The sequence below is a fragment of the Nonomuraea jiangxiensis genome (assembly GCF_900099965.1).
GTDB classification, from domain to species: domain Bacteria; phylum Actinomycetota; class Actinomycetes; order Streptosporangiales; family Streptosporangiaceae; genus Nonomuraea; species Nonomuraea jiangxiensis.
The window spans coordinates 1-56,362 of the sequence record NZ_FNDJ01000010.1 but is presented as its reverse complement, the minus strand read 5'-3'; the positions used below and the strand labels follow the sequence as shown (position 1 = coordinate 56,362).

51 protein-coding genes (1 of these 51 cut by a window edge) are annotated in these 56,362 nt (G+C 71.0%); 28 read left to right on the top strand and 23 right to left on the bottom strand.

Going from position 1 to position 56,362, the window contains the following annotated elements:
* Positions 1–478 carry the 3' portion of an NAD-dependent epimerase/dehydratase family protein gene (locus BLS95_RS22130; protein WP_090934219.1) on the top strand. It extends 476 nt beyond the left edge of the window, so 478 of the gene's 954 nt are visible here — the last part of the coding sequence; its start codon lies off the left edge, out of view; it ends in the stop codon at positions 476–478.
* Positions 479–489: 11 nt separating this feature from the next.
* Here BLS95_RS22130 and BLS95_RS22125 read toward each other — a convergent pair whose 3' ends face one another.
* The 3 genes from BLS95_RS22125 to BLS95_RS59085 all read right to left on the bottom strand — a co-directional run bounded on the left by BLS95_RS22125 (position 490) and on the right by BLS95_RS59085 (position 2,036).
* On the bottom strand, positions 490–1,626 hold the full coding sequence (locus BLS95_RS22125; RefSeq protein WP_090934216.1) for a methyltransferase domain-containing protein: 1,137 nt from the start codon (positions 1,624–1,626) through the stop codon (positions 490–492).
* Positions 1,623–1,769 (bottom strand): hypothetical protein, encoded by a 147-nt coding sequence (locus tag BLS95_RS55805; protein WP_176993324.1) that lies wholly within the window; start codon positions 1,767–1,769, stop codon positions 1,623–1,625. The genes BLS95_RS22125 and BLS95_RS55805 overlap by 4 nt, the downstream gene beginning before the upstream one ends.
* Positions 1,770–1,904: 135 nt before the next feature.
* On the bottom strand, positions 1,905–2,036 hold the full coding sequence (locus tag BLS95_RS59085) for a hypothetical protein (RefSeq protein ID WP_281250025.1): 132 nt from the start codon (positions 2,034–2,036) through the stop codon (positions 1,905–1,907).
* Positions 2,037–2,200: 164 nt separating this feature from the next.
* Here BLS95_RS59085 and BLS95_RS22120 point away from each other — a divergent pair, with 164 nt between their 5' ends.
* From BLS95_RS22120 to BLS95_RS22110, 3 genes are all read left to right on the top strand, one after another.
* Positions 2,201–3,394 carry a helix-turn-helix domain-containing protein gene (locus tag BLS95_RS22120; protein WP_090934213.1) on the top strand — a complete coding sequence of 398 codons (1,194 nt, stop codon included), beginning with the start codon at positions 2,201–2,203 and terminating at the stop codon, positions 3,392–3,394.
* Between the two features lie 131 nt (positions 3,395–3,525).
* On the top strand, positions 3,526–3,858 hold the full coding sequence (locus tag BLS95_RS22115) for a hypothetical protein (protein ID WP_090934210.1): 333 nt from the start codon (positions 3,526–3,528) through the stop codon (positions 3,856–3,858).
* 254 nt (positions 3,859–4,112) lie between these two features.
* Entirely contained in the window at positions 4,113–4,388 is a 276-nt protein-coding gene (locus BLS95_RS22110) for a hypothetical protein (protein WP_090934207.1), read from the top strand.
* A 544-nt stretch (positions 4,389–4,932) separates the two neighbouring features.
* Here the strand turns inward: BLS95_RS22110 and BLS95_RS22105 are convergent.
* The 5 genes from BLS95_RS22105 to BLS95_RS22085 form a co-directional block, all read right to left on the bottom strand.
* Positions 4,933–6,204 carry an ABC transporter substrate-binding protein gene (locus tag BLS95_RS22105; protein WP_090934204.1) on the bottom strand — a complete coding sequence of 424 codons (1,272 nt, stop codon included), beginning with the start codon at positions 6,202–6,204 and terminating at the stop codon, positions 4,933–4,935.
* A 5-nt stretch (positions 6,205–6,209) separates the two neighbouring features.
* Positions 6,210–7,241 carry a branched-chain amino acid ABC transporter permease gene (locus BLS95_RS22100; protein ID WP_090934201.1) on the bottom strand — a complete coding sequence of 344 codons (1,032 nt, stop codon included), beginning with the start codon at positions 7,239–7,241 and terminating at the stop codon, positions 6,210–6,212.
* A gap of 108 nt (positions 7,242–7,349) precedes the next feature.
* Positions 7,350–8,231 carry a branched-chain amino acid ABC transporter permease gene (locus BLS95_RS22095; protein WP_090934198.1) on the bottom strand — a complete coding sequence of 294 codons (882 nt, stop codon included), beginning with the start codon at positions 8,229–8,231 and terminating at the stop codon, positions 7,350–7,352.
* Positions 8,232–8,234: 3 nt separating this feature from the next.
* Positions 8,235–8,951 (bottom strand): ABC transporter ATP-binding protein, encoded by a 717-nt coding sequence (locus BLS95_RS22090; RefSeq protein ID WP_090934195.1) that lies wholly within the window; start codon positions 8,949–8,951, stop codon positions 8,235–8,237.
* A complete protein-coding gene (locus BLS95_RS22085) occupies positions 8,948–9,772 on the bottom strand; it encodes an ABC transporter ATP-binding protein (RefSeq protein WP_090934193.1) in 825 nt (274 codons plus the stop codon). The genes BLS95_RS22090 and BLS95_RS22085 overlap by 4 nt, the downstream gene beginning before the upstream one ends.
* A gap of 178 nt (positions 9,773–9,950) precedes the next feature.
* Here BLS95_RS22085 and BLS95_RS22080 point away from each other — a divergent pair, with 178 nt between their 5' ends.
* The 6 genes from BLS95_RS22080 to BLS95_RS22055 all read left to right on the top strand — a co-directional run bounded on the left by BLS95_RS22080 (position 9,951) and on the right by BLS95_RS22055 (position 17,908).
* Positions 9,951–11,345, top strand: a complete 1,395-nt coding sequence (locus BLS95_RS22080) for a PucR family transcriptional regulator (RefSeq protein ID WP_245765203.1) — start codon at positions 9,951–9,953, stop codon at positions 11,343–11,345.
* Positions 11,332–12,828 carry a long-chain-fatty-acid--CoA ligase gene (locus BLS95_RS22075; protein WP_090934190.1) on the top strand — a complete coding sequence of 499 codons (1,497 nt, stop codon included), beginning with the start codon at positions 11,332–11,334 and terminating at the stop codon, positions 12,826–12,828. Before BLS95_RS22080 ends, BLS95_RS22075 begins: the two co-directional genes overlap by 14 nt.
* Positions 12,829–13,043: 215 nt before the next feature.
* Positions 13,044–14,075: an NAD-dependent epimerase/dehydratase family protein gene (locus BLS95_RS22070; protein WP_090934187.1), complete on the top strand. Its 1,032-nt coding sequence runs from the start codon at positions 13,044–13,046 to the stop codon at positions 14,073–14,075.
* A 48-nt stretch (positions 14,076–14,123) separates the two neighbouring features.
* Positions 14,124–15,212: a DegT/DnrJ/EryC1/StrS family aminotransferase gene (locus tag BLS95_RS22065; protein WP_176993323.1), complete on the top strand. Its 1,089-nt coding sequence runs from the start codon at positions 14,124–14,126 to the stop codon at positions 15,210–15,212.
* The gene (locus tag BLS95_RS22060; protein ID WP_090934180.1) at positions 15,209–16,603 is read left to right on the top strand and encodes a hypothetical protein; all 1,395 of its coding nucleotides are present in this window, start codon (positions 15,209–15,211) and stop codon (positions 16,601–16,603) included. The genes BLS95_RS22065 and BLS95_RS22060 overlap by 4 nt, the downstream gene beginning before the upstream one ends.
* 36 nt (positions 16,604–16,639) lie before the next feature.
* Positions 16,640–17,908: a fructose-bisphosphatase class II gene (locus BLS95_RS22055; RefSeq protein WP_090934177.1), complete on the top strand. Its 1,269-nt coding sequence runs from the start codon at positions 16,640–16,642 to the stop codon at positions 17,906–17,908.
* A 10-nt stretch (positions 17,909–17,918) separates the two neighbouring features.
* On the opposite strand, the gene BLS95_RS22050 is transcribed toward BLS95_RS22055, so the two are convergent.
* Both BLS95_RS22050 and BLS95_RS22045 read right to left on the bottom strand, forming a co-directional pair.
* On the bottom strand, positions 17,919–18,686 hold the full coding sequence (locus tag BLS95_RS22050) for an SDR family NAD(P)-dependent oxidoreductase (RefSeq protein WP_090934174.1): 768 nt from the start codon (positions 18,684–18,686) through the stop codon (positions 17,919–17,921).
* Between the two features lie 145 nt (positions 18,687–18,831).
* Positions 18,832–21,174 (bottom strand): glycoside hydrolase family 2 protein, encoded by a 2,343-nt coding sequence (locus BLS95_RS22045; protein WP_090934171.1) that lies wholly within the window; start codon positions 21,172–21,174, stop codon positions 18,832–18,834.
* Between the two features lie 406 nt (positions 21,175–21,580).
* Here BLS95_RS22045 and BLS95_RS22040 point away from each other — a divergent pair, with 406 nt between their 5' ends.
* The 6 genes from BLS95_RS22040 (at position 21,581) to BLS95_RS22020 (ending at position 27,643) form a co-directional block, all read left to right on the top strand.
* On the top strand, positions 21,581–22,330 hold the full coding sequence (locus BLS95_RS22040) for a sulfite exporter TauE/SafE family protein (RefSeq protein ID WP_090934168.1): 750 nt from the start codon (positions 21,581–21,583) through the stop codon (positions 22,328–22,330).
* A 112-nt stretch (positions 22,331–22,442) separates the two neighbouring features.
* Entirely contained in the window at positions 22,443–23,777 is a 1,335-nt protein-coding gene (locus BLS95_RS22035) for an ATP-binding protein (protein WP_090934165.1), read from the top strand.
* Complete coding sequence (locus BLS95_RS22030; RefSeq protein WP_143043829.1) at positions 23,774–24,967, top strand: tetratricopeptide repeat protein; 1,194 nt, start codon at positions 23,774–23,776, stop codon at positions 24,965–24,967. Before BLS95_RS22035 ends, BLS95_RS22030 begins: the two co-directional genes overlap by 4 nt.
* 296 nt (positions 24,968–25,263) lie before the next feature.
* Positions 25,264–25,449, top strand: coding sequence for a hypothetical protein (locus BLS95_RS54330; RefSeq protein ID WP_143043828.1), 186 nt, complete (start codon positions 25,264–25,266; stop codon positions 25,447–25,449).
* 127 nt (positions 25,450–25,576) lie between these two features.
* Positions 25,577–26,716, top strand: coding sequence for an alkaline phosphatase PhoX (locus tag BLS95_RS22025; RefSeq protein WP_090934160.1), 1,140 nt, complete (start codon positions 25,577–25,579; stop codon positions 26,714–26,716).
* A 57-nt stretch (positions 26,717–26,773) separates the two neighbouring features.
* The gene (locus BLS95_RS22020; RefSeq protein ID WP_090934157.1) at positions 26,774–27,643 is read left to right on the top strand and encodes an SGNH/GDSL hydrolase family protein; all 870 of its coding nucleotides are present in this window, start codon (positions 26,774–26,776) and stop codon (positions 27,641–27,643) included.
* On the opposite strand, the gene BLS95_RS22015 is transcribed toward BLS95_RS22020, so the two are convergent.
* The gene (locus tag BLS95_RS22015; protein WP_090934154.1) at positions 27,644–28,849 is read right to left on the bottom strand and encodes a PucR family transcriptional regulator; all 1,206 of its coding nucleotides are present in this window, start codon (positions 28,847–28,849) and stop codon (positions 27,644–27,646) included.
* A 166-nt stretch (positions 28,850–29,015) separates the two neighbouring features.
* On the opposite strand from BLS95_RS22015, the gene BLS95_RS22010 reads away from it, so the two are divergent.
* The 3 genes from BLS95_RS22010 to BLS95_RS22000 all read left to right on the top strand — a co-directional run bounded on the left by BLS95_RS22010 (position 29,016) and on the right by BLS95_RS22000 (position 32,667).
* Positions 29,016–31,544: a glycoside hydrolase family 9 protein gene (locus BLS95_RS22010; RefSeq protein WP_090934151.1), complete on the top strand. Its 2,529-nt coding sequence runs from the start codon at positions 29,016–29,018 to the stop codon at positions 31,542–31,544.
* Between the two features lie 73 nt (positions 31,545–31,617).
* Positions 31,618–31,971: a PadR family transcriptional regulator gene (locus BLS95_RS22005; protein WP_090934958.1), complete on the top strand. Its 354-nt coding sequence runs from the start codon at positions 31,618–31,620 to the stop codon at positions 31,969–31,971.
* 237 nt (positions 31,972–32,208) lie between these two features.
* Positions 32,209–32,667 carry a hypothetical protein gene (locus BLS95_RS22000; protein WP_090934148.1) on the top strand — a complete coding sequence of 153 codons (459 nt, stop codon included), beginning with the start codon at positions 32,209–32,211 and terminating at the stop codon, positions 32,665–32,667.
* A 29-nt stretch (positions 32,668–32,696) separates the two neighbouring features.
* Here the strand turns inward: BLS95_RS22000 and BLS95_RS21995 are convergent, their stop codons facing one another.
* The 3 genes from BLS95_RS21995 to BLS95_RS21985 are packed head-to-tail and all read right to left on the bottom strand — an operon-like array spanning position 32,697 to position 34,709.
* Entirely contained in the window at positions 32,697–33,362 is a 666-nt protein-coding gene (locus tag BLS95_RS21995) for a hypothetical protein (RefSeq protein ID WP_090934146.1), read from the bottom strand.
* A gap of 49 nt (positions 33,363–33,411) precedes the next feature.
* Positions 33,412–34,398 (bottom strand): hypothetical protein, encoded by a 987-nt coding sequence (locus tag BLS95_RS21990; RefSeq protein ID WP_090934144.1) that lies wholly within the window; start codon positions 34,396–34,398, stop codon positions 33,412–33,414.
* Positions 34,389–34,709, bottom strand: coding sequence for a hypothetical protein (locus tag BLS95_RS21985; RefSeq protein ID WP_143043827.1), 321 nt, complete (start codon positions 34,707–34,709; stop codon positions 34,389–34,391). The genes BLS95_RS21990 and BLS95_RS21985 overlap by 10 nt, the downstream gene beginning before the upstream one ends.
* Before the next feature lie 132 nt (positions 34,710–34,841).
* On the opposite strand from BLS95_RS21985, the gene BLS95_RS21980 reads away from it, so the two are divergent.
* Complete coding sequence (locus BLS95_RS21980) at positions 34,842–35,231, top strand: YbaB/EbfC family nucleoid-associated protein (protein WP_176993322.1); 390 nt, start codon at positions 34,842–34,844, stop codon at positions 35,229–35,231.
* Positions 35,232–35,273: 42 nt separating this feature from the next.
* Positions 35,274–35,627 (top strand): YbaB/EbfC family nucleoid-associated protein, encoded by a 354-nt coding sequence (locus tag BLS95_RS21975; RefSeq protein ID WP_090934138.1) that lies wholly within the window; start codon positions 35,274–35,276, stop codon positions 35,625–35,627.
* Here the strand turns inward: BLS95_RS21975 and BLS95_RS21970 are convergent.
* Together BLS95_RS21970 and BLS95_RS21965 are read right to left on the bottom strand one after the other, a co-directional pair.
* A complete protein-coding gene (locus BLS95_RS21970) occupies positions 35,616–36,701 on the bottom strand; it encodes a sensor histidine kinase (RefSeq protein WP_218135918.1) in 1,086 nt (361 codons plus the stop codon). The genes BLS95_RS21975 and BLS95_RS21970 overlap by 12 nt on opposite strands.
* A 51-nt stretch (positions 36,702–36,752) precedes the next feature.
* Positions 36,753–38,705: a family 10 glycosylhydrolase gene (locus tag BLS95_RS21965; protein ID WP_090934952.1), complete on the bottom strand. Its 1,953-nt coding sequence runs from the start codon at positions 38,703–38,705 to the stop codon at positions 36,753–36,755.
* Positions 38,706–38,974: 269 nt separating this feature from the next.
* Between BLS95_RS21965 and BLS95_RS21960 the strand changes: the two genes are divergently transcribed.
* Entirely contained in the window at positions 38,975–40,498 is a 1,524-nt protein-coding gene (locus BLS95_RS21960) for a golvesin C-terminal-like domain-containing protein (protein WP_090934136.1), read from the top strand.
* 102 nt (positions 40,499–40,600) lie between these two features.
* On the opposite strand, the gene BLS95_RS21955 is transcribed toward BLS95_RS21960, so the two are convergent.
* The 3 genes from BLS95_RS21955 to BLS95_RS21945 are packed head-to-tail and all read right to left on the bottom strand — an operon-like array spanning position 40,601 to position 43,036.
* On the bottom strand, positions 40,601–41,362 hold the full coding sequence (locus BLS95_RS21955; RefSeq protein ID WP_090934949.1) for an SDR family NAD(P)-dependent oxidoreductase: 762 nt from the start codon (positions 41,360–41,362) through the stop codon (positions 40,601–40,603).
* Positions 41,363–41,394: 32 nt separating this feature from the next.
* On the bottom strand, positions 41,395–41,973 hold the full coding sequence (locus BLS95_RS21950; RefSeq protein WP_090934946.1) for a TetR/AcrR family transcriptional regulator: 579 nt from the start codon (positions 41,971–41,973) through the stop codon (positions 41,395–41,397).
* A gap of 34 nt (positions 41,974–42,007) precedes the next feature.
* On the bottom strand, positions 42,008–43,036 hold the full coding sequence (locus BLS95_RS21945) for a glycosyltransferase family 9 protein (protein WP_245765202.1): 1,029 nt from the start codon (positions 43,034–43,036) through the stop codon (positions 42,008–42,010).
* Between the two features lie 195 nt (positions 43,037–43,231).
* Here BLS95_RS21945 and rfaE2 point away from each other — a divergent pair, with 195 nt between their 5' ends.
* Positions 43,232–44,665, top strand: coding sequence for a D-glycero-beta-D-manno-heptose 1-phosphate adenylyltransferase (rfaE2, locus tag BLS95_RS21940; protein WP_090934134.1), 1,434 nt, complete (start codon positions 43,232–43,234; stop codon positions 44,663–44,665).
* A 4-nt stretch (positions 44,666–44,669) separates the two neighbouring features.
* On the opposite strand, the gene BLS95_RS21935 is transcribed toward rfaE2, so the two are convergent.
* Positions 44,670–46,241, bottom strand: coding sequence for an IucA/IucC family C-terminal-domain containing protein (locus BLS95_RS21935; RefSeq protein WP_090934132.1), 1,572 nt, complete (start codon positions 46,239–46,241; stop codon positions 44,670–44,672).
* A gap of 71 nt (positions 46,242–46,312) precedes the next feature.
* On the opposite strand from BLS95_RS21935, the gene BLS95_RS21930 reads away from it, so the two are divergent.
* The 4 genes from BLS95_RS21930 to BLS95_RS21915 all read left to right on the top strand — a co-directional run bounded on the left by BLS95_RS21930 (position 46,313) and on the right by BLS95_RS21915 (position 51,417).
* Entirely contained in the window at positions 46,313–47,899 is a 1,587-nt protein-coding gene (locus BLS95_RS21930; protein WP_090934130.1) for an IucA/IucC family protein, read from the top strand.
* Between the two features lie 233 nt (positions 47,900–48,132).
* The gene (locus BLS95_RS21925; protein WP_090934128.1) at positions 48,133–48,459 is read left to right on the top strand and encodes a hypothetical protein; all 327 of its coding nucleotides are present in this window, start codon (positions 48,133–48,135) and stop codon (positions 48,457–48,459) included.
* 59 nt (positions 48,460–48,518) lie between these two features.
* The gene (locus BLS95_RS21920; protein ID WP_176993321.1) at positions 48,519–49,529 is read left to right on the top strand and encodes a chemotaxis protein CheB; all 1,011 of its coding nucleotides are present in this window, start codon (positions 48,519–48,521) and stop codon (positions 49,527–49,529) included.
* Positions 49,530–49,560: 31 nt separating this feature from the next.
* Positions 49,561–51,417 carry a CheR family methyltransferase gene (locus BLS95_RS21915; protein WP_090934124.1) on the top strand — a complete coding sequence of 619 codons (1,857 nt, stop codon included), beginning with the start codon at positions 49,561–49,563 and terminating at the stop codon, positions 51,415–51,417.
* Between the two features lie 420 nt (positions 51,418–51,837).
* Here the strand turns inward: BLS95_RS21915 and BLS95_RS21910 are convergent, their stop codons facing one another.
* From BLS95_RS21910 to BLS95_RS56945, 3 genes are all read right to left on the bottom strand, one after another.
* Complete coding sequence (locus BLS95_RS21910; protein ID WP_090934123.1) at positions 51,838–52,938, bottom strand: sialidase family protein; 1,101 nt, start codon at positions 52,936–52,938, stop codon at positions 51,838–51,840.
* 198 nt (positions 52,939–53,136) lie between these two features.
* Positions 53,137–54,009: a class F sortase gene (locus BLS95_RS56950; protein ID WP_218135917.1), complete on the bottom strand. Its 873-nt coding sequence runs from the start codon at positions 54,007–54,009 to the stop codon at positions 53,137–53,139.
* A 2-nt stretch (positions 54,010–54,011) separates the two neighbouring features.
* The gene (locus BLS95_RS56945) at positions 54,012–54,572 is read right to left on the bottom strand and encodes a hypothetical protein (protein WP_218135916.1); all 561 of its coding nucleotides are present in this window, start codon (positions 54,570–54,572) and stop codon (positions 54,012–54,014) included.
* A 184-nt stretch (positions 54,573–54,756) separates the two neighbouring features.
* Here BLS95_RS56945 and BLS95_RS21890 point away from each other — a divergent pair, with 184 nt between their 5' ends.
* Positions 54,757–56,160: a dihydrolipoyl dehydrogenase family protein gene (locus BLS95_RS21890; RefSeq protein ID WP_090934116.1), complete on the top strand. Its 1,404-nt coding sequence runs from the start codon at positions 54,757–54,759 to the stop codon at positions 56,158–56,160.
* The last annotated feature ends 202 nt before the right edge of the window (positions 56,161–56,362 follow it).

Genomic DNA, 56,362 nt, shown 5'->3' with positions numbered 1-56,362 from the left:
CACCGGGCCGGGATGGGTGCCGGTCAACCCGGCGGGGAACATCAATCCCGCCGTCTTCCAGACGCTCGCCGACGGGGCCGAACTCGCGCTGCCCAACTTCGGCATGGAGACCGTGCAGCACGTGCACGCCGACGACGTCGCGCGGTTGTTCGTGGACGCCATGAACAACCGGGCCGCCGCGGTGGGCGAGAGCTTCCACTCGGTGGCCACCACCGCCCTGACCTTGAGGGGGTACGCCGAGGCGGTGGCGGGCTGGTTCGGACAGGAGGCACGGCTGACGTTCCTGCCCTGGGAGGAGTGGCGGGCCACGGTGTCCGAGGCGGACGCACAGATCACGTACGACCACATCGCCCACAGCCCGCACTGCAGCATGGAGAAGTCCGAGCGGCTGCTCGGGCACCGGCCCCGCTACACCTCACTGGAGGCCATCTCCGAAGCGGTCGACTGGCTGATCAGGGCAGGCACCATCACCCGGTGAGAGGCCGCCTCTCAGCTGAGCACGTTGTCCGGCCTGTCCAACCAGATCGACTGCCCGTCCGGCGCGACGGTGATCCCGTACCTGTCCCTGCCGGGCTCACCCCACGACACCCACCGGAAGTAGGCGTCGGTCACCTCGTCCCAGACAGGCCGGTCACCGATCTGGAACACCGGCCACTGGTCCAGGTCAGGGTCCCACACGGTCATGGCCCGCTCGTCGCCCCTGTCCGGGTTGAGGACCCACACCCGTACGAGGTCATCGTCCTGCGCGGTGCTTACGTGCAGTCCGGTGAGCGCCGCGATCGCGAGCGCCGCCCCGGGCGGGGCCTCGGCAATGGTACGCGGATCCACCCGCGTGCTCGCTCGGACGGGCTCGACGTCGGGCTCGGGCGGGTATTCGACTCGCTGCGACCGGATCGGCATGTACGAGGCGCTGCCACGGAACCGGCCGACCGCCGTCCCGTCGGCACCGACGACCAACCGGATCGCGCGACCACAACCGACGCCCGTCTCGAACGGCGCCACGATCAACCCGCCCGGACGGCACTGCTCCACCCAGGCGTACGGCACCCGGTAGACGGAGCAGGTGACGTGCACCCGATCGTAGAGAGCGCTGTCGGGGTGGCCGGCCGCGCCGTCACCGATGACCAGACGCGGCTCGTATCCGGCGACGGAGACGTTCTTCGCCGCCCGCTCCGACAGAGCAGCGTCTATCTCAATGGAGGTCACCCGGTCCGCGCCGACCAGGTAGGACAGCAGCGCAGCGGTCCACCCGGTCCCGGTGCCCACTTCGAGCACCCGCTGGCGTGGTTTCGGAGACAGCAGTTCGAGCAGCTCCGCAACCGTGACCGGCGCCGAGTTGGAGGATGTGTAGGCACCATCGCTGTCGAAACCGCCGGCACCGTCGTCGATCTGCGTGATGATCGGGTCCGCCGCGGTATAGACCGCTTCCCACCAGGTGCCGGGGTCGGAGTCGCGGTCGATGATGTACGCCTCGTCCCGGCTCCCCGGGGAGGCCAGAGCGACATCCGGGATGAACAGGGCGCGCGGTACGGCCCGCAACGCCGCCTCAACCGAGGGCAGAAGCGGGCCGATGCGATCCTCGATGTCGGCGATGAACCGATCGACGCGGCCTTCGTGGTCGGTCACTTACCTTTGCCGCCCTTGCCGCCAGATTCGCGTTTGCCGCCACCCTGAGCGAGCCCGTCTCCTTGGTGAGGGTCACGCTTGGGGGTGATCTTCTTGTACTCGTGGGGTTTGCCTTCGTGCTTTCCTTCGTCCTTGTCGCCCATCCACCCTCCCTAGTCGCTTACCGTGATTTTATGGCTACGCAAAGGGTTGAGTAAGGGCGCGGAAGCAAGCCATCACCGGCCAGGGAGAGGCAATGACCTCGCACTCGGGTTGGGACCGTAACCCGTCCCTCGGGCTTACCCTCGCGCCGACGGGTCCACGCCGCCCAGGAAGTGCTCAATGAGGAGTCGCCGCCCGTCCTCGGAGACGTAGCCGTCCGGGTCGTACAGTAGCGGCCCGCCGAGTTCGATATCCGCGACCAGGGTCATGTCCCTTACGGATACTCCCAGGCTTGCCTTCGTGCTTGCCTACGCCTTTGTCGCCCCAAGCACCCCCTGTCGCTTACTGTAGGTGTGCCATGTTCCCTGCGCACTTTCGCGTTCGGCGCGTACCGTGGGCAGTGCTGATGGAACCGCTCTCTCGAGGTTGAGCCATGTCGCGCCCCGATGAAGGCGCAAAGCGGATCGGCCGAAACGTACGCGCCGCCCGCCGCGCCAGAGGAACATCGCTCGAAACGCTCGCCGGCCTGGTCGGCCGCTCCAAGGGCTGGCTGAGCAAGATCGAAAACGGCAAGATTCGGCTCGAAAAGCGCTCCGATATCGTCGCCCTCGCCGATGCGCTCGAAGTCTCCGCGACCGAACTTGTGGAAGGACCGGCCGTACCCCGCGGCAGGACCGAGCCGTCCATCGGTCACCTCCGTGGCATCCTGCTCGGCTCTTCCCTCGACGACCCCTCGGATATGCCCGTCAGGCCGGTCGGTGTCCTGGAAGCCGAGTGGAACGGCAGCATCCTCGCCGCCTGGCGCACCTCGGATCGGGTCGAACTCGCACGGCTCATACCCGGCCTCATCGGCGAACTTCACGTCCACGCCGCCACGGCCGACGGCCAGGAGCGCGAGACCGCGCTGCGCCTGCTCATCTGGGCCTGCAGCGCGGCAGGCTCGGACCTGCTCAAGGCGTACGGCCATCTGGACCTGGCGTGGATCGCCGCCGACCGCGCGGAGCGGGCCGCCCACGCCCTCGGCGATGAGGTGTGGGCCGGTGCGGCAGCGTTCGCCATGGCGCACTGCCGCCGCAGCTTGGACCGAACCCACGCGTTCCGCACGATCGGGCAGACCGCCGACCGCGTCGAGCCGCACATCGGCGATGACCGCCAGGCGCAGGAGATTTACGGCATGCTGCGCCTGTCGGCCGCGTTGGCCTGCCAGATCCGCGGCGACCACAGCGGGGCCGACGCCTGCGCCGAGGAAGCCGAGCGGATCGCCGGGCGCACCGGTGAGCATGCGGACGCCTGGCAGTGGTTCGGCCCGGCCAACGTCGGCGTCTGGCGTACCACGCTGGCGGTCGAGGCGGGAGAACCCGGTCGGGCGTTGGACTATGCCGCGCGGGTGGTACCGGAAGTGTTGCCGAGCCAGATCCGCCGAGCATCCCTTCGCATCGAGAAGGCGCGGGCGTACGCGATGCTCGACCGGTCGCGCCTGGCCGCCATCGAACTGCGCCAGGCGGAGAGACTGGATGCGCCGCGAACCCACAGCGATCCCTTCGCGCGTGAGCTGGTGGCGGATCTGCTGCCGAAGCCGGGAGGGCGCGACCTCCGCGGCCTGGCGTGGCGGATGAACCTCATCTGACACGAGGGTTTCCTTGCGGAAACACCAGGCCCGGCCAGTCGTCCTACGGTTCCAGCCATGGACGGGCCACAGAACCGCAGCGCAGTCGTCGCGCTGCTGATCGAGCCGGCCTGGCCGGCGGGTGAGCGGCCATGACCGGCGACGAGCAGCAAGCTCTCGCCGAATCCACCGATCAGGAGCTACGCCGGATCGTGGATCAGGCGATGCTCGTGCAGGACTGGAGAGAGCGGCAGCTCTCAGTGCTCCGCAACACCTACCCTCTGTGGAACGTTGAGCAGGTCAGGAACCTCGCGGGAGAGGTGTGGTGGACGGCCCGCCTACGCCATGAAGCCACACCCGAGCTGGCGGTCGCCGGGGTCTCCCCGTACGTCGAGCAGGCCGACCCCATCGCCCTTGCCGCCACGTTGGCTTGGCAGACCTACCTGTTTCGCCAGTGGCAGGCACGCACAGCGCCGCCCCCGTAACGCCCGGCGCCCGCCGTGCGCGGAGGTGCCGCGGCAGGCCGGGGTAGCCCCCCGTGGCCCTACCAAAGGAAACGCTTGGCCGCAGCATGCTCCTCATCGCAGCCCCGGTCCCATCGAACAATGCGCGGCAGGTGGACATACCAGGTGTCCGCCGCCGCGCTACAACAGCGAGGCGAGTTTCATTCACATGACCACCGGACGCGAAGCGTGCCGCCGCTGCCATCGCGAAGTGATCGTCATCCACCTGCTCTACCGTGACGGGCTGCGGATCGATCCGGCTCGACCCCGAGCCGGTGGTCGGCGGCCACTACACGTTCTGGAATCCCACCTACGATCGCAACGTCCGGCGGTGGTTGGGGAAGCCGCGACCGGAAAAGGTGTCGCCGCCGGACAATCTGTCCGCGAAGCAGAAGCTGGCGTGGGACGGCCGCGCGGAGGCTGATCGCCGCCCGTGGTACGTGGAGCACCGTTGCGGCAAGACCGCCGCTCAGATCGTCGAGGAGTGGCAGCGCCGGGAAAAGCGCGCTTGAACGCGCCAGATCGGGAAAGCGTGCCCGAGCGCGCCAGATCGGAAGGCGTGCCTGAGCGCACCGTGATCGCCGCCCTCGGCGGGTACTCCGCGCCGCCAAGCCCAGGCTGGCGTCGCAGCGGAGCGGCCCCCTCCGAGGGCGGCCACCCGTCCTCCAAATACGCCGGGTTCTCCCCTGTCGATCATCTGCAGAGCCCCCCCCCGAAACAATGCCCGTGCGCCGGCGGGGTTGCGGGCATTCCGCCTTGTGGCGGAATGCCCGAGCGGAGCGAGGACCTCCAGGGGTCGGGGCTGTGACCCGACTGGGGGCAAGGCCTGAGCCCGCCGGCGCGAAGCGCCTCCTAGCGATGACCGTGCGCCCCGCAGGCGCCCCAGGAAGGACGCCCGAGCGTCAGCGAGGTCCGCTCGGGGTGGGCTCCCGGCAGCCCACCCGGTAACCAGGTGCCGGGTGGGCTTGTACGGGGGTTCGAAAGGGGGCGCTGGCCGGAGTTGCTCAGGCGCGAAGCGCCCCCCGGGCGGAAGGCCATGCCTTGGGGCCTACCACGTCAGCCCGTCAAAGGGCCGAATTCCTTGCGGGTGTCGATGACCTCGCCGAACAGTTCCCAGCGTTCCCCCTTGAACTGCATGAGCTGCATCGACTCGATCGGGAACCCGTCGCTCTGCGACGTGTCGAGTGTGACCCCGGGCAGCAGCATGTCCACCTTGACGCCCTTGAGGTTGCGCACCGCGTCGCGCAGCCCCTCGCGGGTCATGCAGGTGGCCGCCTCCATGGCCTTGTGGAAGCTGCTGGCCACGGCCCAGCCGAACGTGTGGTACGGGATGTTCGGGTCGGCGCCGGGTGCGTACTGCTGCATCTTCTGCCGGTACAGCATCATCTCCGGGTCGTTCGCCCACGTCGGGTCGTTCGGGTCCTTGTAGTACGAGCTGGACACCACACCCTGAACGTTCTCGAAGCCGACCGGCTTGAGCACCGTGATCGAGGCGGCCACGTTGTTGACGATGTGCAGCGGGTTCCAGCTGGTGTTCTTGGCGTCGGCGGCCAGCGCCTGCGAGCCGAACTTGGGCGTGGTGATGTTGAGCAGCACGTCGGCCTTCGACTCGGCCAGGTTCCGCATCTGCGGGTCGACGCTGGGGTCGGACACCTCGTAGCTCTGCTCGGCCACGACCTTGATCTGGGTGCCCTCGATGGCCTGGGTGAAGCCGCCGAGCAGGTCCTTGCCGAAGTCGTCGTTCTGGTAGAGAACGGCGACCTTGGCCTCGGGCTTCTCCGTCTTGAGGTACTGGGCGTAGACCCGGGCCTCGGAGATGTAGTTGGGCTGCCAGCCGATGGTCCACGGGTGCGCGGTGTCGGTGCCCCACTGGGAGGCGCCGGTGGCGACGAAGACCTGCGGCACCTTCTGCTGGTTCGTGTAGTCCCAGGTGGCCGTGGTGGAGGGGGTGCCGAGGGTCTGGAACAGGGCGAAGACCTGCTCCTGCTCGACCAGCCGGCGCGCTTCCTCGACCGCCTTGGGCGGCTGGTAGCCGTCGTCGCGCACGACGAACTCGACCTTGCGCCCCTTGATGCCGCCCTTCTCGGCGTTGACGTAGTCGAAGTACGCCTTGATGCCCTTGGGGATGTCGCCGTAGGCGGAGGCGGGGCCGGACAGCGGGTAGATGCCGCCCAGTTTGATGCTCGTGTCGGTGATGCCGGTGGTCTGCTGTCCCTGGCACTGGCCCGACGCGGCCGTACCCGTGGTGCCACCGCCGCTGTCCCGCCCCCCGCAGGCGGCGACGGCGAGCAGTAGCAGCGCCGTGCAGCCGATCGCAGATACTCGCATCCCTCTTACTCCTTCCGGGGAATCTTCTTGATCAAGCGCTCGGCCAGCCCGGCCAGGCCCGTCGGGGCCACGTACATCACCGCGATGATCAGCAGGCCGAAGATGACGCCGGGCGCGGCGTCGTTGATGTCCTGCGAGATGCTGGGCACGAACATCACGAAGAGCGCCCCGAGCAGCGGTCCGAACAGGGTGCCGAGCCCGCCGACGACCAGCCCGGCGAGCATGGTGATGGAGAGGTTGACGGTGAACGAGTCCGGCGAGACGAACCCGATCACCCACGTGTAGACACATCCGGCGGCCCCGGCGAACATCGCGCTCCACGCGAACGCCAGCGTCTTGTACGACGACAACCGCACGCCCATGACCTCGGCCGCGATCTCGTTGTCCCGCAGGGCGTGCAGCGCCCGGCCCACCCGCGACCGCAGCAGGCTGTGCGCCAGCAGGAACGCGGCCACGGCGACGACCAGCGTGAGGAAGTACAGCCACTGGTCCGGGGCCAGCCCGCTCCACGCGGGCGGCGCGGGCTTGGCCAGCGTCAGCCCCATCGACCCGCCGGTCAGCTCCTCGAACCGCTTGAGCAGCGGCGCCAGGAAGATCGCCATGGCGAGCGTGACCAGCGCCAGGTACAGCCCGCGCAGCCGCATGGCGGGCACGCCGAAGGCCAGGCCGAGCAGGAACGCCACCCCCGCCGCGAGCGGCAGGGTGACCGGGTACGGCATCCCGTCCCAGTGGTCCAGCAGGATGGCGGTGGTGTAGGCGCCCACGGCGAAGAACGCCCCGTGGCCGAGGGAGATCTGCCCGGCGTGCCCGACGAGGAGGTTCAGCCCGAGCAGCGCGACGGCGTAGACCAGCACCATCGTGAGCTGGAAGACGTGGAAGGGGACGAGCTGGAAGGGGGCGTAGCAGGCCGCGGCGAGCAGCAGCGCGATCGCGACCCACCGCCACCGCCCCGCCAGCGGGCCGGCGGGGGCGGGCCTCCTGGGGGCCGCCGGAGGCGCGGGCGCCCGCTTGACCTGCGCGGAGTCCGTCTCGCTCATGCCAGCTCCACCACCGCTCGCCCCGACAGCCCTTGCGTGGAATCGGTCCCGCTCATGCCCGCTCCACCACCGCTCGCCCCAACAGCCCTTGCGTGGAATCGGTCCCGCTCATGCCCGCTCCACCACCGCTCGCCCGAACAATCCCTGTGGCCGTAGCAGCAGCACCACGACGATGATCACCAGCGGCACTCCCACCTTGAGATCGGACCCGATGACCCCGATGTAGGCCCCGGCGAGCGTCTCCGCCACGCCCACGATCAGCCCGCCCACGACCGCTCCCAGCGGGCTGTCGAACCCGCCGAGCGTCGCCGCCGCGAAGGCGTAGATCAGGACGCCGCCCATCATGTTGGGCTCCAGGAACAGCACCGGCGCCACCAGCACCCCTGACACCGCCCCGACGGTGGCCGCGAGCCCCCACCCGAGCGCGAGCATCCACCCCACCCGGATCCCGACCAGCCGCGCCGAGGACGGGTTCGTCGCCACCGCCCGCATCCCCAGCCCGATCTTGGTGTACCGGAACAGCAGGTACAGCAACCCCATGACCACCGCCACCACGCCCAGGACGCCCAGCGTGGAGATGCTCACGTGGATCCCGCCGGCCTCCAGCACGCCGCCGGGGAAGGGGTTGGGGAAGTCCTTGATGAGGAAGGTCCAGATCCACCCGGCGGCGGCGTTGACGAAGATGAACAGCCCGACGGTGACGATCACCAGCGTGAGCTCGGGCGCGCCCTCGACCGGCCGGATGATCACCCGTTCGATGAGCATCCCGCCCGCGAACGACACCACCAGCGTCAGCACCAGCGCCAGCCAGAACGGCAGCCCGGCCGCCACGCACTGCCAGGCGATGTAGGTCGAGAACATGGCCAGCTCGCCCTGGGCGAAGTTCACGATCCCGGTGAACTGGTAGATCAGTACCAGTGCCAGCGCCAGGCTGGCGTAGATGGCGCCCGCGCCGAGCCCCTCGACGACCTGCTGCAGGAATCCGGCCATGGGCTACACCCGGTACCCGAGGTAGGACTGCGCGACCTGCTCGTCGGCCCTGATCTGCTCGGCCGTGCCCGACAGGACGATCCGCCCGGTCTCCAGCACGTGCGCCTGCTGGGCGATGCCGAGGGCGAGATGTGCGTTCTGTTCGACGACGACCACCGTGGTCTGCTCCTCTGCGTTGATGGCCTGGACGATGCGGAACAACTCCCGGGTGACCAGCGGCGCCAGGCCGAGTGACGGCTCGTCGAGCAGCAGCAGCCGGGGGCGCGACATGAGTGCCCGGCCGATCGCCAGCATCTGCTGCTCGCCGCCGCTGAGACTTCCCGCTGCCTGCTTCATCCGGTCCTTGAGCACCGGGAAGTAGCCGTGGATGCGCTCGATGTCGGCGTTCACGCCGTCGCGCCCGCGCCGGACGAACGCGCCCAGCCGCAGGTTCTCCTCGACGGTCAGCGGCATGAACGTGCCCCGTCCCTCGGGCACGTGCGCGATCCCCTGCCTGGCCAGAGCGTCCGGCGAGCGGCCCGCCAGGTCCGTCCCGCCCAGCCGGACCCGGCCGCGGGCCTTGATCATGCCGGACAGCGCGCGCAGCAGGGTCGTCTTGCCCGCGCCGTTGGGGCCGAGGATCGCGCAGATCTCCCCTTCGCCCACGGTCAGGCCGATGCCGTGCAGCACCCGGGCGTCACCGTATCCGGCCGTCAGATCCTCGACCTCTAGAGTGCTCATGCGCCCTCCTTCGTCGGTCGCATGAGCCGGCTACTGCGTTCGATTGTTCGCTCGCTTCCCTCGCTCACGGCCGTCCCCAGATAGGCCTCGATGACGCCGGGGTCGCGCTGCACCTCGCCCGGTGGCCCCTCGGCGATCTTGCGGCCGAAGTCCAGGCAGACGATCCGCTCGCAGATCCCCATGACGAACCCCATGTGGTGCTCGACCACGATCACGGTCAGGTCGTACTCGGAGCGGATCGCGCCCAGCATGCCCGCGAACTCCTCCACCTCGGCCGCGTTCAGCCCGTTCACCGGCTCGTCGAGCAGCAGCAGCCGGGGCCGGCCGATGAGGGCGCGGGCGAGCTCCACCCGCTTGAGCGTGCCGAACGGCAGCCCGGTCGCGGGATGAGCGGACACCCCGGTCAGGCCCAGCCGTTCCAGCACGGCGTCGGCGTCGGCGCGCAGCGCGCGCTCCTCCCGGCGCACCCCCGGCAGCCGCAGGCCGGCGGTGAGGAATCCGCCGCGGCCGCGGTGGTGCGCGCCGACCAGCACGTTGTCCCTGACGGACATACGCGGGAACAAACCAAGGTTCTGGAAGGTACGGGCGATGCCCAGCTCGGCGATGGCGTGCGGGGCGACGGAGGTCAGGTCCCTGCCCTCGTACGAGACGGTCCCGGAGTCGGCGTCGTAGCGCCTGGTCAGGCAGTTGAACAGGGTGGTCTTGCCGGCGCCGTTCGGCCCGATGAGCCCCACCATCTCGCCGCGCCCCACGTCGAAGCCCACGCCGTCCAGCGCCGTGATGCCCCCGAAGCGAACGGTAAGATCGTGTACCTCCAGCATCCGGCCTCCTGGAGAACAATGTTCTGATGTTGGGCTCAGCGTAGGAGCCGCTCGTCACGGGCCGCATTGGGCACGGTGACCCAAGATGTTTCAGGCGAGTTGTCCTCTGAGCACAGCGCTGGTCTCGGACCGGTTACAACCCGTTGACCGTCCGGCAATGGCCATGGATCATCCCGGCATGGTCAGTGTTCTCAGCACGGATCCGGTCCGCGCTGAACGCGCCCGCATCCTGTCCGAGCTCCTCGGCGACCTCCAGTCGCTGGCCGACGCCGCCGTCGCGGCGATGCGCGAGGAGATCCCCGGCTACGCGGCGCAGGGGCCGGACTTCCACGCCGACGTACGGGACCAGGTGGTCAAGCACTACAGCGCCAAGCTCGCCGTGTTGCTGGAGGAGCGCACGGTGAGGTTCGAGGACATCTCGTTCACCCGGCGGGCCGCGATGCGCCGGGCCAGGGCGGGGGTGGCGCTGGCCGACTACATCAACGCGTTCCGGGTCGGGCAGCAGGTGTTCTGGGAGTCGGTGGTCGAGCGGGCGGGGAAAACGCCCGCCGGGCGCGAGGCGGCGCTGTCGCTGGCGGCCCCGCTGATGCGTTACTGCGACTTCGCCAGCACGCACGCGGCGAACGCGTACATGGAGTTCCAGCAGTACGCGGCCGCCGAGGCGGTGCGTGAGAGCCGTGACCTGCTGGAGACGCTGCTGGCCGGGGGCGTGCCGACGAGCGGCAGGGAGCTGGCCGCGGCGCAGGCGCACGGCCTGGCGCCGGACGCGCGCACGCCCCTGTTGGTGGTGACCGCGGTGCTGCTCGGCCCGCCCACCGCCGTGACGGCCGGACCCGACCGCGGCGCCGACGCCCGGCACGCCGCCTGCGCGGCCATCGCCAGGACCGGTGGGAACGGCACCCGCACCCTGTCCGTCGTCCGCCAGTCGGAGATCGTCGCGGTGCCCGTACTGGGCCCGAACGCCGATCCCGAGGAGCTGTGCGACCGGCTGCAGGCGGTGCTGGAGGGCCTGGCGAACGAGGGCATCAGGCTGGCCATGGGCATCAGTACGGTGTCGGCCGGCCCGGCGCAGATCCCGCAGGCCTACCAGGAGGCCAGGGCGGTGCTGGACTTCGTGCCCGAGGAGGGCGGCGTGGCGGCGCTGCCGCGGATCACGCCGTTCCAGTATCTGGCGCTGAAGGCCGACGACACCGCCCGCCACCTGGTGGACCCGCGCATCACCTCGCTGCTGGCCGAGGACCGGGCGCGCGGCGGTGTGCTCACGGCCACGATCAGGGCGTTCGCCGCCGCCGACCTGAACCTGCGGACCGCGGCCGAGCGGCTGCAGATCCACCCGAACACCGCCCAGTACCGGCTCCGCCGGATCCAGGAACGCACCGGGCGCAGCCTGCGCTCGATCAACGATCTCGTCGACCTGCTCGTGGCCATCGCGCTGCAGGACGCCCAGCCGGCTCTCGCCGTGCCCGCGCCGGATACCTGCGGGCCCACCAATACCGGGCGGGAAAGACTGGCCACAGCGACCAATGAGAGACGTGGGAGCGTGGACGTACGGTCTTTCCATGAACCTCGCTGACCGGCTCCACATCTCCGCCGAGCGGCTCGGTGGCAGGGCGGTGCTCACGCTGGACGAGGCGCGGCTCACCTACGGCACGCTGGAGGAGCTGAGCGCCCGGCTCGCGGGGCTGCTGCTGGCCCGCGGGATCGGCGCCGGTGACCGGGTCGCGATCATGTTGCCGAACGTGCCCGAGTTCGGCGTCGTCTACTACGGGGTGCTGCGGGTCGGGGCCGTGGTGGTGCCGCTCGACCCGCTGCTGAAGCGCCGTGAGATCGCGGCGTACCTGGGGGACTGCGGGGCGCGGCTGCTGGTGGCCTGGCACGCGTTCGCGGAGGCGGCCGAGGCGGGCTCGGCGGGCACGAAGGCCGACTGCTTCTTCGTGGTGCCGGAGGAGTTCCGGCGGCTGCTGCGCGGGGTGGCGGCCGAGCACGAGATCGTCTCCATGGCCCCGGACGACACCGCGGTCATCCACTACACCTCGGGGACGACGGGCCGGCCCAAGGGCATCGAGCTGACCCACGGCAACCTGAGCGGCAACGCCGCCACCGTGGCCCGCATGCACGCGCTCGGCGTGGACGACGTGGTGCTGGGGGCGCTGCCGCTCTACCACACGTTCGGCCAGACGTGCTCGCTCAACGCCACCGTGCAGGCGGGCGCGCGGCTGACGATGCTGCGGCGGTTCGAGCCGGGGCGGGCGCTGGAGGTGATCAGGCGCGACGGGGTGACGGTCTTCCAGGGCGTGCCGACCATGTTCATCGCGCTGCTCGACCATCCGGGCGCCTCGGACATGTCGATGCTGCGGGTCTGCGCGTCCGGCGGGGCCGCGCTGCCGCTGGACGTGCTGCGCGCGTACGAGGCCAGGTTCGGCTGCGAGATCATCGAGGGGTACGGCCTGAGCGAGACCTCCCCGGTGGCGGCCACTAACCGGGGCGGCGACCACCGCAAACCGGGCTCGATCGGCTGGCCGATCAGGGACGTCGAGATGAAGGTCGTCAACGAGGACGGCACGGAGACCGAGCGCGGCGAGATCGGCGAGATCGTCGTACGCGGCCCCAACGTGATGAAGGGCTACTGGAACAACCCCGTGGCCACCGCGGAGGCCCTGCGCGACGGCTGGTTCCACACCGGCGACCTCGGCCGGGTCGACGAGGACGGCTACTTCTTCCTGGTGGACCGCCGCCGCGACGTGATCATCCGCGGTGGCTACACGGTCTACCCGCGCGAGGTGGAAGAGGTTCTGTACGAGCACCCGGCCGTACGCCAGGCGGCCGTCTTCGGCGTGCCGCACCCCGAGCTGGGCGAGGAGATCGCGGCGGCGGTCGCCCTGCGCGCCCCGGTGACCGGCGAGGACCTGCGCGACTTCGTCCGCGAGCGGGTGGCCGCCTACAAATACCCGCGTCACCTGTCGTTCGTGGACGAGCTGCCGATGAGCCCCACGGGCAAGATCCTCAAGCGCGCGCTCGCCCGCCCGGCTGCGGGCCGGGCCGATCAGCGGGTGTGAGCGCGGGTCGCCGCGTGCCGGCGCGCGGCTAATCGCCTGCATTAATGACAATACCTATCCCCTCTCCTCAAACGCGACAAATGGTGAATCACGCCTGCCGCCGTAGATATGCTGACATAATTCGGACGGCAAGCATGAGCTACCGGCATAAAACCTTGACTCGGCGAATGCGTGATCTATAGTTCTGGGCAGCCGGCCTCCGACAGGAGAAGTCCATGCGCGTGCTCATCACCGGCTCCGCGGGCTATGTCGGGGCCGTTCTGACCAGAATGATGAAAGCCTCCGGCCATGAAGTGACCGGCGTGGACACGCACTTCTTCCGGGATGCCAGCGTGTTGGACGGCAATAACGGGACAAATCAAAGATCCAGTGACATCCGGCAACTACAGGTCGCTGATTTCCATGATGTTGACGGTGTTGTCGATCTCGCCGCCCTTTCCAATGATCCCCTGGGCAATCTCTGCGCCGCTCTCACGTTCGAGGTCAACCACCTGGCGGCCGTGCGCACCGCCCGGCTGGCGCGGGAGGCGGGCGTCTCCCGCTTCGTGTTCTCCTCCAGCTGCAGCATCTACGGGCTCGACAGCCGTGAGCCGCTGACGGAGGCCGACCCGGTGCGCCCGATGACGCCCTACGCGGTCGCCAAGCACCTGGCCGAGTGCGACATCGCGCGTCTGGCCACCGACGACTTCAGCCCCACCTTCCTGCGCAACGCCACCGCCTTCGGCCCCTCGCCCAACCTGCGGCTGGACCTGGTGGTCAACTTCCTGACCGCGCTCGCCTGCGTCCGCAAGGAAGTACGGCTGCGCGACGACGGCCTGGCCTGGCGCCCCTTCGTGCACGTGGCCGATCTCTGCCAGGCCGTCATCGCCACGCTGGAGGCTCCCCGCGAGGTCGTGCACAACGAGATATTCAACGTCGGCCGCTCCGACAACTGCCATCGGATCAGCGAGATCGCTGAGCTGGTCACCACCACGGTGCCGGATTCGACGCTCGGCGCCGCCGTGGAAAGCCTGCACGACAAACGCTCATATCGGATCGACTCCACCAAGATTTTCCGCGCCATTCCTGGACTGCGTCTCGACCGGACGGTTCGGCAGGGCATCGAAGAACTGGCGGAGTTCTACCGGTCGATCGACCTCGACGAAGAAGATCTGGTGAGCGGCAGGTTCGAGCGGCTCGCCGGCATTCTCCGGCACCAGCGCACAAAGCGGCTGGATGACCGCCTGTATTGGACCGGTGCGGCCTGACCGGCCGATCGCGCAGAAAACGACTATCAGATGGCGTACGCGAACTCGATGAGATTCAAGCTCCCCATCGTCAGCCCCTATCGGCTCGCGGAGGACCGGCAGGCGGAGTTCCTGGCCGCCATGGAGGCGATCATGCTCTCCGGCACCTACCGCACCGCCGGCGGCTGGTCCCGCCGGGTGGCCGGCTGCGTGGCGACCGAGCTGCGGCTGCCCGCGTCGTGGTCGGTCGTGCCCACCCGCTCGGGTACGGACGCGCTCGTGATGGCGCTCGCGATGGCGGGTGTGCGCCCGAGCGACCACGTGGCGGCGCCGGACCTGGCCTATCACGCCGTGGGCGCGGCCATCTCGCAGGTCGGCGCCGTGCCCCGGTGGATCGACGTCGACCCGGGCTCGTTCAACATGGACGTCGGCGCGCTCGCCACCGCCTGCGACAGGATGCCGGTGGCCGCGGTGATCGCCGTCGACAACTACGGCACCCCCTGCGACAGGTCCGGCATCGCCCGGGTGTGCGCGTCCAGGCGGATCCCGTTCGTGCTGGACGCGTGCGAGAGCCTGGGCACTCCGCGGAACGCCACCAACTCCGTGTGCCAGGCCGACTTCGTGGCCCTCAGCTTCAGCTTCACCAAGCCGATCCACGCGGCGGGCACGGGAGGCGCGCTGTGCCTGCCGGGGCACGTGCTCGACGAGCGCGGCGGGCATCCCGGGCTTCTCCTGCACCCCAGGCGGTTGCCCGAGCTGAACGCCGCCTACCTGACCCTGGCCTGGCCCGACCTGCCCATGGTGGTGAGCAAGCTGCGGCTGGTCTACGACACCTACCGCGAGCACCTGTCCGGCACCCCGCTCACCGGCCAGGACGACGGTGGCGGCTCCAACCGGATCCACGCGCCGTTCCTGCTGCCACCGGACACCAGCCGGTCCGACCGGGACGCGCTCATCTCCCGCCTGGCCGCGAGCGGGTTCGAGGCGAGGGCGTATTTCGAGTCGCAGAGCAGGCTCTGGGGGACGCCCTCGCCGCCGGTGTCGGCCCAGCTCGCGCGCCGGGTGATCTGCGTTCCGACGGGGCCCGGCTTCCCGCTGGAGTGCGTCGAGGGCGTGACGTCGGAGCTGCGCCAGGCCCTGGGAGCACGACGGACATGATCGTCTCGCGCTACCGTACGACCGTCTTCGGCGAACCCGGCGAGATCCCGCAGGCCCCGAAGGTCTCGGAGCTCTTCGTCAGCGGCGTGAGCCTGATCACCTACACGGCGCTGCACCTGAGGCCCAGCGTGCTCACCACCGCCCTCGACTCGGGCAAGATCGACCAGAACCAGGGAGAGAACTCCTACCTGGCCAAGCTCATCGACCACCACGGGCTGCACTACTCCGAGCTGCTCCCGGCCAGCAGGCTGCCCGCCGAGATCGCCTTCGCCGCCCACGCGCAAACCGACGACCTGCACCAGTCGATCGTCTGGATGGACGACGAATACGCCCTGCTCGTCATCCCGTGGGTGTTCGCCACGGCCAACCGTACCGACGCGCTGGGCAGCATCCGGCTCAGCCACCCGCTCGACCTGGACGAGCTCGTGCAGCTGGTCAACGTGATCACCAGCAGGAGCGTCTGCGAGAAGGTCGCCAAGCAGGCCGTGACCGCGCTGTGCGACCAGGCGATCCTCAGCGACGGCGACGTCATCGAGCGGCGCCCGATGAACGCGCTGCCCGCCGTCCAGATCTGGGACCTCAACGGGTCCGCGAGAGAGGAGGCCCCCTACGACGGAGTGGCCGAGTCACGGCGCTTCTGCTGGGAGATCTCCACGCTGATGGCCTACGCCACCGACCACGTCAGCAAGGACGGGCTGTGGCGCAGGCGCAGCCCGGACCAGGTGTTCAACGACGTGGCCACGGGATACACGGTGCTCGGCGACCACATGGTCTTCGTCAACCCGAGCTGCTGCCTGGAGATCTCGCACCTGCCGATCGACCTGCGGCCGCGATCGGAGTTCAGGATGCGCTATTACGGCTTCGACTCCTCCTCCATTTTCGTGTGGACGGTCGCGAACCTGCGGCAGGCGGTGTCGGAGAACCTGGAACGGCACTACCGGCTCACGATGGAAACTCTGATAACGGAGCCGACCATCGCCGCGAAGCGCAACATCGGCATCGCCAAATCCCAGCTACGCCATTCCGCGATGCTGACGGAGCTTCACAATTTTCGGCACTCACTACACGAGGCAAGAAATCGGGCATTTGACGAAGAGCTTTGTATTCTGCGCAAATCCGATGAGGCTGCGGCACGCACGGCAAAAGAGATGGACCGGGTGATCCAGCTCGCTTCCGAGCTCAGCCGGGCTCGCGACCAGGTGGTCACGTCGAATTCCAACACGCTGCTGGCGGCCCTGGCCGCCGGGCTGGCCATCGGCGGAATCCCCGAGCTGGTGGAGCAGGTGGACGTGTGGATCGGCGCCCGGGATTGGCTGAAGCTGTGTGTCGCGGTGGCCTTGGCAATTATCATCATCGCTGCGATCCTCAGAATATGGAAAGGGCGAAGATGACTCTCTGAACGCCCTTCAGCATCTAGGCGGCCATAAATGACTGTCACGGACAATGCCATCAATGCGATCCCCCGATTCAGCCGGTCGTGGACCGATCGGATCAGGTTCTTCGACAAGTCGGTGACGGAGGTCCGCGCGGTCACGTCCGCCGACGGCGTCGAGCCGGCCGGACGCGACACCGGGCCGGGCCGTGCCGGGCGCGACACCGGCGCCGCGTCCGACGTCCCGGCCGTCCTGGTGGCCGCGATGGCGGCCGCCGCGCGGGCGGGCCGGCTGGCGGCCGGTGAGCCGGCCGGGCCGGAGGACGCCGGGTCTGACCAGGACGGGGACCAGGGCGGGGACCAGGGGGTCCAGGCCCGCAAGCGGCGCATCGACGGGCAGGCCACCGCCGCCGCCGAGTCGATCCTGCGCGGCTTCGCCGAGCGCCTGGTCATCGTGGCCGGGGAGGGGCCCGGCGAGCAGATGCCGGGGGCCTTCGTCGGACAGGAGCTCGGCGGCGACGCGAGCTCCCCGCGCACCTGGAGCGGCATCTTCGACTACGTGGACGGCACCACGCTGACCGCCCTCGGCCTGCCCGGCGCCCTGTCGCTCGGCGGCCTCGGCGAGGGCCTGCGCTCGGTGCCCGACCTGCAGGCGTACGCGGTGCTCGCGCCCGTCTCCATCGCCGGCCGGCTGGACCTCGGCACCCCGCCGGAGGAGCACGCGCTCGACCTGATCGACGCGATCGGCGCCGAGTGCGGCGTGCGCCGGCGCGGCGACCTGCGGGTCGTCACCCACAGCCACGACACCGGGCCGTTCCACCAGACGCTGATCCGCCGGTTGCGGGAGGGCGGGGTCGGAGACGTCGTGGTGCCCGATCCCGTCATCATCGAGCCGCCCTACGTGCTGGCCCGGGCCGGGCTGGTCGAGCCCAGGGTGGACACGATGATCGGGGTGTTCGGCTTTCCCGAGCTGATGTTCGCCTGCCTGATCCTGGAGCTGATCGCGCCGCAGTTCACGTTCGTCTTCAGGCCCGCCTCGCTGAGCGGGCTGCGCGGCGAGTCCAGCACGCTCGCGCCGCTGTTCGACTTCGAGGACGACGAGGTCGAGCAGCTGGCCGCCGTCGGGCTCCGGCCGCACGAGCAGTTCGTCGGCTCGCACCTGGTCCCGGCGGGAACGGGGCGGGCCGCCGCGATGTTCTCGGTGACCGGCAGCCCGCTGCTCCGCCTGGACCCGCCCGAGCGCCACGGCGACTCCGTGGCCGTGGCCGGCCTGCTCCTGGAAAGGGGCCGGACGACCCGGCTGCGGATCACCAGCGACCTGTAGCGGGCCGGGGTCAGTAGACCTTGGCCAGGATCCCGCCGTCGACCACGATGTCCGTGCCGGTGATGTAGGAGGCGTCGTCGGAGGCGAGGAAGGCCACCGCGTTGCCGACGTCGCGCGGGCTGGCGAAACGGCGCATCGGGTATTGGGCGGTGATCGAGCGGCGCGCGGCCTCCGGGTCGGGCTGGAAGTCGAAATAGTCCTTCAGCCCGGGGGTCTCCACGTCGCCGGGGCAGACGGTGTTGAACCTGATGTTGTCCGGTCCGTACGCCACCGCGAGCGAGCGGCACATCGACCGCAGTCCCCCCTTGGTGGCCCCGTACGCGGGCAGGTCGGGGTCGCCCACCAGGCCGAGCACGGAGGCGGTGATCACCACCGAGCCGCCGCCGGCCGCCCGCATGACGGGCAGGACCTCCTTGATCCCCAGGTAGACGCCCTTGAGGTTGAGGTCGTGGAGGCGGTCCCAGGTCTCGTCGGCGAAGTCCTCCACCCGGCCGAGCAGGGTGACCCCGGCGTTGGCGTGCAGGACGTCGATGCGCCCGTACTCGGCGCACGCGCGGCGCACCATCTCCTGGTTTCCCTCCCGGGTGGACACGTCGGCCTGCACGCCGATGGCCGCGCCCGAGTTGCCGCGAATGGTCTTGACCGTCTCGTCGAGCGTCGTGGCGTTGATGTCGACGCACACGACGGCCGCGCCCGCCTCGGCCAGCCGCAACGCGCTGCCCTCGCCGACGCCCTGGCCCGCGCCCGTCACTACGGCGACTTTTCCGCTGAGGTCCATGCCCGCTCCCGCCTGAGATGCCTTCACCACGGTTATAGCCTCCGGGCCCGTGAACGCGGCTTCTCCGAGCATCAAGCTCTCCCCCGGATATCGCCAGTACTACCTGCGGGACACCCACGGGATGAGAATTCTCCCCCGGCGGGTGTCAGTGGGGCTCGTTGACGCAGCGGAGCACCGGGTAGGCGGTGAGCGCGGCCGGGTCCAGGTCCCGCTCGGTCGTGACGTGGAAGGTACGGCTCTCCCCCGGCAGCAGCGTGACGAGCTGCTCGTCCACGCTCGCCGCCGGGTCCAGCCGGTCCGGGAAGAGGGCCAGCTCGCGCAGGATCGTCGTGGCGGTGACGGTGACCGCCAGCCCGCCCTCCTCCGGCTCGACGGCCGCCGTGTACGCCGCGAGCGGGTAGGCCAGCGCCGGGTCCTCGGCCAGGGTGAACAGCGCGCGCAGCGAACCCAGCTCCGCGGTGAGCAGGGCGGCCTGCGGCCCCTGATCCTGGCGGGGTGGGCCGACTCGGAGGGTGGCGCGGGGCGCGACGGTGACGGGCTCGTCCCCGGCCGCCAGGATCCGTCCCGACAGGTCGCGCAGGGCCAGTGCCAGGGTGCCCGCCCACTCCTCGTCCGTGTCGTTGACCAGGACGACGTCCCCGTCCTGCCGGGTGATGAGCCGGTCGGCGAAGGCGCGGCGCAGCGCGTACCAGAGGGGTTTCCTGCGGCCCGCGCCGTCCACGGCGGCCCAGGACGTCACCGGCCAGCAGTCGTTGAGCTGCCAGACGATCGTCCCCATGCAGTACGGCATGAGCGAGCGGAACCGCTCGACCCCGAACGCCATCGCGCGGGCCTGGTTGAGCTGCGTGTAGTAGTGCCAGTCGTCGAACGTCCCGGGGCGCGGCAGGTGCGCGCCGAGGCCGCGCAGCAGCTTGGCCTGGCCGTCGGCCGCCTTCTGGTGTGAGCTGTCCGGCGTCGGCGGCTCGTCGGAGGAGGCCGCGCGCAGGGTGGCGTAGGCGGGCGGCCCCTGGAAGCCGAACTCGGCCACGAAACGCGGGGTGTGGCCGGCGTAGCGGGTGTAGTCCTCGTGGTTCCACACGTCCCAGAGGTGCACGGTCCCGGTCGAGGGGTCGCGGACGTCGCGGTCGGGCGCGCCCGAGTAGGGAGTGCCCGGCCAGTACGGGCGGGTCGGGTCCAGCTCGGCCACGATGCCCGGCAGCAGGTCGTAGTAGAACGTGGCGCCCCAGCTCCGCCCGCCCAGCGGCGCCCGCCAGTCCCAGTGCTGGTGGCCCTCGATGTTCTCGTTGTTGCCGCACCACAGCGCCAGGCTCGGGTGGCAGGACAGCCGGGCCACGTTGTCACGCGCCTCGGCCTCGACCTCGGTCCTGAACGGCTCCTCCTCGGGGTAGGCCGAGCAGGCGAACGGGAAGTCCTGCCAGATCAGCAGGCCCAGGCGGTCGGCGAGGGTGTAGAAGTCCTCCGACTCGTACAGGCCGCCGCCCCAGACCCGCAGCGCGTTGGCGCCGCCGGCGGTGGCCTGGCCGAAGCGCTCCGCCAGGCGTTCCGGGGTGATCATGGCGGGGAAGCAGTGGTCGGGGATCCAGTTGTAACCCCGCACGAACACGGGCCGGCCGTTGACGATCAGGCGGAAGGCGTCCGGGTCGAGCTCGATCGTGCGGAAGCCGATCTCCCGCTGCCACCGGTCGGCGCCCGCTCGGACGGTGAGCGCGTAAAGGGGCTGCCCGCCGTGCCCGCGCGGCCACCACCGCTCGGCGTCCGGCACGTCCAGGCGCACCACGGCCGTGCTCTCGCCCTGCTCCAGCTTGGTCTCGGCACGCACGCCTGCCACGTCGGCGGTGACCGTCACGGGCGCGTCCCCGGTCCGCTCGACCCGTATGTGCACGTCCACGCCGTCGCCGCGCACCAGCGGGCGCACCTCCGCCAGGCGCGTGCCCGACCAGGAGTGCAGGCCGATCTCCCGCCAGATGCCGCTGGTCACCAGCGTCGGTCCCCAGTCCCAGCCGAAGTTGCAGGCCATCTTCCTGATGAACGGATATGGCTCGTCGTAGGGCCCCGGCCGCTCCCCGTGCAGCTCCCGCTGCTCCTCGGCGTAGGCGTAGGGGGCGCGGAAGGCCACCCGGAGCGTGTTGGCCCCGGCGCGCAGCAGGTCGCGCACCTCGAACCGGTAGGTGCGGTGCATGTTGGCGGTGCGGCCCGCCTCCTGGCCGTTCACGCTGACCACGGCGATCGTGTCCAGCCCCGCGCAGACCAGGTCGGCCCGCTCGTGGCCGTCGTCCTGCCAGTCGAACGTGGTCTCGTAGACCCAGTCCGTACGCCCGATCCAGCCCAGCCGCGTCTCGTTGTCGTCCCGGTAGGGGTCGTCGATGAGGCCGGCGGCCAGCAGGTCGGTGTGCACGCTGCCCGGCACCCTGGCCGGGATCGCGGCCGGTCCCACGGGGGCGTCACCGGCTGCGCGGAGGGTCCAGCCGTCGTGCAGCGGACGGTACACGTCTTCTCCCGATGGTCACTAAACCGAGTAAGCGCGAGCCGAACTTTACGTCCGTACTCCAAGGTCGTCAACGGTCGAACGGGAGCGTTACTCCTGGCCGTACCGCACTGGTGGTGGTTGAACGCCCAGTCCACGCCATCGATTAACCGTGAAAGCAAGGTCTTCGGAGGTCGGGGTGTCGCCGGGGGCCGCCGCCGTACCGGTGCCGGGTATCCGGCCCTGCTCGGGGTGGGTTTTGCGGCCGGGGCTAATATGGCGATATACGGGGATTTGACGTACTTATACGGGGGCTTTACGGGGCGGAATCGGCGTGCACGACCAGGGCGGCACCGCCTCGCCCGGACGTTATCTCACTCATCGATACGATTGGTCTTAACCGGTAAGACATGATCCATAGTCTCGCGCCATGACGCCCTGGGAGATGGTCGCGGTGCTCGCGGCCGGCATCGCGGGCGGTGCCATCAACACCGTCGTCGGATCCGGGTCGCTGATCACGTTCCCGACGTTGCTCGCCGTCGGCCTGCCGCCGATCACGGCCAACGTCTCCAACAACATCGGCCTGGTGCCCGGCGGGCTGGCCGGGGTCATGGGCTACCGGACGGAGCTGGCCGGGCAGCGCTCCCGGCTGCTGCGACTGGCCCCCGCCTCCCTGGCGGGCTCGATCATCGGCGGGCTGCTGCTGCTCAACCTGCCGGAACAGACGTTCACGGCGGTGGTCACCGTGCTGATCGCGTTGTCGTGCGCGATGGTCGTGATCCAGCCCAGGCTCAGCAGGATGCTCGCCGACCGTCCCCGGCACGCGCACGGCGGCCCCTGGCTGCTGCTGGGCGCGTTCGCGTCCGGCGCGTACGGCGGCTACTTCGGGGCGGGCCAGGGCATCCTGCTCATCGGCCTGATGGGCCTGCTGCTGGACGAGAAGCTACAGCGGGTGAACGCGGCCAAGAACGTGCTCGTCGTCCTGGTCAACGGCGCGGCGGCCATCCTGTACGTCTTCGTCGCCGACGTCGACTGGGTGGCCGTGCTGCTGGTGGCGGTGGGCTCGATGATCGGCGGCTTCCTCGGCGCCCGGATCGGCCGCCGGCTCCCCGCCTCGGTCCTGCGGGCCGTGATCGTGTGCATCGGCGTCGTGGCGATCGCCAAGCTCCTCACCGACTAGCCCGCCGGCGTGAGGAGAGCGGGTGTGCCTGGCGCTCTGGCCGCCTGGTAGGGGCGGGTTTCGGTAGTGTGCCTAGTTTTGGATAGAAATCCGCGACGAAGGGACCAGGAACGTGCTCGACGACGCCGGGCTCCAGGCGCTCCGGGAGGCGGCACGCCTGTCCCCGGACAATCTCCCCCTCCGGCGGCATCTCGCCGAGCAGCTCCTGACCAAGGGATACCTGGCCGACGCGGAGGCCGAGTTCCGGGCCGCGCTCATGCTCGCGCCCAAGGACCCGGACATCACCGCCGGGCTGGCCGAGACGTTCGTCCGCCGGAGCGCGTACGGGGCGGCGCTCGCCGCGCTGGAGCCGTTCCTGGCCGAGCCCGGCCATCCGCCCCGGATGGGCGTGCTCGCGGCCCGGGCGCTGCTCGGCGAGGGTGACACGGGCAAGGCCGGCTACCACTACCACGAGGCGGTGTCCCGCGATCCCGGGGTGGCCGACCCCGAGCTGGCCGCCCGGCTGATGGCTCCCGTGGCTTTCGCGCAGGCGGTCCCGTCCCCGCCCGCCCCCGCGCCCGTGGAGGCCGAGGAGAAGGTGGAGCGGTCGGAGGTCACCTTCGCCGACGTGGCCGGGATGGAGGCGGTCAAGGAGACGCTGCGGGTCAAGCTGCTGCTGCCGCTGCGGCAGCCGGAGCTCTTCGCCGCCTTCGGCAAGCGGGCCGGCGGCGGCGTCCTGCTGTACGGGCCGCCGGGAGCGGGCAAGACCCACCTGGCCAGGGCCGCCGCCGGCGAGCTCGGGGCGTCGTTCGTGAGCGTCGGGCTGGCCGACATCCTGGACATGTACGTCGGGTCCAGCGAGCGCAACCTGCGCGCCATGTTCGACCTGGCCCGCCGGCAGAGCCCGTGCGTGCTGTTCTTCGACGAGGTGGACGCGCTCGCCGCCCGCCGCTCCGACATGCGCCAGGCGCACAACCGGCAGATCGTCAACCAGTTCCTGGCCGAGCTCGACGGCGTGGACCAGCACGCCAACGAGGGCGTCCTGGTGCTGGCGGCCACGAACGCGCCCTGGTACGTCGACGTCGCGTTCCGCCGCCCCGGCCGGTTCGACCAGTTGGTGTTCGTGCCGCCGCCGGACGCCGCGGCCCGCGCGGCCATTCTGCGCATCCTCTGCCGCGACAAGCCGCTGGCCGAGATGGACTTCGACGCGGTGGCGCGGGTCACCGACCAGTTCGTCGGCGCGGACCTGAAGGGCCTGGTGGACCGCGCGGTGGAGGTCAAGCTGCAGCAGTCGATCAGCGCGGGCCGCGCCATCCCGATGTCCACGCCCGACCTGCTGGCCGCCGCCAAGGGCGCCAAGCCCACCGCCGTACGCGAATGGCTGGCCACTGCGCGCAACTACGTCTTGCACGCGAACGAGTCCGGCGCGTGGGACGAGCTGCTGCCCTACATCAAGGGCAAGTGGTGAACCCACAGGTGGTGAACCCCGCCGACTCGATCACGCGGGCGAGCACGCTGATAGAGCTGAACCGCACGGCCGAGGCCGAGCGGGAGCTGCGCGGCCTGCTCGCCGTCCGGCCGGAGCACTCCACCGCGCACGCGATGCTGGCGCTGGCGCTGGTGTGGCAGGGCCAGGGGGCCGAAGCGGTGACGGAGTCGCAGGAGGCGATCCGGCTGGCGCCCGACCAGCCGTACCCGCACTACATCGCCGGCGTGGTGCACCACCGCCTCGGCCACGGTGACCAGGCCGTCGCCGCGGCCGAGGCCGCCCTGGCCCTGGACCCCGCGGACGCCAGGACCTGGAAGCTGCTGGCCAACGGGCAGTTGCTGCGGGGCAGGTACCACGACGTGGCCGAGGCGGCCCGGCGCGGGCTGGCACTGAATCCTGAAATGTCCGACCTGGTGAGTCTGCTGGCCCAGGCCCACGTCAGGCTCGGCGAGGCGGAGCCGGCCAAGGCCGCCGCCGCGCACGCCGTACGGCTCAACCCGGAGAGCGCCATGGCCCACCTGGTGCTCGGCCGGGCGGAGCTGGCCTTCGGCGACCCCCGGCGGGCCGCCGAGTGCTTCAGGGAGACGCTGCGGCTGGATCCCGGGTTCGATCCGGCCCGGGATCTCCTGGTGACGGCGCTCAAGTGGCGCAATCCGCTCTACCGGATGCTGACCCGGTTGCAGGGGTCGTCCTTCGGCGGGTGGCGCATGGTGTTCCTGCTGCCCCTGATCCCGCCGCTCATCGCCGTCTTCGTGCTCATCGCGGTGCTGCACTGGGTGGGCTGGGTGGGTGAGGCGGTGACCGTGCTGCGGCTGGCCCTGGGCAGGGCCACCCGGCTGCTGTTCGCGGGGGCCGAGGCCCGTACGGCGCTGGTGTGCTGCCTGCTCGTGGTGGCCGGCGCGGGGGTGCTCGCGCTGGGGATCGGGCTCGGCCGGGACACGGTCGGCACGGCCGGGGTGGCGGTCATGGCCCTGGTCACGGCCGTACAGGAGGCCGCGCACACCGGCTCGGCGCGGGGCCGCGCGGTTCTGTACGGGTGGACCGCGCTGCTGGGGGTGGCGATCGTCGCGTCGGTGGTGCTCGCCTCGATGGGGACCGCGATGCTCAGCCTCTACGCGGGGCTGGGCACGATCTGGGTGGCCGCCGGGGTACGCCGCCTGCTGCGCTGAACCGATCCCGACGGCGGAACCCGTTCTAACTCGGCCACGAGGGGTCGTTCCCTTCGCCGCCTCCCGGTTGGCCGCCATGCTACTCGCCGGTAGGATTCCGTCGAGCGACCCCTGGCGCCCGACCGGCAAGCGAGCGAGAACTTGTTCTCATTCACCTTTCCGCCCGGCCGCCCCGCCCCCGCTCCACCGGAAATAAGGGCCGGCCGACCGATGCGCTCGGGGGCCGCCTCTGTGCATGCTGGTGGGGACGGGTCCGGTGCGGGGCCTGCACCAGAGCCGAGAGGAGTCACAAGGGCATGGAATATGCGGCAGGCCGCCCCACCGTGGTCTTGGATAATGGCGTCGTCGGCAGGATCATGCTGGCGCATTCGTCACGGCGCGATCTCGTGCTCGTGCTCGGCATGGACGGCACGCTCCTGAGCTGTGAGGTCGACGACATCGCCTGCGTGGTCGGCGGCAGGCCGCTCTGCCGCGACGGGTGAGGCGCGGGTTCGCTTTGTGAGGCGTCACAGATTTGACCGCCCATCTTTACAGCGCTGTCCAGTTCACAGAATGGCGAGCATCGCTCATCGTTTGTCTGCGCAATGAACTGCGACCAGTGGAGACGCGATGCGGCGCCGTACCTTTCTCAGCCTTGGAGCAGTGGCGTTCTCGGGGGCGGTGTGGCACGAGGCCGCGGTGTCCACCGCCACGCACGCCTCCGTCGCGGCGGGCGCGAGCCCGTACGGACCGCTCGGCGTGCCCGACGCGAACGGCATGGCGTTACCGGCGGGCTTCACCGGCCGGATCGTCGCCAGGACCGGCCACCGGGTCGGCGGCACGTTGTGGCACCCCGCCCCGGACGGCGGCGCCTGCTTCGCCGACGGCACCGGCTGGATCTACGTGTCCAACTCCGAGGTGCCGCTGGCGGGCGGGGCTTCGGCGATCAAGTTCCGGGCCGACGGCTCGATCGAGCGCGCCTATCGCATCCTGAACGGCACCAACCTCAACTGCGCCGGCGGCGCCACCCCGTGGAACACCTGGCTGTCGTGCGAGGAGATCTTCCGGGGCCGGGTGTTCGAGACCGACCCGTACGGCACCCGCTCCGCCCAGAGCCGCCCCGCGATGGGCCGGTTCAAGCACGAGGCCGCCGCCTGCGACCCTGACCACCAGGTCATCTACCTCACCGAGGACGAGACCGACGGCTGCTTCTACCGCTTCACGCCCACCACCTGGGGCGAGCTGTCCAGCGGCCGGCTCGACGTGCTGTGCGGCCTCGGCGGCGACGCCGTCGACTGGCGGCCCGTGCCCGACCCGGCCCCCGGCGTCCTGGAGCGCCAGACCAGGCACCAGGTCTCGGCGGCCCGGCACTTCAACGGCGGCGAGGGCTGCCACTACGCCGCCGGAGTCTGCTACTTCACCGCCAAGGGCGATCGCAAGGTCTGGGCCTACGACACCACCCGCCAGACCGTGACCGCGATCTACGACGGCACGGGCACGCTCGACGGCGTCGACAACATCACCGGGCGCCCGTCGGGCGACCTGTACGTGGCCGAGGACGGCGGCAACATGGAGATCAACATCATCACGCCCGACGGCGTGGTCGCCCCCGTCATGCGCCTCGACGGCCAGAGCGAATCGGAGATCACCGGGCCCGCGTTCTCCCCCGACGGCACCCGGCTCTACTTCTCCTCCCAGCGCGGCACCAGCGGCGAGAGCCTCGGCTCCGGCGGCATCACGTACGAGGTGACCGGCCCCTTCCGCCGCTAGACCCCGCTGCAAGACCACGGATTCCGCACCCCTTACCCCCCGCAGAAGGAGTCCCCCATGGTCCGACGGATGATCACATTCCTGGCCGCCGTCTCCCTCCTGCTCGTCCTGTCGCCACCGGCCCAGGCCGCGGCGCAGGCGGAGACGTACGTGGCCCTCGGCGACTCGGCCGCCGCGGGCCCGCTCGTGCCGAACCCGGTGTTACCCGACCTCGGCTGCCTGCGCTCCGACCGCAACTACCCCCGCCTGACCGCCCAGGCCATCGGCGCCGCCACGTTCCGGGACGTCACCTGCTCGGGCGCCGACACCACGGACATGTACCAGCGGCAGAACACCGAGCTCGGCAGCGTCCCGCCGCAGCTCGACGCGCTCAGCCAGGACACCACGCTCGTCACGGTGCACATCGGCGGCAACGACGTGGGCCTGACCGGCTTCATCGAGGACTGCCTGAACCTGCTGCCCCCGCCCATCGGCGACGCCTGCAACGACGACTACGTCGAGAACGGCCAGGACACCTGGCGGGTCAAGACCGACGCGTTGCGCCCCAGGCTGACCCAGCTCGTCGCCGACATCCGCGCCCGTGCCCCGCAGGCCCGGATCTTCATGGTGGGCTACGCCACGTACGCGCCGCCCAACGGCTGCTACCCGCGCGTGCCGATCATCCGCGCCGACGCCAACTACATCCGGGCCACGCTGATGTACTTCAACCGGATGCTGGCCGAGCAGGCGGCCGGCGCCGGGGTGGGCTTCATCGACCTGCAGACGCCGAGCGTCGGGCACGACCCGTGCACCTCGCCCGGCACGCGGTGGATCGAGCCCTACATCCCGGCCGCGCCCGCCGCCCCGTTCCACCCGAACGCGTTGGGCATGCGTAACTTCGCCACCGTCGTGACGGCCGCGGTGACGGGCGCGCTCGCGAAGTCCTGATCAGCGGCGGTGGCCGAGCTGCCGGCGGGCGGCCAGCGCCGCGCCGATGCGCTGCAGGTGGGCCGGATCCATCGGGTCCAGCCCGGTCAGCGTGACGGCCCTGCGCAGGCGGTAGTCGACGGTGTTCGGGTGCACGTGCAGCAGCTCGGCCGTACGCCGCCGGTCCAGCCCCGTGTCCAGGTACGCCTTGAGCGTCCGCAGCAGATCGGGGTTGTCGAGCAGCGGGTCGAGCAGGCCGGCCAGCACCTCGGTCGCCTCGCTCGACCTGGTGAGCTGGTATTCGAGCAGCACGTCGGCCAGCCGGTAGGCGCCCGGCGGCTGCTCGAAGATCCGTACCACCTCCAGCACCTCCTCGGCCAGCTTCGCCGCGGCGGGCACGCCCGCGGGGTCCGCGAACCCGGCCGCCGCCCACACGGGCACGCCCGCCGCCTTCCCCATCGCGGCGGCCAGGTCGGCGACCTCGCACCACCCGGGGTCCGCGCCGGAGAGCGGGACGAGGGCGATCCCGCCGCTGGTGTCCAGGGCCGACAGCACCGGCTCGGCCGCGTACCGCTGGAGGGCGGTCCTGATCCGGCGCAGCTTGCGCCGCCCCGCGACGGCCCCGCCCCGCCGGCCCTCGTCGGGATGCCGGTCCACCGCGACGGCCAGCACCAGGTAGCGGGGCGCGAGCCGGAGCCCGGCCAGCGCCGCGCGGTCGCCGCCGAGCAGTGCGGAGACGGCGGCGTGCATCGAGTGCTGCTCCTGGCTGAGCATGCTCTCCCGCTCCTCCAGGTACGCCGTGCACACGGCGGCCGTGGCCGAGCCCACGTAGAGGAGGACGAGCCGGTTGGCGGCCAGGGCGTCGTCGAAGTCGGCGGGCGTGGCGTCGGCGAACAGGTGCTCCCACACCATGCGCGCCCCGAGATGGTAGGCCGCGAGCAGGGCCTCCAGCGGCACGCCCTCCTGGGCGCGGCGGATCGCGGACTCCCGCAGCGGCGCCAGCTCGGCCCTGGTCGGCGGCTCGCCGTCGCGGAACATACGCGAGACCAGCCGCAGGTTGTGCTCGGTGATGGCGGTGATCTCGCCGTCGAGCTCCTCCTTCGGCAGCCGCCGGTAGAGCGGTATCTGCTCGGCGAAGCCACGGACGAGCCGCCTGGCCAGCTTGGCGGTCTGGCGTTCGAGCACCTCGTGCACGGGGCACCCGGCCAGGGTGAGGGCGCGGACCACGCTCGAACCCTGCCAAACGGGTCACCGATCCTCAAGCGGGCCCCGGATGAAAGTTTCACAGTCTTCCGGGACCGATGGTGCGCGACCGTTGACGGGGCGGCGGCGGGAAAGGAGGATCGGATCGCTCCACATTGTGGGAGCGCTCCCAATTTCCCTAAGGACCTCCATGACCCGAAGCCGGGCCGCCTTACTGGCCCTCCTCACCATGGTCGCCCTGTCGCCTGCGGCCACGCCCGCCGTGGCGGCGCAGGCCGACGAGGGACCCGAGCAGATCGTGAACGGCACCTTCGACGCCGGCACCGCCCCGTGGTGGAGCACCGGCAACCTCACCCCGGCCGTGGACGCGGGACGGCTGTGCGCCGACATCCCCGGCGGCACGGTCAACCCCTGGGACGTCATCATCGGCCAGAACGATCTCCCGCTGGTGGAAGGGGAGACCTACGCCTACCGGTTCAGTGCCTCGGCCGCCCCCGCCAAGGTCGGCAGGGCGCTGGTGCAGCTCCCGGTGGACCCCTACACGCAGTATCTGTCGGCCGCCCCCGAGCTGAGCGTCTCGGGCAACGACTACTCCTACACGTTCACCGCCCCCGTGTCGCTGCCGAACGCCCAGGTGGTCTTCCAGCTGGGCGGCAGCGCCGAGCCGTGGAGGTTCTGCATGGACGACGTGTCGCTCAAGGGCGGCGCCGAGCCCGAGGTCTACGAGCCGGACACGGGACCGCGCGTGCGCGTGAACATGGTCGGCTACCTCCCCGCGGGCCCCAAGAAGGCCACCGTCGTCACCGCCGCGACCACGCCGCTGAGCTGGGAGCTGAAGAACGCCGACAAGCGCACCGTGGCCACCGGCCGGACCACCCCCAGGGGCGTGGACGCCAGCTCCGGCCAGAACGTGCACACCCTCGACTTCGGCGCCTACCGCAAACCGGGCGAGGACTACACCCTGACCGCGGACGGGGAGACGAGCAGGCCGTTCGACATCTCCCCCGGCATCTACGACGACCTGCCCACCGACGCGCTGAAGTTCTACTACACCCAGCGCAGCGGCATCGAGATCCTCGACACCCTCAGGCCGGGCTACGGCCGGCCCGCGGGCCACGTGGGCGTGGCGCCGAACCAGGGCGACCTGAACGTGCCCTGCCAGCCCGGCGTCTGCGACTACACCCTGAACGTCAAGGGCGGCTGGTACGACGCCGGCGACCACGGCAAGTACGTGGTCAACGGCGGCATCTCGGTCTACCAGCTCATGGCCGCCTACGAACGCGACAAGGCCGCCTTCCGGGACGGCCAGCTCGACATCCCGGAGAGCGGCAACGGCAGGCCGGACATCCTGGACGAGGCCCGCTGGGAGCAGGAGTTCCTGCTGAGCATGCAGGTGCCTGACGGTAAGCCGCTGGCGGGCATGGCCCATCACAAGATCCACGACCAGAACTGGACCGGCCTGCCGCTGCTGCCGCACCTGGACCCGCAGCTCCGCGAGTTGCACCCGCCCTCCACGGCCGCCACGCTCAACCTGGCCGCGACGGCGGCCCAGGCGGCCCGGCTGTACGCCCCGTACGACGCCGCGTTCGCCGCCAGGAACCTCACGGCGGCCCGCAAAGCGTGGGCGGCCGCCAAGGCGAACCCGGCGAGATACGCCGACCCGAACGACGGCAACGGCGGCGGCGCCTACAACGACGCTGACGTGAGCGACGAGTTCTACTGGGCGGCGGCGGAGCTGTTCATCACGACGGGCGAGAAGGAGTTCAAGGACTTCGTACTGGCCTCGCCGCACCACACCGGCGACATCTGGCGTGACCGCGGCTTCGACTGGGGCAACACGGCCCAGCTCGGCCGCCTCGACCTGGCGACCGTGCCCAACGTCCTGCCCGACCGGGCGCGGGTGCGGCAGTCGGTGGTGGACGGGGCCGAGAAGTATCTGGCGATCCAGCGCGCACATGCGTACGGGCTTGCGTACGACCCGCCCGACTTCGACTGGGGCTCGAACAACCTGGTGCTGAACAACCTGGTCGTCATGGCCACGGCCTACGACCTGACCGGGCAGGAGAAGTACCGGGCGGGCGTACGCGAGGGCATGGACTACCTCCTGGGCCGGAACGCGCTGAACCAGTCGTACGTGACCGGCTACGGCGAGGTGGCCTCGAAGAACCAGCACAGCCGCTGGTACGCCCGCCAGCTCGACCCCGCCCTGCCCAACCCGCCGCGCGGCACGCTGGCAGGCGGGCCCAACTCCAGCATCCAGGACCCGCTCGCGCAACGGCTGCTGCGGGGCTGCAAGCCGCAGTTCTGCTACATCGACCACATCGAGTCGTGGGCGACGAACGAGCTGACCATCAACTGGAACTCCCCGCTGGCCTGGGTCTCGACGTTCCTGGCCGACAAGGGCGAGCGGGCCGGCTGCCGGGTGCGCTACTCCGCGCACGGCGCGGGTCCCGGCGCGTTCGACGCCCAGATCGTGATCGAGAACACCGGCAAGGAGAGCGTGGACGGCTGGACCCTGCGCTGGTCGTTCCTCAGCGGGCAGCGCGTGCGTACCGACTGGGGCGCCGCGCTGTCGCAGTCCGGCGCGGTGGTGACGGCCAGGAGCCGCGGCACGATCAAGCCGGGCAGGTCGGTGGCCTTCGGCTTCACCGGCACGGCCGCCCCCGGCCCCAACCCGGCCCCCGAGGTCTTCCACTTCAACGGCGACCGCTGCGGCTGATCCGATCGCCCGGCGGCCCGGGAAAGGGCCGCCGGGCCTTGCCGACGCTCCGTTGAACGGAATAATGTCGGCCATGCCCAGGGGAACCTCAGAAGTCAGCGAGCCGATGTACTTCGTGCTCGCCGCGCTGCGCGCCGGACCGATGCACGGACACGCGATCAGCAAATCGATCAAGGAATTGTCGCAGGGCCGGGTCCAGCCGTCGGTCGGCACCCTCTACGGCATCCTGGAACGCCTGAACGAGCGCGGGGTGATCACCGTGGACCGCGAGGAGACGGTCAACGGCCGCAACCGGCGCTACTTCAGGATCACCGATCAGGGCCAGGCGCTGGTGGAGGCCGAGGCCAGACGCATGCAGGCGGCCGCCGCCCTGGTCCTGCGAACCCAGGAGGCAGCCGCCCTCGCCCCGCGCCTGCCGGGCCTATGACGGCCGCCAGATCGTCCCCCGGGCCCGTGATGGCCGTCGGATCGGCCCCTGGATGCGGCAGGACGGCATGACGGCGCTGGAGCGGCGCTACCGCCGGCTTCTACGCCGTCTACGAGCCGCGGTTGTCGTCGATCGAGGCGCGGATCAACGACCAGTTCGCCTACTACGCCTCATGAAGTCGTTCAGACAGGTGCTCGGGTGATTGAGCCGATCGGGGCCGTGGTACGTCCAAGGGACATGAGGAGAATCTGGCGGATCGTGTTCCTGCCGGTGCTCGTCCTGGTGCTCGCCCTGGCCACGAGGGCGAGCGCGGCCCCGGTGTCCGTTGCGCGAGCTCCGGCTGCTCCGGCGGCGGACGTACCGCAGGAGTCGCTGGTCGAGCTGCGTGAGCAGGGCGGCTTCGCGGGCGTCGACAATCAGGTGATCGTCGCCGCCGACGGCCGGGCCGCGTTCAGCCGCCGCACCGGCCCGGTCGTGGACCTGCCCCTGACGGCCGAGGAGCTGGCCGTGCTGCGCGGCCACCTCGCGAACCTGCGGATCGGCCCCTCCGAGGCACGCCCTCAGGGCGCCGACTTCATCGCCTACACCCTGACCCACCAGGGCCACCGCGCCACCCGCTACACGCTACCCGCCGACTGGCAGCCGGTGGTCCGCTTCCTGGAAGAGGCACTGGAGAAGTACTGGGCCCCGGACTGACCGCCAGATTCGCCGGCCACGCCGCTGGGTCAGTTCTCGCTCAGCCGCTCCTGGGCGAATGAGCGGATCTCCTCGTCCTCGGCGGTGAGCGCGTGCTCCAGGAGGCTCCTGTCCTCATCGGACAGGCGTGCGGCAGCCGCCGCGGCGAACAGCCGGGCCATCGGGTCGGGGCCTTGGAGCCGGGCGAGGACGTCACCCGGGTCGGGCTCCTCGTCGTCCTGGCGGACCAGCCAGTCGGCCAGGGTCTTGACCGGACCGGCCTCCAGGGACGACGCCCCCGCCTCCAACTGATCGGTCGAGGCTTCGGACAGGAACTCGAGGACCTTCCAGCGGACGGCGGCATCGTAGTCCATGCTCATCCTCATGACGCTCGCGATGGCGGGCCCATGCCGTTCGTCGGCGTTCAGCAGCACGACCTCGATCGCGAAATACCGTACGTTACGGATGGGGCTGGCGAGCAGGGCCGGGACCTCGTCCATCATCGGGGCGGCGAGCTCCCCCAGCTCCGACAGCACCCAGGTCCCCGTCCGTACGACCAGGTCATCGTCGCTGTGGAGGAGCCTGCCGAGGTTCTCGACGGGGTATCCCTTGTACAGCTCGCTCAACAGGTCGTTGGCCGCCGGGCCCACGACGTCGTCGTCGGCCGGATGCATGCGGATGCGCTCGATCAGATCGTCGCCTGCTTGGCTCTGCATCGGCCGTCACCACCTGTTCCTCTTGCGCTCCGCGTCGCCGGACGTGAGCTCATCCCTCGTATCCTTGCCGCCGCATGCTCTCCTCGAACTCTCTGAGAGCCCGCTCTTCCCTTCTGATCCTCTCGGCATGCCCCGACTCCCAGCCCAGCCTGTCTTCCTCGGCCTTCCTCGCCCTGAGGCTCGCCTCCATCTCCTTCTTGGCCGCCTCCGCCTCCGCCTTCGTCATGCCCCTGGCGTCGTTGAGGGTCTCTCCATGTATCTTGCCGGTCCGGTCTCGGCCGAAAATCCCCCTGCCGCCGCCACCGCCGCCTCGGCGCCCGCCCCCGCCGCCACCACTACCACCGCTCGATCCCCTGTTCCTGCGGCCCATCTGGGCCATGCCGTCCCGGACGGAGCGAGGGCCGGACGGGGCCCTCAGAGCTGCGGCCCGGATCGGGACGCGGGGGCCGCCCGCGCCGGCCAGTGCCGGCATGCCCCCGGGGCCGCCCGGGCGGCGCAGGCCCTCCGCGATTCGCCGCATGGGCTCAAGGACCTTCGTCCGCAATATGCGAACCAGCTGGCTGCCGACGGCCTCTCTGCCCGCGTGCATGATCCCCTGGTTCGCCCGGCGCGCGGCGAGTATTCGAGCGCTGGCGGCCGCACCCGCGGCCATACCTCCGGCTAACAGCAGCTTCTGGACGTCCACCAGCGCGGTCGCCGCCTGCATGACCTGGCCGACCTTCATCGCGGACACCACCGAGGCGCCGCCGTCGAGGATCGCGGGCGACATCCGCATCGCTGCGGTGGCCTGGGTGATGTGGCCGCCGTCGTTGCCGACCCTGTTCCAGTGCTGCTCCATGGCGGCGGCGGACTCGCCGCGGTAGCCCTGCTGCGCGCCGCGGACCGCCGTATCGGCCCCGTTCGCCGCGGGGAGCACACCGGCGAGCAGCGTACGGTCGGCGTTGCCCTCGCCTCTGAACATGTCCTCGTCAGCGCTCACGAAGGGGCCGATCATCGACATCATCCCGGTGAGCGCGGGGTCCAGCGTTATGCCCATGTGTCGCCGATGTTCCCGACGTTCGCGGCGTTGGCGATCTCGGTGTCGCGCGTGTTCCTGATCACGCCGTGCAGGCCGTCGCCTGTCGCGACCGCCTCGGTGGAAAGGCCGGAAAGCGCGGCGACCTTCATCTGCCTGCATTCGGCGTAAACAGCGACGAAATCGCCGAACAGGCCGTCGTCGCCGGAGGCCGCCACGCCGTCCACGCCCTGGCTGTACGTCCGGATGGCGGCTCCGACGTCTTCCCCATGGGTCCTGATCCGAGAGGCATCCTGCCCCATCGCCCCCATTGCGACCTCAAGTCCCGTCATGCTCATCCACCATAGCGTCATATTTCATGATCTTGAGGACACTCTTCGGACAGGAGTGCCGCAGTCCACGGCAAGATCACGTTAATGGTCTGTCTACACTGGGACCTTCACTCGTTGGCACCGGAGCAAGACATGCCGATACCACCGCCAGAAGAAGACCGCGAATACGTCGAACAGATCTACGCCACGACCCGCAGGGCCATGCGCGGCCTGCAGGCGGCGCAGGCCGCGATAGGGCAGGTCGTGGGCCGGGCCGCGAGCGAGGACGACCTCGTCAAGGCGACCGCCGGTGGCCGGGGTGACATCACCGGGCTGCGCATCGACCCCCGCGCCATGCGGCTCCATGAGGGCGAGCTCGCCAGGCAGGTGACGGCCGTGCTCCAAGCGGCCCAGCAGGACGCGGCTCTGCAGGCCCAGCAGATCGCGAGCAAGGCCATGGGAGAGGTTCCCGAGCTGCCCAAACCGCTCGGCGAGACTTTCGTCCGGGCAAGGGCCGAGCAGGTCATCCGCGATCTTCTTTAGGTTGGAGGCAGGTGTGCACGCCCACCAGATGGATCCCGCGACATGAGGGAGCAGGACCTCAACGCGGAGGCCCGCCAGGAAGAGCAGATGCGGGCGTGGCTGGAGACCGCGCAGGACGAGCTCGGCAAGATCGTCGCTGTCGGTGAGGGCCCGTCCGGCCATGTCAAGGTCGCCGTGGACCCGAACGGCCAGGTCCTGGAGGTCGCCTTCGATCCGCGTGCCATGCGCCTGGGGAGCTCGGCGCTGGCGGACGAGGTGCTGGAGGCGGTGCGGCGGGGCCGGGAGGAGGCCGAACGCCAGGCTCACGACCTCATGCGCGAGGCGATGCCGGGCTTCGACCCCGTTGAGGCCAACGCCCGGTTCGAGCGCCTGCTGAACCCCGAGTCAGGATGGTGAGGTGGGCAGCGTGGCCTCCACACGGAAGCCGCCCTCCTCCTGCTCGCCCGTCTCCAGCGTGCCGCCGACCAGCTCCACCCGCTGCCGCAGGTCCGGCAGGCCCATCCCGGGGTCGGTGCCGGTGACCCAGGCGTCCGGCTGGCCGGGGGTGTTGCGCACGCTCAGCCGTACGGAGCCCGGCAGAAAGCGGACCTGCACCCGGACGTCCGCGCCGGGCGCGTGCTTGCGCACGTTCGTGAGGGCCTCCCGCACCACCAGGTACGCCGTCCGCCCCACGGCACCGGGCAGCGGCACCGGCGTGCCGATGACGGTCAGCTCCACCGGCACCCCGGCGGCGGCCGACTCCGTGATCAACGGCCGCAGGTCGGGCAGCGGCAGCCCCCGGTCGAACCCCTCCCCGGTGCCCCGCCGGAGCAGCGCCACCATGTGCCGCAGCTCCTCCAGCGCCTCGTACCCCGTCGCGCGCAGCTCCTCGGCCGCCGCCCTGGCCCGCTCGTCGCCCGCGGCCACGGCCAGCACCCCGGCCTGCAGCACCATCCGGCTCACCCGGTGGGTGACCACGTCGTGCATCTCGCCCGCCAGCCGCTCGCGTTCCACCCGCTCGGCCCGTGAGGCCAGCTCGTGCCGCAGGCGTTCCCTGACGGACATGTACATGCCGTACAAGGCGGACAGCGCGATCACCACCCCGGTGCGCAAGGCCAGGGCCGGGTCGGGGAAGGCCACCGTGGCCAGGGCGAGGGTGACCACCGGCGACCACTGCGGCACCCCGCGGTGCCGCTCGGCCGCGAACGCCAGCGCGCCGTAGACGGCGAACGGGCAGGCGGGCGGCCAGAGCAGCAGCTCGCCGGGCAGCAGCACGGAGGCGGGCACCAGCACCGACGACACGGGCAGGGCGATGGCCGTGCCCGCGCCGATCCAGGCGACGGTGAGCGGCGCGCGGCGCATCCAGAGCACCGGCAGCGCCGCCGCCACCAGGACCACGAGCACGGGCCCCGGATAGCCGGTCGCCACCGTCAGGCCCGCCGCGACCAGGACCGCGACCGCGTCGATCGCTCGCGGGCCGGCACCGTCCACCGGCTCATCGTACGATCATCCGACGACCCTGCCCAGACTCCGGCTGTCGGTTCAGACCTTGCTGATCCGTACGGCGTCGGCGACGACGTAGCCGGTCGTGGAGGTCCAGCGGCTCACTCCCACGACGTTGTACGTCCCGGCCGCGAGCTGGTACGTGCCGAGCACCCGCCACTGCCCGCCGCCCGAGCGCTGGTCCACGGTCACGGTCTGGTTGCCGCCGGTCGCGGCCACGATGTACGGCGTCGCGCTGTTGTAACCGGCGTTGCCCGGATACCACACCTCCACGCGGTAGCTCCCGGCGCTCGGGATGGCCGCCCGGTACCAGGCCGGGTCGCTGGCCGTGACCGGGTCGGCGAAGCGGTAGTCGGCGCCGTGCAGCTGCCCGGAGAAGGTGGAGGTGCCCCAGTTCGCACTGGCGGTGAACCCGGCATCGGCGTTGTCGATCACGACGCTGAACGAGCCGCCCGACGAGCTCACGACCCTGCCCGCGCTGGGCGGGCTCTCCCGGTGCTGCCGGTTGAGCGCGGCCACGTAGTACGTGTACGTCCCGGCGGCGGCGGAGGTGTCGGTGAACGTGGTCTGCCGGGTGGTCGTGACGAGGTTGCGGGCGTCGGCGAAGAAGCACGGATCGGCCGCGGACTGCGAGCCGTCCACCCGGTAGACCGCGTACGAGGTGCCCGAACCCGTCCAGGAGACCTGGACGCCGTTCGAGACCCGGGTGGCCGCGGTGATCGCGGGCGCGGCGGGGGCGCCGCCGGTGCCGCGGGCGGGCAGCAGGGCGGGCCTGGTGTAGTGGGTGTTCACGAGCCGGGTCATGGCGCCGATGCGGTCGGCCCTGACGTCCTTGGCGCTGAAGTAGATGTCGCCGACGACCTCGGGGTGCCGCCGGTTGTCGGTCAGGTGGTCGCTCAGCTCGGCCGGGTCCTGCCAGGCGGCGTCCTGCCCGGAGGCGCCCGAGCGGTAGGCGGCCTGGCCGACGACGAGCTGCACGCCGCTGTCCCTGACGACGTCGGACCACCAGGCGGTGAGCACCTCGTAGGCGGCCGTGGGGAAGCCGATGTGCCAGTAGATCTGCGGCGCCAGGTAGTCCACCCAGCCCTGCTTCACCCACTGCCTGGTGTCGGCGTAGATGGCGTCGTACGACTGCAGGCCCGAGGTTCGCGAGCCGAGCGGGTCGGTGCTGGAGTTGCGCCAGATGCCGAACGGGCTGATGCCGAACGACACGTGCGGCTTGGCCGCGTGGATGCGCTGGTCCAGCTCGCGTACGAGCTGGTTGACGTTGTCGCGGCGCCAGTCGGCGATGTCGTCGAACGCGTCACCGTACTCGGCGTAGGCGGCGGCGTCGGGGATGCTCTGGCCGCTGGCCGGATAGGGGTAGAAGTAGTCGTCGAGGTGTACGCCGTCCACGTCGTAACGGGAGACGGCGTCCATGATCGCGTCCTCGATGAAGTCGCGGACCTCGGGGAGGCCGGGGTTGTAGTACAACTTCCCGTCGTAGGCGAACCGCCAGCCGGGGTGTTGCCGGGCCGGGTGGCTTGCCACGAGCCGGGCGGGGTCGGCGTGGTTGGCGATCCGGTACGGGTTGAACCAGGCGTGAAACTCAAGGTTCCGGGCGTGGGCCTCGTTGACCATGAACGCCAGCGGGTCGTACCCGGGGTTGCCACCCTGGGTGCCGGTCAGCCACTGCGACCACGGCTCGTACGGCGAGGGCCAGAACGCGTCGGCCGTCGGCCTGACCTGCACCATGACGGCGTTCATCCGTTTCTGGACGGCCAGGTCCAGCCAGGCGCGGAACTCGGCCTGCTGCGCCGACACGCTCAGCCCGGTGCGGCTCGGCCAGTCGATGTTCGATACCGACGAGATCCACATGGCTCTGAGCTGCCGCTTCGGGGTCGCCGGGTCGGTCGCGCAGGCGATGGAGGAAGCGGAGGAGGGGGTGGGGGCCACGATGCTGACGAGTGCGGCGGTGAGCGCCGCCAGGATGGTACGCAGGAGCGCGGTCACGAAAGGAAGTTTCAGGGCGATCGCCGGGAAGCGCAATAGTTTTCACAACATCGTGGGGGCCCAATCTTCGGCGCCTCCCCGACGCCACCCCGAATGCCCTCGAATGCCATCCCCAGGCCATCTCCCGTACGCCACCGGGCGCTTTCGTCGAATGCGGAGCGAGAAACCTGGGGCGGAAAGTTTCACTTAACACGGATGTAATGTCAATTATCGACATTTGTCAGAAGGTGCCGTAGCGTGCTGCCGTCATCGCCAACGAGGAGCCCCCCATGACTCTCGTCCGTAAGCGATTAACCGCCCTCGCCACCACGATGCTCGCCGCCCTCCTCATCGCCGCAGGCCAGCCCGCTCTGGCCCAGGCCAAGGAGCCGGCGCTGCCCGCCGCGTTCGCCAAGGCGGCGGCCGATCACGACGTGCCCCGCGACCTGCTCGTCGCCGTGGCCTACGCCGAGACCCGTCTCGACGGCCACAACGGCGAGCCCAGCGCCAGCGGCGGCTACGGCATGATGCACCTGGTCAGCAACCCCACCAACCACTCGCTCGAGAAGGCCGCCGAGCTGACCGGCCTCCCGGTCGAGCAGCTGCGCAACGACGACGCGGCCAACATCCTCGGCGGCGCGGCCGTCCTGCGCTCCCACGCCGACGCCCTCGGCCTCGACGAGACCGCCAGGAAGGACGTGGGCCGCTGGTACCAGTCCGTCGCCAAGTACGCCAACGCCTCCTCTCCCGAGCTGGCCCGCCTCTACGCCGACGCCGTGTACGAGCAGCTCGGCCTCGGCCTCGACATCCGCGGCGTGCAGGTCAAGCCGCAGGAGGTCACCGCCGACCGCGGCGAGTACGCCAAGGCCCGCGACCTGAACGCCAGGGCCGCGCTGGCCAGCCCCGACTACCCGCCGGCCGCCTGGGTGCCCGCCAGCACCAGCAACTACCGGGTGTCCAGCCGGGAGACCAGCTACAACATCGACCGGGTGGTCATCCACGTCACCCAGGGCTCGTACGCGGGAACCATCTCCTGGTTCCAGAACCCCGCCGCGCAGGTCTCGGCCCACTACGTGGTCAAGTCCTCCAACGGCGCCATCACCCAGATGGTGCGTGACAAGGACGTCGCCTGGCACGCGGGGAACTCCACCTTCAACAACCGTTCCATCGGCATCGAGCACGAGGGCTTCGTCGACAACGCCTCGTGGTTCACCGACGCGATGTACCGGGCCTCGGCCGCGCTGACCCGCTACCTCTGCGACAAGTACGGCATTCCCAAGACCCGGACCGGCATCGTCGGCCACAGCGAGGTGCCCGGGGCGACCCACACCGACCCGGGGCGGAACTGGAACTGGACCACGTACATGAACTACGTGACCGGTGGCACCACCGAGCCGCCGACGTGGTCGACGACCATCGACAACACCACCGCGGGCCAGTTCACCGCCAGCGCCAACTGGGGTACCTCCACGTACTCCACCCAGCGCTACGGCGCCGACTACCGCTTCGCCGAACCGGTCGAAGCCAGCGACCCGGCGTGGTACTCGGCCGCGATCCCCAGCACCGGAAGCTACCGGGTGGAGGTCTGGTATCCGGACGATCCTGGATACAACAGTTCGGCACCGTACATAGTGGCGACGTCGAGCGGTAATCAGACCGTCTATGTCGACCAACGTGCCGGCGGAGGCGCCTGGCGCAACATAGGCACCTTCACCCTCAACGCCGGCACCTACAACGTCGTGGGAACGAGCCGCTGGACCGGAGGCACGGGGTTGGTCATCGCCGACGCCGTCCGGATCAGCCGCCTGTCCTGACGAATCGTGCGGCCCGCGCCCTCCTGGCGGCGCGGGCCGCATCCTCGGCACTCCAGGCGGGGCCGCGCCCTCAGGCGCTCAAGCCGAGGCCGGGCGGCGTGGTCAGGCCGTGGCGCCGCCGTCGATCACGTGGTCCTGGCCGACGACGAAGCTCGACTCCGGCGAGGACAACCACAGCACCGCCGCGGCGATCTCCTCGGGCGTGGCGACCCGGCCGATCGGCAGCGCGCTCCTCATCCGGACGGCCCGGTCCTCGGGCGTCTCCCCGGGGCGCAGGGACATGGGCGAGTCGACGGGACCGGGGCTGACGGCGTTGACGCGCACGCCCTCGCCGATGCACTCCCGGGCCGCGGTGCGGGTCAGGTAGCTCACCCCGGCCTTCGAGGCCACGTAGGCCCCCGCTCCCGCCAGCCGCCAGTGCGCGCCGAGGTTGGAGGCCACGTTGACGATGGCGCCGCCACCGTGCGCGCGCATGTGCGCGATCTCGTGCTTCATCGACAGGAACACCCCCTTGAGGTTCACCGCCAGCACCTCGTCCCAGACGTCCTCGTCGTAGTCGGCCACCGGGGCCGCCTGGCCGAAGATCCCGGCCGCGTTGCAGGCCACGTCGAGCCCGCCGAACCGAGAGACGGCGGCCTCCACCATGGCGGCCGCCTCCGCCGACCGGGTGAGGTCCGCGACGAACGCCCCGGCCCGCCCGCCGGCCTCCTCGATCGATTTGACCACCTCGGCCAGCTTGGCATCGTCCCGGCCCACGGCCAGCACCGCGGCTCCCTCCCGCGCGTACGCGAGCGCCACCGCCCGGCCCACGGCCCCGCTCGCCCCGGTCACCAGGGCCACCTTGCCGTCGAATCGCCCAGCCATCGTCCATGTCTCCATTAGTAGATCGATCGTTCTTAAATTTGGACCGCGTTCATGGCCTGCTCGACCGCGTCGCGCAACCGGCGCGGATCCGGGTCGGCCCGGCCCAGCACCCTGACCCCCTGCAGCAGCACGAGCAGGAACCTGGCCAGCGCGTGCGGGTCCTTCCCCGCCGGGATCTCGCCCTGGGCGCGCGCCCTGATCAGCGAGGAGGCGAGCGCCGCTTCCAGCTCCGCCCAGCTCGCCGTCACCTTGCGCGCCGCCGCCGGGTCCCGCCCGGCCAGCTCCACCGCCGTGTTGACCACCAGGCAGCCCCGCCGCAGCTCGTCGGCCAGGCACTCGGCCACGTAGCGGTCGAGGAACGCCCGCAGCGCGGGCAGCGCGGGGCCGGGCTGGGACAGCGGCTCGACCACGTTGCCCTGCTCCATATAGCGCTCCAGCGCCTTCAGATAGAGCTCGCGCTTGCCGCCGAAGGTCGCGTAGATGCCGGCCCGGGCCACGCCGAGCCGCTCCACGAGATCCGCCATCGACGTCGCCTCGTATCCGCGCTCCCAGAACAACTCTAGAGCGCGCTGCAGGGCGACCTCCGGATCGAACTCCTTGCTCCTCGCCACGGCGGTCAAGCTAACACATTCAAGAACGATCGGTCTAGTTTGCGCTGAGCAGCTCCCTGGCCTGATCCAGCACCGCGTCCACCGGGATGCCGGCCACCCACGAGCCGTCGTGCGGGCACCGTGCGGCGGCCGGGTCCACGAGGCTCGCCCCGCACGCCGGGCAGGCCGTGGTCCACGAGATCAGCGGCCGGTGCCTGGTCCTGCTGAGCGGTCCCGCGTTGATCAGGTTGCCGCACCAGTACACGGCGACCGTGGGCGTGCCCACCGCGGCGGCCAGGTGGCGCGGGCCCGTGTCGTTGGCGATCACCAGGTCGCAGCGCTCGTAGAGCGCGGCGAGCCCGCCCAGGCCGAGCGCGCCCGCGACGGGGATCGCGGGCCGGCTCATCCGGCTGACCACGCCCATCACCAGGTCCTTCTCCTCCAGAGTGCCCGTCACCACGACGGGCCGCCCGACCCGGTCGGCCACCTCGGCGAAGCGCTCCGCCGGCCAGCGCCGCCGCGGATCGCGCGCGCCCGGGTGCACGGCCACCAGCCCCGGCGGCGGCTCGCCGAGCGCGCGGGCCAGCTCCGCGCGGTCGTCCCCGGTGACCGCCACCCGCGCCTCCAGGCCGTCCGCGACCCCGCCGACCAGCGCGGCCACCTGGAGGAAGAGCAAGGTCTCGTGGTGGTGGTCCGCGTACGGCACCCAGCGATCCAGCGCCTGCGCCCCGGGAGCCCGCAGCCCCACGCTCACCCTGGCCCCCAGCCGCCGGACGAACGGATTGGAGTAACGCCCGCCCCCGTGGATCTGTACCGCCAGGTCGAAGCCGCGCTCCCGCAACTCCTCGCACAGGCCATCCGGGGCCGGGCGGCCGATCTCCAGGGTGGAAACGCCCGAGATCGGCGGCAGCGCCACCACGTCGTCCACCGGCCCCGGCCGGCCCGCCAGAAAGGCGGCGTGCCACGAGGTGCCCAGCAGGGTCAGCCGAGCGCCCGGGTAGGCCCGTTTGAGCGCCTCCATCGCCGGCAGGGCCAGCAGGAAGTCACCGAGCGCGTTGGCCCGCAGCACCGCGATCCTCCGCACGCCACCCACCAGCGCCGTCGTGCCCTCCCCAGGATGCGCGGAGCCGTCCGCCTTTGTGCAAGCGAAGCTGTCCGCCTTCGTGGGCGCGGAGCTGGCTTCGTCCGGGTGCGCGTGGTGGTGCATAGGCGGCGGGCTACCCAGCGACCTCGGCCGGTTAACTGGTTTGAGCTGGGCTTTTGCTGGTATTCGCTCCTCATGGGCACTGAGAAGGCCGTCAACGTGGTGGTCGTCGGGGACGTCATGCTCGACTCCTGGCTGCTCGGCTCGGCCAAGCGCCTGGCCCAGGAGGCGCCGGTGCCCGTGATGAGCCTGGAGGCGACCGAGGACGCGCCCGGCGGGGCCGCCAACACGGCGGCCAACCTGGTGGCGCTGGGCGCGCACGTCCGGCTCGTCGGCGCCGTGGGCGACGACGCCTGCGGGGACGAGCTCGTACGGTCCCTGCGGCTGCGCGGGGTGGAGACGGACCTGCTGACCGTGCCGGGCCGGCGTACCTCGCACAAGTGGCGGCTGGTCGCCAGCGGGCAGCTCACCGCCCGCTACGACGAGGAGGACCTCGACGTGCTCTCCGGCCAGGCTGAGCGGGAGCTGCTGGAACGGCTCACGGCGGCCCTGCCCGGCGCGGACGTGGTCGTCGCCTGCGACTACGGCGGCGGCGTGTTCACCCCCGCCGTACGCCGGGCGCTCACCGGGCTCCCCCTGCTGGTGGTGGACGCACACGCGGTGGCGCCGTGGCGCGAAAGCGGACCGGCCGCCGTCCTGCCGAACTACGCCGAGGTCGTACGCCTGCTCGGCCACGTGGACGGGAACGCCGACCGGCTGGCGTACCTGACGTCGCGCTCCGACCGGCTGCTGGAGCTGACCGGGGCCCGGATCGTGGTGACCACGCTGGACGGCGAGGGCACGCTGCTGCACAGGAGCGGCCGCCCGCCGTACCGGACCTACGCCCAGCCCGCGCCGCACCACATGGCGACCGGCGCGGGAGACACCTACACGGCCGCGTTCGCGCTCTGGCTGGCGGGCGGCGCGACGCCGGAGGAGGCCGCGGAGGCGGGCCAGGCTGCGGCCGGCGTCGTGGTGCGCCGCCAGGGCACGGCCGTCTGCACCCGATACGAGCTGCTGCGCGCCCTGCGCCGCCAGGAGGGCGCCGTGCAGACCGCCGAGCGCCTGGCCCAGCTCCTGGACGAGCACCGGCGCAGGGGCGAGCGGGTGGTGTTCACCAACGGCTGCTTCGACGTGCTGCACCGGGGGCACGTGACCTACCTGGAGCAGGCGGGCCAGCTCGGCGACGTGCTGGTGGTGGCGGTCAACAGCGACGCCAGCGTGGCCAGGCTCAAAGGCCCGGGGCGGCCGGTCAACCCGTGCGAGGACCGCATGTCCGTGCTCGCCGCGCTGAACGACGTGGACTACGTGACGGAGTTCGAGGAGGACACTCCGGAACGGCTGCTCCGGATGATCCGGCCGGAGCTCTACGTCAAGGGCGGCGACTACACCCCGGAGATGCTGGCCGAGGCCCCGCTCGTGCGCTCGCTGGGCGGCGAGGTACGGGTGCTGGGCTACCTGCCGGACCGCTCGACCACCGCCATCATCGGCCGCCTGCGGTCGCTGCCCGAACAGTTCGACAGCGCGTGACCGATCACGGGAAGGGAGGCCGCAGCGGATTGGGCACCGGCACGCAGCGCATGGCGCCGCCGTCCGCGTCCAGCCAGCGCAGCAGCAGGTTGGCCTTGGCCGGGACGTGCGTGGCGGCCAGCAGGTCACGCAGCTCCTCCGGATCGCCGTGCTCCTTGCCGCAGGCGGCGAACACGGTCCTGGCCCGCGCCCACAACTCGGCCCGCAACCCCGGATGCCGGGCGGTGACGGCACCGGCGATCTCGCAGAGGTTGTTGGTCAGCAGGCAGTACACCAGCCGCTCCCAGGCCTGCGTACGGCCGAGCAGGTGGCCGCCGCGCAGCAGCGGGTACCGGTCGGCGACGAGCTTGACCCCCTCGTGGTCCCGGAAGATCACCTGTGCCGGGGCGCCGTACCCGTCCACCGCGATCAGCACGTTCTGCAGGTGGCATTCGAGCACGACCCCGTGGCGGAGGTAGGCGTGCAGGACCGGGGGCACCAGGTGGCCGAGATAGCCCTCCCACCACGTGAGCGCGCCCTCCAGGCCCAGCCCGTCGAGCGGGTTGCCGGGGAAGCCCTCGCTGACGCCGGCCGCCAGCAGCGCCGTCAGCCCGGGGAGCAGGTGCTCGCGCAGGCCGTCCCGGACGATCACCGCCAGCGCCTCGCCACCGTCCCTTCCCAGCTCGGCGCTGCGGTAGCCGCGGTCGCGCAGCACGGCGGGGCGCGGCACGTGCTCCGGCAGGTCGTCGAAGGCCACGCCCAGCAGGCCGGCGAGCAGGCTCAGCCGGCGCAGGTCGCGCAGCCAGAGCCGGCGCACGTCGTTCGTGATCCGCAGGTCCAGGCTGAACTTGCAGAACAGGTCCGGCTCCGGCAGGTACACCGTACGGATCGACGAGGTCGGCACGGCCCTGGCCGCCGTGGCGCCCAGGTGGCGCAGCCGCCCGTCGCGCAGGCCGCCGAGCAACTCCACCTGCCAGGGATGGGCGGGCAGCAGGGCCAGCCCGTCGCCCGCGGGCGGCCCGAGCCCGTCCAGCGCGCCCGCGTCCCCCTCCTCGACCAGGTCCCGCGCGGGCACGCCGAGCAGCGGCAGGGCGAAGCTGGCGTGCGCCTCCGGCGCGTACGGGAGCCAGGCGGCCGGCCCGCCCCCGCCGCGGGCCTTGGGCGCGGGGTGGTAGCGGTGCCCGGCGACCAATGCCTGCTCCGACCGCAGGTACGGGTCCGCGGGCGGCACGGCGGTGCGCCTGGTCGCCAGCAGCGTGGCCATGACGTCGCGGCTGTGCCGGATCTCGGCGGGCAGCGCGTCGTTGGCGACTCCGGTGCCCGCCCGCAACTCGGCCACCGCCAGGCCGACGAGCTCCTCCAGCGCCAGCGGGCGCCAGCCGGCGGGCGTGCGCAGCGCGGGTTCGGCGGGGAAACGCCCGCCGCCGGTGCGCAGGACGTGGCCGGTCGCGGGCAGCACGTGCCCGCCGTCGCCCAGCGGGGCGGCGACCTCGCGGATGAGGCAGTTGAGCAGCGCGGTCGTCGCGAGGGCTTCGGCGTCTCTGCATGCCTCCTGCTCCGGCCCGGAGGACGGGAGGAAATCGTCGATGGCTGCCATGGCGACCCTTTTATTCCTACTCCTGCCCCAACGGGTAGCTATCAGGCGTATGCCGGGAATCAGGGGGGAACATGCGGCGGCTGGAGGCTGATTTCGCGGCACAACTGGCCGCGGTGCGCCCGGACCTGTCGGCGGCCTACGCCGCGGCGCTCCCCGGCGCCCGCGCCGCCGTCCTGGGCCGCCTCTGGCGCGGTCTCCTGTACGAGCCCCTCCCTGGGCTGGCCGCCGGCTCAGGCGGCAGGAGCGGGGAGCCCGCGGTCGTGCCGCCGCCCGGCCGGGAGGCGAAGGTCCTCCTGTCCGGCGGACGGGGGCTGGCCGGGCGGGCGCGGTCGCCGTACGACCTCGACGGCGAGCCGTGCCTGTGGCTGGACGGCCGGCCGCACACGCACCCGGCCGAGCTGCTGTCCGCCCTCGACCTGCCCGGCACCGCACGGCTGATCGAGGACCTGGACAACAGCGTCGCCTCCCTGGCGCTGTCCCGCGCCGGCGCCCTCGCACGACCGCACTCCGTCCCCAGCGGTGCCGTGGACCACGAGCAGGACGTGGTGGACGGCCATCCGTACCACCCCGGGTGCCGCAACCGGCCGGGGATCTCGGTGGCCGAGCAGCTCGCGTACATGCCGGAGCACCACCCCGTCGTCCCGCTCGACCTGGTCGCGCTGCCCGCCGCCGAATGCCTGGTCACGGGCCCATGGCCGGACGCCCTCACCGAGGGTGACCGGCTGCTGCTGCCGGTGCACCCCTGGCAGACCCGGCACGTCCTGCCCGCCCTGGGCCTGCGGCCGTACGCCACCGGGGCGCTGCCGGCCCGGCCGCTGATGTCCGCCCGCACCCTGGCCCCGCTCGACGGCGGCCCGCACGTCAAGACGGCGTTGAGCACCCGCCTGACCTCGGGCGTCAGGGACATCTCCCCCGGTTCCGTACGCGACTGCCTCGCCCTGTCGCACCTGCTCACCACGTTGTCGGCGCGCCGGGGCGGCCGCCCGCGCATCGTCCGCTACCTGGCCGGCGCCGCCGCCAGGGTGCGTGGCGAGCCCAGCGCCGACGTGTCGGCCCTGCTGCGCGAGCCGTCGCCGCGGAACGCGATCCCGGTCGCGGCAATCACCCGTGCGCCGTCCGGTGAGCCGGACCGATGGCTGGCGGCGTTCGCCCGCCTGGCCCTGACGGACACGCTGGACCTGTTGGCCCTCGGCGTGGCGCTGGAGGCCCACGGCCAGAACCTGCTGGTCGTGCCCGGCCACGACGGCTCCCCCGCCCGGCTGGTCTACCGCGACCTGGCCGACATCAGGATCAGTCCCGCCCGGCTGGACCGCAACGGCATCGAACGCCCGCCGGTCAGCGCCCGCCTGCTCACCGACGATCCCGAGGTGCTGCACGCCAAGCTCTTCGGTTCGCTGGTCGGCACCACGTTCGGGAGCCTGATATCGCAGTTCGGACAGGGCGACCGGACTGCGGAGTCCCGGCTCTGGGCCGTCGTGGCGGGCGCCGCGCGGGACGCGTTCGACCGGCTCCCGGCCACCCCGGACGTGCGGACCGATCGTGCGGCCCTGTTCGGGCCGTACCTCAGGGTGAAGGGCCACCTGCTGGCGCGGCTGGACGACGCGCCGGCCGGGGACAGCTGGGTCGACCTGCACAATCCGCTCGCGGCGTTCGCCTGAACGGGTGCGACCGCACAGGCGCGGCGGCTGGAGGGCCGTGAGCGTCGTCCCGGCTTCGTGATCGTCGCGGCGGCGGGCCTGTGGTTCTGCGATCTCAACGGCCTCGACCAGCTCGCCTCCATGCACCGGGCGCTGAGCGAGAAGGGCGGCCACCTGGCCACCTGCCCCACCTGGGCCGCACGCAAGCCGAGGACCGAACGCGAGCTGAGGACCGGCCACGGGCCGGGGACCGGATGCGGGCCGGGGACCGGATGCGGGCCGGGGACCGGACGTTGGCCCGCGACCATGCACCACCGCACCGCGAATCGCCGGCCTCCGCCCCCGCCCCACTGCCGCGGATCATCTTCCAGTCGCGCAAGCTGCTCGATCAGCTCAACCGGCAGCGGCTGACGCTGACCCACCAGCTCGCGCGCACGCAAGCAAGCTCCGACCGCCTGCTCTCCGCCCGCCTGCGCTGCGCCGAAAGCCTGCTGGCCATGCACGCCAGTCTCGCCGTCGCACGCTCCGCCCTGCCACCGGACGCCCCAAGGCCGGCGGCACCCGCCGCGGTCCGCTGGTAAAACCCGCCAAAACCCTGCCCACGTGCATGGCCTCGCCATTCCTGGACAGAGGAGGAGGCATGAGGACGGCCGGACGTGACGTGATCGTGGTAGCCGCCTCAGCAGGCGGCGTGGAGCCCCTGCGTACCGTGCTGAGCGGACTGCCGCCCGACCTACCGGCCGCCCTGCTCGTGGTGTTGCACGTACCACCACAGAGCAGCAGCGTCCTGGCCAACATCCTCGACCGCGCGGGGCCGCTCAAGGCCGCTCCGGCGGAGAACGCCGAACCGGTACGACCCGGCCGCGTCTACGTCGCCCGCCCCGACCACCACCTGCTCCTGCATGGCGGCAGGACACGACTGTCACGGGGCCCGCGACAGAACGGGCACCGACCGGCGGCCGACCCGCTGTTCATGAGCGCGGCGCTGGACGCCGGCCCCCGCGCGGCGGCCGTGGTCCTGAGCGGCACGCTGGACGACGGAGCCAAGGGCTGTGAGGTGATCGATCGTTACGGGGGAGCGGTCGCCGTCCAGGATTGCGCGGAATGCGCCTTCCCCGGCATGCCGAGGGCGGCCGTCTCGGCGGTGCCGGACGCCACGATCTTGCCCGTACGCGAGATCGCGGCCTGGATACAGCAGCAGAGCCGTACCCCTGTGAGTACGGAGGACCACGTGTACAACGGAGACATGGAAAAGGAGATCGCCCTGTTCCTGCGGGAGGTTCCGGCACTGACGGATCCCGACGGCGACCTCATCGCCTTCAGCTGCCCGGAATGCGGTGGTCCCATCTACGAGCAGGAGGGCGCCGCCGCGCCCCGCTTCATCTGCAGGGTGGGCCACGCCTGGTCCAGGGACAGCATGATCGACGCGCAGTCGGACTCGGTCGAGCGCGCCCTCTGGGTGGCCATCCAGCGGCTGGAGGAGCGGCTGCGGGTGCTCGAACGGATGCGCAGGTCGGCCGCCGACCGTGGGCAGTACCTGTCCAGCAGCTACTTCCAGGACGAGGAGCAGCGCACCCGCGAGGCCGTGGAGACCATCCGCCTGCTGCAGTCCCGGATCGGACGCTCGGGCGACACCTTGCTGTCGGGCTGAACGGGAGCCGACCCGGCGTAGGCTGGCTGCTGTGACACCGGAGGAAGAGCGCGGATTCGACGACCTCCTGCTACTGCTCAAGGAGACGCGCGGCTTCGACTTCACCGGCTACAAACGCAACACCCTCATCCGGCGCATCGCGCGCCGGCTGGAGGCGCTCAAGTTGCGTGGCTACGGCGAATACCGCGATCTGCTGGAGCTGGAGCCGGAGGAGTTCGGCAGGTTGTTCGACAGCCTGCTGATCAACGTCACCGGCTTCTTCAGGGATGCCGTCGCGTGGCAGCGACTGCGCGAGACGGTGATCCCCGCCCTGCTCGGCCAGAAGGCGTCCGGCCGGCCCATCCGGGTCTGGAGCGCCGGGTGCGCCACCGGTGAGGAGGCCTACACCATCGCCATGGTGCTGGCAGAGGAGCTGGGCATCGACGCGTTCCGGGACCGGGTGAAGATCTACGGCACGGACCTGGACGAGAAGGCGCTGCAGATCGCCAGGACGGGCGTCTACACCGACCGGGCGCTCGCCGACGTGCCGATCGACCTGCGCGAGACGTACTTCGAGCCGGTGGAGAGCGGCTACACGTTCCGCCGCGACCTGCGCCGCCAGCTGATCTTCGGCCGCAACGACCTCACCCAGGACGCCCCGATCTCCCGCGTCGACCTGCTGCTGGCCCGTAACACTCTGATGTACTTCAACACGGAGATGCAGGTCAACATCGTCCGGCGCTTCCACTTCGCGCTGTCCGACCCGGGGTTCCTCTTCCTCGGCAAGGCCGAGATGCTGCTCAACCACGGCGACAAGTTCGAGCCGGTGGACCTGCGCATGCGGCTGTTCAGGAAGATCAAGCCGGCCGACCACGCCGACCGGGCCTCCTGGACGGCCATGAACACGACGCCCGACCCCGCCTCACGACTGCCCACGCTGGCGGCCGTGGCGCTCGCCTCCGGGCCCGTCGCGCAGATCGTCGTCGACCTCGCGGGCAACCTCGCGCTGGCCAACTCCAAGGCCGAGGCGCTGTTCAGCCTCAGCCCGCGCGACCTCGGCCGGCCCTTCCAGGACCTGGTGGTCTCCTACCGTCCCGTCGAGCTGCGCTCGGTCATCGAACGCGCCCGCCGTGACCTGCGCCCGATCGAGCTGCGAGAGGTCGCCTGGCACCGCGCCGGCCTGCCCGAAGGCAGCATCTTCGACGTCTCCGTGGTTCCCCTGCTGTCGACGGGAAACCTGGTCGGGATAGGCATCCACTTCTTCGACGTCACGCGCTACCGCAAGCTCAGGGACGAGCTGCAACAGGCCAACAGGCAGCTCGAACAGGCCTACGAGGAGCTGCAGTCGCTCAACGAGGAGCTGGAGACGACCAACGAGGAGCTCCAGTCCACCAACGAGGAACTCGAAACCACCAACGAAGAACTCCAGTCCACCAACGAGGAGCTGGAGACGATGAACGAGGAGCTGCAGTCCACCAACGACGAGCTGCAGCACATCAACGACGCCCTGACGGCCCGCACGATCGAGCTCGACGAGGTCAACCGGTTCGTCTCCTCGGTGGTCCGCAGCCTCGGCGACGCCGTGGTGGTGTTGGACGAGGGCCTTCGGGTGGTGGTCTGGAGCCAGGGGGCCGAGGAGTTGTGGGGCGTGCGGGCGGACGAGGCCGTGGGCGACTCGATCGCGGCGCTCGACATCGGCCTGCCACTCGACTCGCTCATCCCGCGCCTACGCACCGCACTGGACGACAACGGCGCCCGGACGCCGACGGACGCGGAGAGCATCGTGCTCGACGCGGTCAACCGCCGCGGTCGGCCCACGCCGCTGTCGGTCCAGCTCTCCCACCTGCGTACGGAGAACGACGACGTACACGGCTTGATCATGGTCATGAACGTAACCGACACCGACTGACCGTCTCCGCACCACACCTGGATGAGGCGGACCTCACAAGGTCATGTCACCGCGACAAGAACAACGCGACCTATGTAGCGAGACAGGGCCAGCCCACCCAGAACGCGAACCCACGAAGCGGGATGCACCCACGCAAACGGCAACGCAAACCCACGAAGCGAGACCGACCCACGTACATGAAGAACGCGACCCCCAAAGCGAGACCGACCCACGCAGACGAGGAACCTGAACCACGAAGCGGCCCACGCGGACGAGACCGCGATCCCACGAAGCGGGATGGACCCACGCAGACGAGGAGCGTGAACCACGAAGCGGCCCACGTAGACGAGGAACGCGGAGGTACCTAGCGGGACAGACGCACGTACACGAGGAACGCGAACGTACCTAGCGGGACGGATCAACGTGGACGGGAAGGCGAGCCTAGGGGATGAGGTCGGCGACAGGGATGCGGCGGAAGGCGATGCTCTCATACGGCCCGAAGTCCCCGGTCTCGAAGAGCAGCCCCACCGTGTCCGCGTCCAGCCGGACCAGGTCCGAGTAGGCCGCGGGCAGTCCCGACACCGTGTGCACGGCACGCCAGGTGACGCCGAGGTCGGCGCTGGCGCGTACCGTCATCAGGGCTCGCGCGCCCGGGTCCGCCGGGCCCGAGAACAGCAGCACGTCCGGCGATGCGCACCACAGCACGCTGCCCTCCACCACCGGCCCGACCAACCCCGCCTGCGGGCGGAAGGGGCGCTCAAGGCTCTGCCCGCCGTCGGCGGAATAGGCGTCGGCCCTGGTGCCGGGGGCGGTGGATTCGGTGCGGGTGTTGAAGTAGAGGCGCCCGTCAGGCAACTCCGTGGCGGTGGTCTCGTTGACGTTGACGTAGCCGTCCGGGTTGTCGTCGACGTAGCCGATGCGCCAGGTCTGTCCGCCGTCGTCGCTGAGCAGCGAGTGGCCGCCGTTGTACTTGCCCTCGGTGCCGTTGTCGGATCCGCTCGGCGGCAGGGAGTGGTTGGCGGGCACCACGATCCGCCCCGCGTTCGGGCCCTGGCGCAGCTCGACGGCGTGCCCGGGGGTGGTCGCGTACCAGCGCCACTCCGACCGCTTCACGCTGGCGGTGATCTCCTTGGGCGCGGACCAGGTGACCCCGTCGTCCGAGCTGACCTGCATGAACACCCGACGCCCGTCGGCCGCTGCCACCTGCCCGCGCCTGATCTTGTCCTCGGTCGCCGACGGCCCCTGCCGTACGAACACCAGCACGATCCGACCGTCTTCCAGCACCACCGGCGCCGGGTTGCCCGCGGTCCCCCGGCGCGGCTCCGTGGCGACCACCTGGAGGACTCCCCACGTCGCTCCCCCGTCGGAGGATCTCTTGAGCACGAGATCGATGTGCCCGGAGTCCCCGGCCGAGCCACGCCGCCCCTCCGCGAACGCGAGCACCGTGCCCGCCCCGGTCACCACGACAGCGGGAATCCGGAAGGTGTGGTAGCCATCGGTCGCCTGCCGATACGGCACAGAGGTGGGGTAATGATCCGCCATGCGAGCACGCTACGTCTCCCGGGTTAACGCACCCCGACGTCCACCCGACGTGACGGCGAATGGGGCCCCTGGTGCCCCAGGGACACAAGCAACAAAAGCCCCAACCCCGAATTCTCCCCCGCCACCCAGCACCATCGACGCGGCGCGGCTGTGCCGCCGAGGAGTCGGGGCCTCGGCGGCACAGGTGGAGGAGATGGTTCAACTGGCGAACACGATCACGTTGTCGCGGTAGCTTCGGCGGGATCGGTCGAACGTCCCGCCGCACGTGATCAGGCGCAGTTGGGTGCCCTTGCCCGAGCTGTAGACCTCCTTGTTGGGGATGCGGTTTTTCGGGTAACGGGCCAGACGGCCGACCACGAACGTGGCCGTGCCGCCGTCGGCCCGATCGACGTGAACGCGGTCACCCTTGCGGAGCTGACGCAGGCGGTAGAACACCGCCGGACCGGTGGCGGAATCGACGTGCCCCGCGATCACGGCCACACCTGTCTCGCCCGGCTCAGGCCCGGCCTTGTTCCATCCCACCCGGTCGAACTGTTTGGGCGCCACCAGCCCGCCCTTCTTGTCGAGCCGCAGCGGGATCACCCGGGTGGAGACACCGATGGCGGGAATCCGCAACCGCACAGGATTAGCCACGTCGGCGACACCCGAGGTCACCCTGCCGCCCACCCCTGAGGTCACCACCCCGCCGCCGAAGCCCGACGTCGTCGCCACCCCGCCGCCGGCGCCCGACGTCATCACCCCGCCGGACGCGACCTTCGCCGCCCCACCAGAGGCCAAGGCTGTCGAATCGCCGGAGGCTGAGGTCACCATGCTGCCCGACCCTGAGATCGCCACCCCGCCAGGCGCGACGTTCACCGCCCCACCAGAGGCCAAGGCTGTCGAGTCGCCGGAGGTTGAGGTCGCCACCCTGCTGGAGGCTGGGATCGCCGCCGCTTCGCCTCTGGCAATGGTTGCCGCATTGGATGTGGTGAGGGTCGCCGCCTGTGGCTGGGCCGAGGCGGGGGCGTTTGCGGCGGCACCGGCTCCGACCGCGAGCACGGTGCTGGTGGCGGCTGCCACGAGCAGTCGCATGGTCAGCTCCCCGTGAGGAACGCGCGCCGCAGCCAGTACGCGCCGAAGCCGAAGAGTCCTGCCCCAGCCAGAGCCAGCGGCACCAACGGCACCGCCCCGCTCTGACCGGACCCACCCTCAGTGGTCCCACCAATGAGGGTCACGCTCTCAGCAGCGCCCTTCCCCGCGGTCCCGCCCATCCCGGTGTCGACCCCACCGCTGGGTGCGGCATCGTCATCGTCGTCGTCGCGAGAGGCCCCACCAACGCCGGTGTCCACCCCACCACGCGGGCCGTTGTCGTCATCGTCGTCGTCGTCGCGAGACGCGCCACCGACACCCGTGTCCACCCCACCACGCGGGCCGTCGTCGTCATCATCGTCGTCGTCGCGAGACGCCCCACCGACACCCGTGTCCACCCCACCACGCGGGCCGTCGTCGTCATCGTCGTCGTCCGGGGTTGTGGACGTGTGGGTGGTGGCGGTGGTGGTGGCGTGGGCGGTGGCTGTCGTGAGGAGGGGGCCTGTGGCGCCCAGTCCGAGGGTGACCGCGATGGCGAGTAGGAGCCGCTTTAACCTGTGGCTCATCCGAGCCTCCCTTGATGTCCGTCCGCGGCCTGTCCGCGGTTGAATCAAGGTTTTCTGCCTGCCGTTGGGCCACCATGAGCACCAGATGAAAGGTCTCTCACCCAGGACGAAGACCCGGACGCGTTACTCGGCACCCTGACGTGAAAGAGTTGCAGCTCATAGACGAGTGCTTCTGGAGGCAGGGGTGGCTGACGAATTCGACGTCATCGTGATCGGCGCCGGTCCCGCTGGTGAGAACGTGGTGGACCGGGCCGTGCGCGGCGGCCTGACGGTGGCGATCGTCGAGGCCGACCTGGCCGGTGGCGAGTGCTCCTACTGGGCCTGCGTACCGAGCAAGGCCCTGTTGCGCCCGGTCGACCTGGCGGGCGAGGTGGGCCGGGTTCCCGGACTGTCGCTCGGCGAGATCGACGCGTCCAAGGTGCTGGCCAGGCGTGACGAGGCCGTCAGCAACTACGACGACGCAGGTCAGGCGCGCTGGATCGACAACGTCCCAGGCGAGCTCGTACGGGGCCGCGGCCGGCTGGACGGCCCCAAGCGAGTACGTGTCACCTCCGCCGAAGGCGAACGCACGCTGACCGCCCGCCAGGCGGTCGTGCTGGCCACCGGCAGCACCCCGGTTATCCCCCCGGTGCCGGGGCTGGCCGAGGCGGCCCCGTGGGGCAGCCGCGAGGCGACCGGGGTCAAGGAGGTCCCCGAGCGGCTGGTGGTCCTGGGCGGCGGCGTGGTGGCCTGCGAGATGGCCCAGGCCATGCACGGGCTCGGCGCCCGCCAGACCACCCTGCTCGTACGCGGTGACGGCCTGCTCAACCGGATGGAGCCGTTCGCGGGCGAGATGGTCATGGAGTCGTTCACCGAGGCGGGGATCGACGTACGCACCCGTACCGAAACCGTCAGGGTCGAGCGCTCCAGGCCCGGCGGGCCGGTGACGGTGCACCTGGCGGAGGGCCCGCCGCTGGAGGCCGACGAGCTGCTGGTGGCCACCGGCCGCCGGGCCGCGACGCATGACCTGGGGCTCGACACGGTCGGACTGCCCGAGAACGCACCCGTCGACGTGGACGACAGCATGCGTGCGACCGGGGTGTCCGGCGGCTGGCTGTACGCCGTGGGCGACATCAACGGCAGGGTGCTGCTCACCCACATGGGCAAATATCAGGCCAGGATCGCCGGTGACGTGATCGCGGCCAGGGCGCGCGGCGACGAGCTGCCCGCGATGCGCGACCTGGCGGGTGGCTACGGTTCGCCCCAGGTGGTGTTCACCGATCCGCAGATCTGCGCGGTCGGCCACACAGAGGCGACGGCGCGCAAGGCGGGCTTCCGGGTGCGCGTGGTGGACTACGACATGGGCTCGGTCACCGGGGCCTACCTGCTGGGCGACGGCTACCGCGGCCGGGCCATGGCGGTGGTGGACGAGGACAGGAAGGTGCTGCTGGGCGTGACGTTCGCGGCGCCGGGCGCGGCCGAGTTGCTGCACGCCGCCACGATCGCGGTGACCGCCGAGGTGCCGCTGGACCGGCTCTGGCACGCCGTGCCGTCCTTCCCGACGGTGAGCGAGGTCTGGCTGCGGCTGATGGAGGCGTACGGCCTCTGAGGCGATGAGCCGACGGGGTGGGGGCGGTAAGGGGTGATGGGGCGGTAAGGCGGGCGAGCGGCCTCACAAAGGCACTCGGCGGCCTCCGCCCCCACTGCATCGGGCATTCGGCGCGCCTCCGCCGCCACGGGCAGGAACAAGGCGCAACCGCATCGGCCGCTCGGCGGGCCTCCACCCTCACCGCATCGGCCGCTCGGCGGGC

Excerpts from the sequence above, each read along its gene's own strand:
- BLS95_RS56950 (WP_218135917.1), bottom strand. The coding sequence starts at position 54,009 with ATGCGACTGCTCGTGGCAGCCGCCACCAGCACCGTGCTCGCGGTCGGA.
- BLS95_RS22050 (WP_090934174.1), bottom strand. The coding sequence starts at position 18,686 with ATGGACCTCAGCGGAAAAGTCGCCGTAGTGACGGGCGCGGGCCAGGGC.
- BLS95_RS21925 (WP_090934128.1), top strand. The coding sequence starts at position 48,133 with ATGCGGGCCGGGGACCGGATGCGGGCCGGGGACCGGACGTTGGCCCGC.
- BLS95_RS22120 (WP_090934213.1), top strand. The coding sequence starts at position 2,201 with ATGTCGCGCCCCGATGAAGGCGCAAAGCGGATCGGCCGAAACGTACGC.
- BLS95_RS22070 (WP_090934187.1), top strand. The coding sequence starts at position 13,044 with ATGCGCGTGCTCATCACCGGCTCCGCGGGCTATGTCGGGGCCGTTCTG.
- BLS95_RS22090 (WP_090934195.1), bottom strand. The coding sequence starts at position 8,951 with ATGAGCACTCTAGAGGTCGAGGATCTGACGGCCGGATACGGTGACGCC.
- BLS95_RS22010 (WP_090934151.1), top strand. The coding sequence starts at position 29,016 with ATGACCCGAAGCCGGGCCGCCTTACTGGCCCTCCTCACCATGGTCGCC.
- BLS95_RS22075 (WP_090934190.1), top strand. The coding sequence starts at position 11,332 with ATGAACCTCGCTGACCGGCTCCACATCTCCGCCGAGCGGCTCGGTGGC.
- BLS95_RS21980 (WP_176993322.1), top strand. The coding sequence starts at position 34,842 with ATGCCGATACCACCGCCAGAAGAAGACCGCGAATACGTCGAACAGATC.
- BLS95_RS55805 (WP_176993324.1), bottom strand. The coding sequence starts at position 1,769 with ATGGGCGACAAGGACGAAGGAAAGCACGAAGGCAAACCCCACGAGTAC.
- BLS95_RS21995 (WP_090934146.1), bottom strand. The coding sequence starts at position 33,362 with ATGCAGAGCCAAGCAGGCGACGATCTGATCGAGCGCATCCGCATGCAT.
- BLS95_RS22060 (WP_090934180.1), top strand. The coding sequence starts at position 15,209 with ATGATCGTCTCGCGCTACCGTACGACCGTCTTCGGCGAACCCGGCGAG.
- BLS95_RS21985 (WP_143043827.1), bottom strand. The coding sequence starts at position 34,709 with ATGACGGGACTTGAGGTCGCAATGGGGGCGATGGGGCAGGATGCCTCT.
- BLS95_RS22020 (WP_090934157.1), top strand. The coding sequence starts at position 26,774 with ATGGTCCGACGGATGATCACATTCCTGGCCGCCGTCTCCCTCCTGCTC.
- BLS95_RS22000 (WP_090934148.1), top strand. The coding sequence starts at position 32,209 with ATGAGGAGAATCTGGCGGATCGTGTTCCTGCCGGTGCTCGTCCTGGTG.
- BLS95_RS22065 (WP_176993323.1), top strand. The coding sequence starts at position 14,124 with ATGAGATTCAAGCTCCCCATCGTCAGCCCCTATCGGCTCGCGGAGGAC.
- BLS95_RS22040 (WP_090934168.1), top strand. The coding sequence starts at position 21,581 with ATGACGCCCTGGGAGATGGTCGCGGTGCTCGCGGCCGGCATCGCGGGC.
- BLS95_RS21955 (WP_090934949.1), bottom strand. The coding sequence starts at position 41,362 with ATGGCTGGGCGATTCGACGGCAAGGTGGCCCTGGTGACCGGGGCGAGC.
- BLS95_RS59085 (WP_281250025.1), bottom strand. The coding sequence starts at position 2,036 with ATGACCCTGGTCGCGGATATCGAACTCGGCGGGCCGCTACTGTACGAC.
- BLS95_RS21930 (WP_090934130.1), top strand. The coding sequence starts at position 46,313 with ATGCGGCGGCTGGAGGCTGATTTCGCGGCACAACTGGCCGCGGTGCGC.
- BLS95_RS22005 (WP_090934958.1), top strand. The coding sequence starts at position 31,618 with ATGCCCAGGGGAACCTCAGAAGTCAGCGAGCCGATGTACTTCGTGCTC.
- BLS95_RS22080 (WP_245765203.1), top strand. The coding sequence starts at position 9,951 with ATGGTCAGTGTTCTCAGCACGGATCCGGTCCGCGCTGAACGCGCCCGC.
- BLS95_RS56945 (WP_218135916.1), bottom strand. The coding sequence starts at position 54,572 with ATGAGCCACAGGTTAAAGCGGCTCCTACTCGCCATCGCGGTCACCCTC.
- BLS95_RS22095 (WP_090934198.1), bottom strand. The coding sequence starts at position 8,231 with ATGGCCGGATTCCTGCAGCAGGTCGTCGAGGGGCTCGGCGCGGGCGCC.
- BLS95_RS22100 (WP_090934201.1), bottom strand. The coding sequence starts at position 7,241 with ATGAGCGAGACGGACTCCGCGCAGGTCAAGCGGGCGCCCGCGCCTCCG.
- BLS95_RS21960 (WP_090934136.1), top strand. The coding sequence starts at position 38,975 with ATGACTCTCGTCCGTAAGCGATTAACCGCCCTCGCCACCACGATGCTC.
- BLS95_RS22115 (WP_090934210.1), top strand. The coding sequence starts at position 3,526 with ATGACCGGCGACGAGCAGCAAGCTCTCGCCGAATCCACCGATCAGGAG.
- BLS95_RS22105 (WP_090934204.1), bottom strand. The coding sequence starts at position 6,204 with ATGCGAGTATCTGCGATCGGCTGCACGGCGCTGCTACTGCTCGCCGTC.
- BLS95_RS21975 (WP_090934138.1), top strand. The coding sequence starts at position 35,274 with ATGAGGGAGCAGGACCTCAACGCGGAGGCCCGCCAGGAAGAGCAGATG.
- BLS95_RS21935 (WP_090934132.1), bottom strand. The coding sequence starts at position 46,241 with ATGGCAGCCATCGACGATTTCCTCCCGTCCTCCGGGCCGGAGCAGGAG.
- BLS95_RS22025 (WP_090934160.1), top strand. The coding sequence starts at position 25,577 with ATGCGGCGCCGTACCTTTCTCAGCCTTGGAGCAGTGGCGTTCTCGGGG.
- BLS95_RS21990 (WP_090934144.1), bottom strand. The coding sequence starts at position 34,398 with ATGGGCATAACGCTGGACCCCGCGCTCACCGGGATGATGTCGATGATC.
- BLS95_RS22055 (WP_090934177.1), top strand. The coding sequence starts at position 16,640 with ATGACTGTCACGGACAATGCCATCAATGCGATCCCCCGATTCAGCCGG.
- BLS95_RS22085 (WP_090934193.1), bottom strand. The coding sequence starts at position 9,772 with ATGCTGGAGGTACACGATCTTACCGTTCGCTTCGGGGGCATCACGGCG.
- BLS95_RS54330 (WP_143043828.1), top strand. The coding sequence starts at position 25,264 with ATGGAATATGCGGCAGGCCGCCCCACCGTGGTCTTGGATAATGGCGTC.
- BLS95_RS21910 (WP_090934123.1), bottom strand. The coding sequence starts at position 52,938 with ATGGCGGATCATTACCCCACCTCTGTGCCGTATCGGCAGGCGACCGAT.
- BLS95_RS21920 (WP_176993321.1), top strand. The coding sequence starts at position 48,519 with ATGAGGACGGCCGGACGTGACGTGATCGTGGTAGCCGCCTCAGCAGGC.
- rfaE2 (WP_090934134.1), top strand. The coding sequence starts at position 43,232 with ATGGGCACTGAGAAGGCCGTCAACGTGGTGGTCGTCGGGGACGTCATG.